Source organism: Micromonospora sp. NPDC049114, from assembly GCF_040648635.1.
GTDB lineage: Bacteria > Actinomycetota > Actinomycetes > Mycobacteriales > Micromonosporaceae > Micromonospora.
Genome location: NZ_JBEZEA010000005.1, coordinates 653 through 58,323, shown reverse-complemented (window position 1 = coordinate 58,323; position 57,671 = coordinate 653). Strand labels below are relative to the sequence as shown.

Genomic DNA, 57,671 nt, shown 5'->3' with positions numbered 1-57,671 from the left:
CTCGATGTTCGATTTGACGAAGCTGATCTGCCCGAGGAAGTAGCCGAGCACGGTGACGCCGGTTCCCCAGAGAACCCCACCGAGGATGTTGTAGGTGATGAAGGTGCGGTAGTGCATCCGGCTTACGCCGGCGATGACGGGGGTGAAGGTCCGCACGACCGGCACGAAGCGGGCCAACACGATCGAGCGGGCGCCGTAGCGGGCGAAGAAGGCGTTGGCCCGGTGCACGTTCTCCTGCTTGAACAGCCGTGAGTTGGGGCGACGGAACAGGCTCGGGCCGACGCGCTTGCCGAACAGGTAGCCGACCTGGTCGCCGGCGATGGCGGCGACGGCGACGAGCAGACAGACCAGCCAGAGCGGCTGGTGCAGGTAGCGGCTGTCGGCGACGAGCAGCCCGGCGGTGAACAGCAGCGAGTCGCCGGGGAGGAACAACCCGATGAGCACTCCGGACTCGGCGAAGATGATCGCGAGGATCCCGATCAACCCGAAAGTGGAGATCAGCCATTCCGGGTCGATGAAGCTGGGGCCCACGGCGAGTAGCGCTTGAGGCGTGGACATGGCATGACCTCCGGAACGAGGGGCGGGGGGTGCTCAGGCGGTGGTGTCGAGGCGGCGGCTGGTACGGCGGTCGTAGGCGCGGCCGACGACGCCGATGGTGGCGACTGCCGCGGCGGCGATGAGCGCGCCGACGAGGATGTCCCCGGGGTAGTGCACGCCGGTCCAGACACGGGCGAAGCCGATGATGCCGGCGAGCACGCTCAGCGCTACCCCCCATCGACGGGACAGAAACGCCCCGACGGCGAACGCCACCGCGAACGCCGCGGTAGCGTGGTCGCTGGGCAGCGACGCTCCGGCGGCGTGCGGGATCAGTTGGTGTACGGGGTGGGTCTGGAAGGGCCGTACCTCGGTGCTGAGCGCGGCGACGGCCAGCCCGACGGCGAAGGCCAGCGCGAGAGACGCGACGACGCGCACCAGGGCGGCGTGCCCATTCCGCACGTGAGCCAGGACAGGGATTGCCGCGGTGGCGGCGAGGACCCAGATCAGCCACACCGCTGACCATTCGAAGACGTCGTCGACGGGGTCGCTTCGGCCGGCTGCGGCGTTGACGATCTGGAACAGGTGATAGTTCATCGCTCCCCCGTTGGTGGCTCCGGCCCAGACAGCCGCCTCTCGCTCAGGGTGCCGCGCGCCACCTTAGAAAAGCCTGAAACTGGCCGGTGCCGGCTTTAGCGATGGTCCGATTCGACGTCGCTGGGTAGAAGGATCCGGACGGTCATGCCCGGCCCGGGCACCGCCTGCACGTGTCCGCCATGAGCCGCGACGACCTCGCGGGTGATGGCGAGGCCCAGGCCTGTGCCGCCCTCCGGGCGGGTGCGGCTGTCGTCGAGACGGACGAACCGGTCGAAGATGCGTTCCCGGTCGGCATCGGGGACACCGGGTCCGTCGTCGGTGACCTCCACGCACCCCCACCCGTCGCGCACCGACACGCGCAGGGTCACCGAGGTACGGGCGTGGCGTGCGGCGTTGTCGGCCAGGTTCCGCAGCGCGCGGCCGAGGTCGTGGGCGTCCCCGGCCACCCGTACCGGGGTGAGGTGGGCCCGCACGGTCAGGTCCGGACGGTGCGCCGCGAGCCGGTCCCGCTCGGTGTAGGCGAGGTCGTCGAGATCGACGTCGTCGCCGCGCCCGGTGGCGCCGCGCTCGTCGATGCGCGCGAGCAGCAGCAGGTCCGCGACGAGATCGCCGAGTCGGCTGGCCTCCCGGCGCAGCAGCGCGACCAGGTCGTGCTGATTGTCAGGCGTGGGTGCCCCGGCCAGGCGGTCGAGGCCGGCGCGCAGGGTGGCCAGGGGGCTGCGCAGTTCATGGCTGGCGTCGGCGACGAACCGGCGCTGGCTCGCCGCGGCGGTCTCCAGCCGCTCGAGCATCAGGTTCATCGTCTCGGCGAGCGCCGCGACCTCATCTCGGACGGCCGGCACGGGCACCCGGGCATGCAGGTCACGGGCGGTGATGCCGGCGACCCGGCGGCGGATCGCCTCGACCGGGCGCAGGGAACGCCCCACGAACCAGAACACGGCCGCGCCGACCACCAGCAGCATGGGCGCCAGCCCGGCGGCCAGGATCGCCGCGACCGCCTCGGTGCTCTCGTTGACCGGCCGCAGCGACTGCGCCACCAGAACCGTGCGTACACCCGAGTCGGTGGCCACGCCTTCGGCGGCGATCCGGAAGGGGTCCTCGTCGGCGAACGGCAGCAGCCGCTGCTCGCGCAGCAGCTGACCGGGCCGGGGCCGCAGCGGGGACAGCGGCGCGGCGTCGCCGAGCGCCGCGGAGGCCGCCTCGACCCGCCCCGACGGGTCGAGGACCTGCACCAACGTTTGCTCTCCTGGGCTGGGCCTCAGGGTCTGGGCGAGCGCGTCCTGATCGCCGGCGCCCACCGCCGCGATCACCTCGGCCGCCCGCTGCCGCGCTGCGGCATCCACGTTGCCGGCGAGATCCGTGCGGGCGAGGTAGACGAACGCCGCCGCGCCAACGGCGAAGGCTGCCCCCACGACCGTGGCGGCAGCCAACGCCGAACGCAGCCGTACTCCCAGATGCCGGCGGATCCACCCGATGGCCATGCTCAGCCGCCGTCGGCTGCCAGGCGGTAGCCCATGCCCCGCTCGGTCTGGATGGCCTGGCGACCGAACGGTTGGTCGATCTTGCGGCGTAGGTAGCTGACGTACACCTCGACGATGTTGGGGTCGCCCTCGAAGTGGGCGTCCCAGACGTTGTCGATGATCTGCCGTTTGGACACTACGTCACCGCGGTGCCGCATCAGGAACTCCAGCAGCGCGAACTCCCGCGCGGTGACCCGAACCGCCCGGCCGGCCCGACTGACCTGCCGTCGCGCCGGATCCACCCTCAGGTCCCCGGCGGTCAGCACAACCGGCCGGGCAGGCGCGCCACGGCGCACCAGAGCCCGCAGCCGAGCCACCAGCACCACGAACGAGAACGGCTTGACCAGATAGTCGTCGGCCCCCAGGTCGAAGGCGTCCGCCTGGTCGTACTCGCCGTCCTTCGCGGTCAACATCAACACCGGCGTCCACACGCCCCGTGACCGCAGCCGCCGGCACACCTCGTAACCGTTGAGACCGGGCAGCATGATGTCCAGCACGATCACGTCGTACGGGTTCTCCGTGGCCGCCCACAACCCGTCGGTCCCCGTGTGCTGCACATCCACGGCGAAACCCTCGTCCGTCAGGCCGGCGCGCAGCACCTGCGCCAGAGCCCTCTCGTCCTCGACGACCAGCACCCGCACCCTGCCCACCCCCTTCCGGAACATCAACGTTCGCACCCTGGCGCCACCGCAGGACACCCCGATCATCGCGCGACGCGCGTGGGTGGATCGGTGAGCCGGGGCACAGACGTGCCGCGTCACGGTTACCGCGACGGGTCCGGCCGCCACGAGGCCGACCACGGCCGCTGCCAGTACAACCAGCACGGTACGTGGTCGTGGTCGGACGGCCGACCACCCGGCTGGAGTTCGTCACACGCCCTGGCAGGTAAGGTCAGCCTTCCTTATGTGAGCTGGTGCTGCTGAGACGTCCTGTTGTCGCACGAACCGGCCCCGCGGTATGTGCCGTCGAGCCGGGTCGGCTCGCTGACCTGCCGCCGGGCAGCCGCGCCACGATCGTGGGACTGGCCGACGGGGCGCCCCCTGCCACGGCCCGCCGGCTCGCGGACCTCGGGTTCACCGCCGGGACGCCGGTGCACGTCGTGCGTCGCGCGCCCCTGCGGGATCCGGTGGTGTACCGGGTCAAGGACTACGACCTGTGCCTACGCCGCGCGCAGGCCGCGCACGTGCTGATTCGGGACGCGCGGTGAGTGACTCGGGATGCCACGCTGAGGCCGCACGTGGCGCCGTTGACACGGCATTGCCGCGCTTGGCCCTGGCGGGCAGCCCGAATGCCGGTAAGACGAGCATCTTCAACGCGCTGACCGGTCTGCACGCCAAGACGGGCAACTACCCCGGTGTGACGGTGTCCCGATTCGTCGGCACTCTGCAGGCGGGTGAACGGCGGTACCTGATCGAGGACCTGCCGGGTACCTACAGCCTGGACCCGATCAGCCCTGACGAGCAGATCATGGTCGACGTTCTTGACGGCCGTCTCGGCGGTGACGCATCGCCGGACGCGCTGCTGGTCGTGGTGGACGCCACCACGCTGCGCCGCTCGCTGCGGTTCGTCGCCCAGGTGCTGCGCCGCGGCCTGCCCACCTGCGTGGTGGTGACCTTCACCGACGAGTTGTCCGCCCGGCAGGGCCAGCTTGACCTGCCGGCGTTGCAGCAGGCACTCGGCGTGCCGGTGGTGCGGGTGCTCGGCAATCGCGGGAAGGGCATCGACCAGCTGAAGGACCAGATCGAGCGGTGGCAGATGTGGTCGTCACCGGCCCTTCCGCCACCGGACGACCCTGCCGAGGCGGACGCGTGGGCGGAGTCGGTGTTGAGCTTCGCCGGCTACCGGGCCCCGGGACGGCACCGCATCACCCAGCGCGTCGACGCGGTGTTGCTGCATCCGCTGTGGGGCACGATCGTGTTCCTCGCCGTGATGGTGCTCTTCTTCCAGACCGTGTTCACCCTGGCCGCACCCCTGCAGGGCTACGTGGAGACGTTCTTCGGGTGGCTGTCCGGGCTGGTGGCCACCCACATCGGCAACCTGTGGCTGGCGGGACTGCTCGGCGACGCCGTCATCGGCGGCATCGGCGCGGTGCTCGTCTTCGTGCCGCAGATCATGCTGCTGTTCCTCCTGATCTCCCTGCTCGAGGGCGTCGGCTACATGTCCCGCGCCGCGTTCCTGATGGACCGGGTGATGGCCCGCGCCGGCCTGGAAGGCCGCGCGTTCGTGGCCCTGCTGTCGTCCTTCGCCTGCGCGATCCCGGGCATCATGGCCACCCGCACCCTGCCATCGGCCAAGGACCGCCTGGCCACCATGATGGCAGCGCCGCTGATGACCTGCTCAGCACGGCTGCCGGTGTACGTGCTGCTGATCGGACTGCTCGTCGACCCGGCCGCCAGGTGGGGGCCGCTCGGAGCGCAGGGCCTGGTCATGTTCGGCATGTACCTGCTCGGCGCGGTCTCGGCCATGACCGCCGCATGGGTGTTCAAGAAGCTCAGCGACCGCACCGGCCCGCTGCTGCCGTTCTACATGGAGATGCCCCCTACCGGATCCCCTCGCCCCGATCGGTGCTGATCGCGGTCGGCGACTCGGCGAAGTCGTTCCTGCGCAAGTGCACCACCATCATCGCGGTCACCACCGTCATCCTGTGGCTGCTGCTGAACCTGCCCCTGCACTCGACCGCAGACCTGCGCGCCCACGGCGTCGACCCGGGCAACGACACGGCGGTCTCCGCCTACGTCGCCGACCACAGCTACGCCGCCGACCTGGGCCACCTCGTCGCACCGGTCTTCGACCCCTTGGGCTTCGACTGGCGAATCAACATCGGCGTGCTGTCGGCACAATCGGCACGGGAGACGTTCGTCGCCACCCTCGGCCAGGTCGCCGCCGCGGAAAACCCCGACGAACCGTCAAAGGCACTCAAGGCGATGACCTACACCGACGGGCCGCACGCAGGGCAGCCGCTGTTCACCGCACCTACCAGCGCCGCGCTGCTGGTCTACTTCGCCTTCGCGTTGCAGTGCATGGCCACCGTCGGCATCATCCGCCAGGAAACCGGCGGCTGGAAGTGGCCCCTGATCGAGTTCGGCTACCTGACCGCGCTGGCCTGGATCATTGCCTACCTGGCCCGAACGATCACCGCACTGCTGACGGGGTGACGTCATGATCCCCATCCATCCCCAGCCTGTCGCGGGACACGCCGAGCAGCTGCGCTGGGTCACCCCCGACGGCGTACTGCCCTTCACCGGTGTCGCCGGCGACCTGCCCGCCCCGCTTGCCGCCCTACGCGACGACGGGACCCTCGCCCAGGTCCGCGTCGAACCCGCGGCGATCGTCACCACGCTGCATCCCGGCCGGCAGTGGTCACACGACGGTGCCCGGGTCCGTACGGCCCTGCACGCTGCCCTCGCCGCCCCTACCGGCTGGAGCCCGGCCGGCATCTGCGGCGAGCCGGACGACGGGCCACTACGTGACGCCGCGCAGGGGCTGCTCGACGGGCCGGTCGGCGACCTCGCCCGCTCCCACGGCGGCCACATCGAGCTCGTCGACGTTCGCGACGGCACGGTCACCGTCAAGCTCGCCGGAGCCTGCCACGGCTGCCCCGCCGCCCGACGCACCCTCCGCCAGGGACTTGACGACCAGCTCCGCCGCAACCACCCGCAGCTGCGCGCCGTCACCGCTGACCCGAGCCGCGACTGACCCGAGCCGATCTGCGTGCCCGCGCGGGTGGGCAGGCTTCGGCCATACCCACCGTCACCTGCGACATCAACGTGCCGGCGTGCCACCTCCCCGGCCCACGCCTCGGACACGAGGTGCGACAACCGGAGTAGGAGGCACTCACCCATTCCGCCGGCATTCGACGCCTACGTCGCCGCCGATGGGTGGAGGTCGACCACGCGGGTGGTCCAGCCGGTCATCAGGGCGGGGTCGTGGGTGATGAGCAGGACTCCGGCGTCGTGTCGGCGTTGGTAGTCGGTGATGACGGCGGCGACGTGCGCCTGGGTGGAGGCGTCGTCGGCGCACCGGCGCCAGGGCCAGCAATGGGCCGAGGGTGTCGATGACCCGATGCGCGGCGGAGTGCGACACCCAGAACAGCGGGCCGATCTGGCGCATGGTCAGGTTCGTGCGCCAGTACACGGCCACCAACAGCACCCGATCGGGCAGGTCGAGAGCCCATGCCGGCCCGGCCGCCCGTCACTGATCGCGTCACCGCCACGCTCGGCGACCAACCGGACCAGCTGGCAGAACTGGACGGGCTGCAGCCCGGTGAACGGGAAAATCCACGCCGGACGGGCTGCGGTGATCACCTGCACCCAGGCGGCCTGACCGGCCGTCTTCAGCAGACAGTCACCGGGGTGAGAAGATCTTCCTTGGACGATCTTCGAGTGGTGCTGGAATCCTGCTCAGTTGAGCCATGACCAAGCGCAGGTGCTGTCTGGTGGTACCAACTGTGCCGTCGTGCAGCTTCCGGGTAGGGCATTCCCCGGCATCCACCTGCAGGGCGATACGTTCGCTGCCCTGCTGGTGCAGCTGGCGGACGCGGCGCGCCTACTGCGCCATGACCCCGGCGACAGCGTAGCTCTCGACGAGCTGGACGAGGCAGTCGGAGAGGCAGTGCGCTTTCTCGGCTTCTACGAAGCGACGCTCTCGGAGCGAGGGATCCAGCGGCCGTACTGATACGGCGGCCACCGGCGGCAGCTCACCTCGAAGACCACCGTCGGTCGGACCACCGCCCCAGCGACGGACATCTCACCATCGCCGAGATACGAGACGTCCCTTAGGGCAGCGGCCCACGATCAGCTTGGGAATCGCGTTGATCTACACGGGGCGTAGCGACATTCTGGGGGCATGCGGCGCGCGGCGTGTCTGCCTCGCTGATCGGGCGTCCCGCGCTGCCCATACTGACCGCTGCATCGGGCACGCTGCGGGCAGGGTCATCTGACGTCGAGGAGGGTCGTCATGGCGTTGGTCAAGAAGGGCTCTCGGCTCATAACGGTTGACGGGGTCACCTACAGGTGGCGAGTGCGCGGCAAACCAACCTATGTCCAAGGGCTGTGTGAGCGGCCGCTCGCTGTCGCTGTGGAACAGGTCGATTGCAAGGGCGGGGTGTTGCTGGCCAGCATGCCGCAGGACCATCCAAGTAACTGGATCGGCGGGTCGGCCGTGCCCGTTCTTCCGTCGGCGGTCGCTGCGATTGTCCGCAAGGCATTGACCGAGGGATGGCAAGCTACCCCGTCAGGCGCGGCCTTCCGCATGACTGCGCCCTTGGCTGATGACACGACGTCTCGGTGATCGGGCCACGTTTGCTGTGGAGATCGGCGAGGTCGAGCCGCACCAACTCCGCGTCGTCGACCTCTGGGTGGCCGGCAAGAGGCTGACCACCGAGGACAACTACGCCTTCCTCCCGTTTTTTATCCGCGTAATGCGGTCGAGCGCGGCGCAGGTGCGCCGACGCGACGTCAAGCCCTGTCCCTTCCCGGGCCGCACAGCGGAGGAGATCTTCTGGCTGCTCCGCGCAGATGAGACGGAGTTTCGGGAGCAGTTCTACGCTGACGCGTTCCACGCCACTCAGCTCACCACGGCCCGTCCCCATACAGCGTCGCGCACGCCTCAGCGACCTTGAGTGCGGCTTTGCTGATCTCCAAGTTCGCCTCCACCGCAGTCGACTGCTCCCCGTTCAGGTCCGCGGTCTCCCGAGCGTTCACCGCGTCCGGCAGGTCCCGGCCGTGCGCCGACATGATCCGGTCCGCCGACTTCAACGCGTGCTCGGCGGTCTTACGAGTGTCCGCGAGGTTCTCAAGGATCTTCAACATGTCCGTGGGCAGAGTGTGGCAGGCCAGGCGGTTCCAATCCTGGGCAGCGGCGCCGGGGCTGAACTGGCGCCGGCGGCGGTGTTGTTAGACCCGCTAGTGCCGCAGGCGGTCATGCCAGCGGCGACGGCCACAGCGAACGCCAGAGCGGCGTAGCGGGCAAAGCGGCGGTTGTGGTCGGTCACCAGTTCGCCTCCCAGCAGGAAGTGTGAAGTCGGGTGAAGCAGGTGCCATGTTGAACACGGTCGGGTGGACTCTTGCCAGGGTTGTCATCAACCGGACAGCCGCCCGGCGGGGTGCAGGACCACCCCAACCCGGGTGCTGCCGGAAGATCGTCCGATGCGCCTTCAACACGGAACCGTCGTCCTCGTCGCCGCACTCGCCCTCACCGCCGGCTGCGGCGCGACCACCCCCGACACCGCGAGCAACCCACCGCAAGCCATCCCAACCACACCTGCGGCCACCCCGGCGCCCGCCGCTGCGACACCGCTCACCGCCGAGCAGGTGCTGGCCAACCTGACCGCTGCGAAACTCGGCCTGACAAAGGGGGCTGTACAGGACGAGGACACCGACCCGAACGACCTCCTCGGGCGGCCCAACGGATATCTATCCCGGGCGTCCGCTGACCTGCCCGGTGGCGACCCAGAAGCCGAGAAGTTCGGCATCGACCGAGGACTCGTGGTCGAGGTGTTCGCGGCGGCAGCGGACGTGGATCGCAGGTCGGAGTACATCCAGACGGCATTGAAGTCCGCGCCCATCTTGGGAACCGAATACCACTACCGGGCAGACAATGGCCGAGTGTTGGTGCGGGTGTCCGGGAAGGTAAAGCCCACGGCGGCGAAGAAAATCGAGGCTGCGGTCTCCGCCATGTGAGCGAAGTTCGAAGGTGTGCGTCGTTACCAGGCGGCGTACCACATCATGTGCGGATGGTGGCCGACCGGCAACCGGAGCACCATGGCCGACGTCTTCGGGAAACCGAAGAGTTCCTGCACCGGCTCGACCGCAATGGCGAGCCCCCCGCCTACCTGTTCCAATGCCTGCGCTGCGGAACCCACCTCGCGTCCTGGGACATCGGTTGACCCCGCCCAACGCCGCGACGCCGACGCACTCACTTCGACACGAGCGGACGCCGTCCGACCGCCTCCGCGGCCAGCGTTGACCGCTTCGAGCATGCCGAAGAGGTCAGCTCAGGAGGTTGCCCGTGGGATCGGTGTCTCGAATGATGGAAACTGCGGCCGACTCCAGCAAGCTCACCCGCAACGCTCCACATCGGTCTGCAGCACATCTACAGACGTGACCTCAGGCGAACCGAGACGCCGGCTGGCGCCAGACATCCCGGAAGCAGCAGCCTGACCACTTCGACCCCTAACAGGACGCCGCACCGACTCTGACCTGCGGCAACGTGGAGCCGCAGGATGGGGTGGGTGCAGTTGAGCGCCGTTCGTTACCGTTGGACGCAGTTCAAGGCCGTTCAGGGCACCCCGCTGCTCCCAACCTGCTCCCCCAAACCGGGCTCGCATCGGGCCGCCGACCGCCGACCGCTCGTGGGCTGCCGGCCCGGTGCGGTTGGCACCAGCGCTGGCTCCCGCAGCCGTATCGGTCGAATGGGAAGCACGCCCGCGATCGCCGCTCCTAGTCAGCCGTGTGAGCGTGCGCCTGTAGGTGGAGGTACGAACAAGGACCCACCTAAGGCTGGGAGTGTGTCGATTTCCGTGTTTGGGCCTGTGGTGTGATCGATGCTGTTAGATGGTGATCCGGTCGCCGTAGGCGAGGATCAGGGCGTTGAGGGCCTTGGCCCAACCGTAGACCCGGCCGGTGATGCTCCCGCCGCCCCGGCGTTTCTGCTGGACGACGAGGTAGAGGACCTTCATCGCGGTCTGCTCGGTCGGGAAGTGCCCGCGCCGGCGGGCGGCCTGCCGGAACCGGGCGTTGAGGGACTCGATGATGTTGGTGGTGTAGAGGACCTTGCGGACTTCGTGGTCGTAGTCCAGGAAGGGGACGAACTGCGGCCACGACTGGCGCCAGAGTCGGATCACGGCGGGGTACTGGTCACCGAACTGCGTGGCGAACTCCTCGAAGCGGGCCTCGGCGGCGGCGACGGTGGGGGCGGTGTAGATCTCCCGCAACGCCGGGGTGATCTTCTGCCAGTCCTTGCGATTGGTGTAGCGCAGGCTGGCCCGGACCAGGTGCACGACGCACTGCTGGTGCACCGCCTGCGGCCAGACCTGCTCGATGGCGTCGGTCATGCCCTTGAGGCCGTCGGAGCAGACCATGAACACGTCCTCGACGCCGCGGTTGCGCAGTTCGGTGAGGTAGCCGGCCCACTGCTTGGCGCCCTCACCGCCGGTCCCGGCCCACATGCCCAGCACGTCACGTTCCCCGTCGAGGCTGATCCCGACCACGACGTAGACGGGCCGGTTCGCGACCTGCCCCTGGCGGATCTTCATGACGAGGGCGTCGATGAACACCACCGGATAGATCCTGTCCAGTGGCCGTTGCCGCCAAGCCTCCATCTCCTCCAGGACGCTGTCGGTGACCCGGCTGATCAACTCCCGGGACACGTCGGCGTCATACACATCCGCCAGGTGCGCGGAGATCTCCCCGGTGGTCAGCCCTTTGGCATACAGCGACAGGATCGCCTCGTTGAACCCGTCCAACCTGCGGGCATGCTTCGGGACGATCCGCGGGGCGAACGAGCCCGCCCGATCCCGTGGGACCTGGATCCGCACCGGCCCTACCTCGGTCTGCACCGTCTTCGCCCCGTGCCCGTTGCGGATGTTGGTCCGCCGGCCGGTCGCCTCGTCGACGCCGACCTCGTCGAGGTGGGCATCCAGTTCCGCGTCGAGCGCTGATTCAAGGACCGTGCGGGTGATCCCCGCGAGGAGGCCACCCGGCCCGACCAACGACACTCCGTCGGCCTTGGCCCGCTCGACCAGCTGCTGAGCGAACTCCACCTCCGCCGCCGTCGGTTCAGGAAGCTGAACAGCGTTCTTCTTGTCTGCCATGACGTGGTCCTTCCCGGACAGGATCAACGTCCTGTCCAACGGACCACACCCAGGTCAAACACGGAAATCTACGCAGTCCCGTTCGTCCGTGACATCGCTTGATCAGCGCTGAGGCATCCCGCCATGCGGTCTGTCGACGATGAGCAGCACGCCGGGAATCTGCATCGGCGTGAGTAGGCCGAAACCGGCCGGATTCGACTCAGGTCCGCCGATCAGCGACGAGACAACGCGGTCGGCCAAGCCCCACTCGGTTCGACCGACCGTGTTGCCGGCGGCTACACACCTTCCCCGATGCCCAGTTGCACCTGGATCTCCTGGGCGCGTTCCGCTGCCGCGCTGGCGCCGTAGTGCCGGGGCATGTCCTCGGAGGTCCAGCCCAACAACAGCATCAGGTCGCCGGTGTTCCCGCCAGCACGTTTCCACTCGTGGGCGAAGTTGTGCCGCCAGCGGTGGGCGTGCACATTCGCCACGCCCGCGGCGAGACCCAATCGCTTCAGGCGAATCTTGATGCCGTTGGCCGCCAACCTCCGTCCACCACGGTCGGCGAGCCACAGATCCGGCAGCTCCGAACCCTTGTGCTTGCCCCGCGCGCGTAGGTAGCGGCTGATGGCCCGGGCCGTCTTCGGCCCGAATCGCACCCGGCGGTCCTTGGCGCCCTTGCCGTGGTAGTGCACCGACTCCGTGTTCAGGTCCACATCGTCGAGCAGCAGGTTGCCGACCTCCGACAGCCGCGCTCCCGTGTTGTAGTACAGGCGAATGATCGCCTCGTCGCGCAGCTGCGGGAAGGTCTTGCCCTTGCAGGCGTCGAGGAGCTTCTTCGTGTCCTCGTTTGGATGATCGGGATCAGCTTCTGTGGCGTCTTGGGCTGCCGGACCCGATCCATTGGAGACCGGTCGATGTCCTCCTCAGCCAGCAACCACTTGAAGAACTGCTGCAGACCCTTGTGCTTGTTCAGCGCGGTCGACGGCGACCGGGTCTCGATCATCCATGCCTGAAACGCCTCCGCATGCCCCCGGGTCACCTCAGTCGGGTCCTTCGCAGCGTCGACGGCATCGGGGTCAGGCGAATGCTCGGCCAGGTAGCGGGCCAACTGTGCCGCGGCGAGGAGGTAGTTGTACCGCGTCGTCTCCGGATAGTTGCCCGCCCGCAGCGTCCGGTCCCAGTCGCGCAGGTACCCCGCCCAGGTCGAGGACAGGTCGGTCGTGAGCTTGGTGAGGTCCAGTAGAGCCATGTCGGTCACCCGTCGAGTCAAGGGGTCGATAAGCGGCGTGCTCGACCTCGACGAACCACCATGAACACAAAAAAGAGGTTTCCACAGGCTCTGACCTGTGGAAACCCTCTCGCTGTCGGGACGGCCGGATTCGAACCGACGACCCCTTGTTACCATCCGTGACCAAGTCGAGCTTGTCATTGATTGTCAACCAAGGGCGTTAGGCTGCACAGACACGATCAAGCAGTGGTCGCTTCTTGTCACTGGTTGTCAACGGCAGCCGGGGGTTTTCGGGGGGTAAACGGGGGGCAGGCCGAGAGGACAGCACGGGGTCCCACCGCGCCCGCTCCCCCACCATCGGGGACGTGCCGTCACCAGGAAACAGCGTGCGCCTGCTCGGCGCGACTCGCACCACGAGCAAGGGGTTCGTGTCGGTGGGGCGACACGAACCGGCGACACGAACCATTGCCCCACCGACGATGGCGCTCAGCGCAACTCTGAAGCTCGCGCAACTCTAGCTGCGGTGATTGCTCTCCGGATTCGCCGAAGGGGCCGTCTGTCAGCGTACGAATTCGTGTCCCCAGATAGATTCGATGAACGTGGCCAGGCTGTCCAGTGAGGCCAACGGGCTGGGTTGGGAGGCGAAACTGCCCCCGGGGCGCGGCGCCGCCGGCCGCGGTCAGAGCGGCGCTGGCAGGGGTGGGTGCAGCTTAGCGCGGTGCGACGCCGTTGGACGCAGTTCAAGGCCGTTCAGGACACCCCACTGCTCCCAACCTGCTTCCCCCGGGCTCGCCACGGGCCGCCGATCGTCGACCGGTCGTCAGGTGCGGGAGCCATTGCTGTAAATGGCCCCAGCGCTGGCTCCCGCAGCCGCATCGACAGCGGTTGGTCCAGGAGAAGGTGCACTCAACGGCCCTGTGGCGGTGCAGGACGATGAGGGTGGTCTGCCCGGCAGAGTTCGCGACGATCCATACGATCCACGCGAGGTGGGGCGCGCCCAGCCTCGACGAGCCGGCCAGTGTAGCCGCTGTCGATCCAAACGAGGCGGATGGTGCGAAGCAAGACCCACAGCCCGCTCTGCATCCCTGTCAGTCGGAGGTGTTGACGATGCGGCGTCGCCGGCGGATGGCTGCTTCGCCTCGGGTGAGACACCGCGAAGCATGCCGCCGAAGGGCCGCCCCTCGGATCATGGCCTCTGACGCGCTCGGGGTAGGTCCCATAGTCGCGGTCCAGGCGGCGGTGGGCGGTGAGCCGGGCCAGGCTCCGTTGCACGGCCCAGCGACGCGGATGTACGACGATGGATACTTCCCCGGTCTGCCCACGCACTGCGGAGAAGGCAGCATCGGCTCGATGCTGCCCCACTAGCATCGGGTCAGACGGGTAGCGCCGCACTCGATCCATGCCTGCCTACCGACCGAGTGCGTCCAGCGACCGGACCCACTGTGCGACACAGTCGACCGGCCCACATTCCCAAACGCGCGCTCTCAATACAGCGGTGCAGATGCGGCACCAGGCTCTTTGCTGACCTGATGCCGCATCTGCCTCGAATAGGTGGTGCGCATCCGACGCTAGTGTTGGATCATGCGCCGGTTTCAGCCAGCCCAGAAGACGGTACATTGGTTATGGCGGGCGGCTGCATCAAAGAAGGCTACCAAACGGTGATACCTTTCGCCCACGACCTGCGCAGCATCGTGCACTACCTCGTCAGGGATCGTGATGCGGCTCCCCTCCATCAAAGCGATCGATTTCAGGTAGTCGGGGGAGCTTGGGTCAAGGTCGACGTGTTGGCCATCCTCCGCCTCGAGCACGGCCCGCATATGCGGCACCAGGAGATCAAAAGACACTCGATTCAGGCACTCAGCCCCTTGCGCGACCTCGTCTACGTTTAAGTGCCGTGAGCGAATTTCGTCTCCCCATGCCCTGCGCTCGTCTGGAAAGAGCGATCCACCGGTGATGGGATTGATGGGAAAGTCCGCAGCATCCATGAGTGCGGCGAGCCTCCTCCAATCCCGATCCAGGTCCAGGCGGCGTACCGGATCGAAGTCCGCAAGCCGGTCGTATGCATCCGCGACTCTCAAACGACGAATCTCTTCCAACTCGCCTATGCTAAGCCGCGCAAGATCCCCTAGCACGCTCACCGCAACCCCCCAATCACTATCATGGCCGCAATCGGCTTTCGCTTGCCATTATTGCGTCGTACTTTCTCTCAACCATCCAGACCCGGAGGCATGGGGCAATATCCGGTGTATCCGAACTCACACAGATATTCATCCCCCTTCTCTGGATCACTGAAGGCTTCGCCCGCTTTATAAATATCGTAGAGTTCTCCTACCACGCCGAGAGCTCCCATTCCCCGGCCAGCCCCACCACGGCCTCCGCGAACTCGGGTGTCTCCGACCGGCCCTCGGGGCGCCAATGTATTCGTTCCCTCGTCGCTGATCGTCGGCGACGCCGCAGACGTGCGGCACCGCGTCGGCTGGCTCACGGAGATCGCCGGCACCGGTGAGCACGCCAGCCTCATCACCGAATGCCTCCGTCACCTCGACCCGTTCCGGCTCTCAACCCAACTCGAAGTGCTCGACTACCTGCTGCGCCACCCGGGGCCGGTGCGGTCATGACTCACCGTGTCACCACCGAACGAGCTCACCGCACCTCTACCCTGGAGAACCATGGACAGGATCGCCATCATCGGCTGCGGCGGCAGCGGCAAGTCCACCGTCGCGCGCCAGTTGGCCCGGATCCTCGACGTGCCGCTGACTCACCTCGACGCGACCTACTACGACGAGCACTGGAAGCCGCTACCGCAGGACGAGTTCGCCGCCCAGCAGGAGAAACTTGTCGCTGGCGAACGATGGATCATCGAAGGAAACTACGCCGGCACTCTGCCCATCCGGCTTGCCGCCGCCGACACCGTGATCTTTCTCGACCTGCCCGCCACGACCTGCCTGTGGGGCATTGCCCAACGCCGCTGGCGCTACCGCGGCGGACAACACCACCAAGACGGCGTCTACGACCGCATCACCTGGAACTTCGTCCGCTACATCCTCAGCTACCGGCGCACCATGCGCCCACGAGTCCAGCACCTGCTCCGCGAGCACGGACCACACATCCGCTTGATCACTCTCACCAGCCGCCGCCAAGCCGCCCGTCTGATCAACCGCGTCCGCGACGAGCATCAGCCCGTGACCTGACCGCAGCGGGACGGGAGGCGACAGATGTCGGCCAACCCGTTCCTTGACCCCGCCCTGGTCAAGGGCGACCTCTACCGGGGCGACGGCCGCTCGCCGACCGCACCCACGCGCTGCATCGCGGCAAGATCAGCGGAAGCGACGTCGCCGACGCGATCGCCAACCTGCTCGCCGCCCGGGTTCCACGCGGGGCGGCCGTGCTCGACATGGGTTGCGGGCGCGGCACCACAACCCTGCGCCTGGCCAACCGACTCCGGCCCCGCCGGCTCTTTGCCGTCGACGCCTCGGTCGCGCTTCTCCGCACTACCCGCGACCGCCTCGGCACCGCTGGCGAGTTGGGTTCAGTGGTATGCGCTGACTTCCATCACCTGCCACTGCCGGACAGCGTGGCCGACGCTGCGGTTGCCGCCTTCTGCCTCTATCACTCTCCAACGCCGGGTCTGGCCGTAGCGGAAATCGCCCGCTGTCTATGTCCTGGCGGCACAGCTGTCCTGGTCACCAAGTCGCTGGACAGCTACGGCGAACTCGACCATCTGGTCCACGCCGCCGGACTCGACCCACACGCCACCAGCCGACCGAGCCTCTACGAGAGCTTCCACAGCGGCAACCTGCACATCGTCGCCGCCACCAACCTGACCGTCATCGACGTCCATCACGAGGAACACGTCTTCCAGTTCTCGGACGCCACGCACCTCGCCCGCTACCTCATCACCACACCCAAATACCGGATTACCCTGACCGGCGGGATCCCTAATCTCGCCAAGGCCCTCCAGCAGCGCCTGTCCAAGCCGCCCTACACGACCCGATCTACCGTCAGCTATGCCGTAGCGGTGCGGCCGTGAGTGGCGTTCTCTTCGTCAAGCGTTACGACGACCCGGAACGCTGCGCCGCCGCTGCCGCTCACCATGCCTGGCTGGCCGGCTTGGGCTCCGGCGTACGTCTGCCCGCGCTTGTCGCGCGGGGTGTCCGGCATCTGATCTTCGAACGGTTGCCGGGGCACACACCCGGAATGGGCGATCTTCCGCGGGCCGCTGCAGCACTCGGCCGGCTCCACGCTGCCGCGCACCGGCATGAACTTCGGGCTGCCCGTCTCAATCAACCCCACATCACCCCGACCGGACTCGTAATCCCCGGCTTCACCAGCCCACGCCAGGAGGCGCTGCATCGCGCTGCTGCCGCGGCGGGCGTCCCCGGATCGAGCATCGGCGCGGTACTCGATCTGGCCGATCAGCCTGCAGCTTTTTACAAAGACCCGAACATCCGTAATTACCTCGCCAACGAGGAAGACGTCGCCGTCGTCGACTTCGACGACATGACGCTCGCTCCCTTCGGCTACGACCTGGCTGGCTTGCTCGTCACTGCCTCCATGACCCATGGCCGCCTCGACGAGCAAACCATCGCCCACTGCCTTCACGCCTACCGCGTCGTGATCGCGCCCCTGCTCTGCAGCTTGGCCGACCTGAAGCAGTACGCCGAACTGCACCACCTGCTGACACTGCGGTACCTCGGCCGCAACGGCTACCGGTACCCCTGGCCCACCGTCCGGCCCTGGCCCGACCCGTTCCCAGCCGAGCCGACCAGAAAAGGAGCCCTCGGATGGCCTCCACGACCGAATTGGTGATCGCCCGTCACGGCGAAGCCGCCTGCAACGTCGCCGGAATCGTCGGCGGCAAACAGGGCTGCACCGGCCTCACCGACCTCGGTTGGAACCAGGCGGGACAGCTCGCTGCCCGGCTAGCGGCCGAGCACGCCCACCGACCCTATGCCACCTTTTACGCCACACCCCGGCTTCGCGTGACTCAGACCGCCGAGATCATCACCAGAGCCCTGGGCTTGCCCGCCGCCATCGACCCAGATCTCCGCGGCCCTGACCACGGCGACGCCGACGGTCGAGCCTGGGCAGACGTGAAGACCTCCTTCCGAGGGCCGCCTCAGCACAGCCCCGACCATCAGTACGCTTCCGGCTCGGAGACATGGAACGAGTACCTCGACCGGGCCACTGCAGCGCTACAGAAGATCCTCACCCGCCACGACGGCGAACGAATTCTTCTCGCGGCCCATGGGGAAACCGTTGAAGCGGCGCACACGCTGCTCCTCGGCCTGCCACGGAACGCATGCCTGCGGCTCGGCTTCGTCAACGACCACGCCTCCCTCGCCCGGTGGCAGCGGCCAACTAACCGCTTCGGCCGCACCATCTGGCAGCTGGTCACCCACAACGACACCCGACACCTCCGACCCCGCCATGACTGACGGCAGCGTTCACCTCGCGCTCTGCCAGCGTCTCCTCGACACCGACGCCAAGCCCGTGAGCTGGCACCCCGGCCACGCCGGCACTCGCGCCCTACGCGCCTCGACGACCGCGCAAGGTGAGGTGATCGTCAAGATCCACCGCAGCCCGGAACTCCACGCCCAGGAAATCCATGCTTACAGCACCTGGGTACCCGGCCTCGGTAAACGAGCACCCCGGCTGCTCGCGATAGCCGACGACCCACCGGCCATCGTCATCACCGCGGTACCGGGCCTCCCACTCAGCCAGCGACAGCTCGACCCCAAGGCCGAGCAGGACGCATACCGGCAGGCAGGACAACTACTCAAGACACTGCACACCGCCGGACCGCCCCGCCTCGAACCAGACTGGACGGCCTGGCTCGCCGAACGCGCCGAGCACTGGATCCACCTAGCGGGCGAGCGGATCACTCCCAGTTGCCGCGCCGAAATGCGCGCCCACATGCGAGCGCTACGGGACCTCGCACCGCTATCGGCCGTGCCGTGTCACCTCGACTTCATGCCTCGCAACATGATCTACGGCGACGACGGGATTATCCGGCTGATCGACTTCGAGCACAGCCGCTACGACCTACCCGCCCGCGACCTCGTACGCCTAACCACACGCATCTGGCCGCAACGCCCCTGTCTCAGCAGGAGCTTCTTCCAGGACTACGGCCAGCTCGACAAAGCCAACCGCGAGGTCGTTGAACATTGCGCCCACCTTGATGCCCTGACGACGCTTTGCTCTGCCACCCCAGATGATGCCAAGCGTGCCAGCAAGATCCAATGAGCCTCAGTTCAGTAGCGGAAGCGATGGAGCCGCCCTGGCTCGACCGTGGAGAGGTTTCCCGCTGCGATGACCTGTTCCTCCTCGGCCACGACGACACGGGACACCCCCACGTGCACCGACAGACCCTCATCCTCGGGCTCGCGGGCGCAGTCCTGATCGACTGGTACCTGGCCGGGCGGGTGACCCTCTACCCGAACATCGATACCCACGCAGCCGACCACCAGCGAATACACCCGCACATCGACCGGCCAGTCGGAGACCTGATCGCCGACGCCACAGCCGCCACCATCCGCAACGCTCACCCGCTGCTGAGCATGTGGCTGCGGGCGTTTTCGCCGACGCGTACGACCGCACCCTCGCCGACCTGTTCGCTGGCGGGATCCTGCGCCAGTGCACCCGACGGCGCCTCGGCGGGCCTCATGCGCGCCGACACCTACCTGCCCTCCGACAGCAAATGGGCGGTCATCGCTCGCTCCCGCTTGCGCTACCTCGCCGCCGGTCACGAACAACCCAACGACCACAGCGCCGCCCTCGCCGGCCTCGTTACCGACCTCGGCCTCACCGACCACCTCTACCTCGACGACGAGACCCCAGCCATGACCAGCCGCCTGCGGGCCACCGCCGCGCAGCACTACCAACCGGTACGCGACATCACCGCCGCCGTCGACGCCGCCGTCGACGCCGCCGTCGGTGACCTCGCCACCGCCACCTAGCGCTAGCTCAATTCACCTCAACCCGGGAAAGCTCACCGTGAACAACCAATCACCCGTGCGACCTCCGACCGGCAAGCCCCGCCCGGTGGGCCGGGGAGCCATCGAGGTTATGGCCGCCGCCTGTGTGCTCGGTCTGCTCGCAGCCGCCACCGCTATCCCGACCTGGACGGGGACCGCCGGGCCAATGCAATCCCCACCCCCGCCACCAAGCACCGTCGCGTCCCGACCGACCGTGGCACCGTGTCCATCGCCCGCCGCCCTGACCGCGGCACAGCTCAAGACTCGTGCCCGACAAAAAATCGACCAGGCGCCGACGCGTCTGTCGGCGTCATCCCCGACGCGGCCGGGCTTCAGGACGATAGGGGCGGGGCCGTCCGGCTGTGATGCCATCCCGGGCCGGTTCGCCTACGTCCATCTACTCCAGTGGGCCACGGACACCACGACCGCAGGCAACAGCACAACCACGCGGATCGTGCTGTTCCAAGAGCAACGCTGGCGTGCCGACGACGCCTCCGGCCGCGTCATCCGCAGCCGCTACCCCGGCGGCAACCAGCCCACCGACGACAGCACCTACTACCCCGGCCAACTGGACGGACCCATCGGACCGATCGCCGCCGACCCGACGGCACTCACCGCACAGATCAACACCACGCAACCCCGATTCCTCAGACCCACCGCGATCCTCCGCGGCCTCGCCAGCCTGCTCGGCTGGCGCACCCCCAACCAACCAGCCCGCACCGCGATCCTCACCGTCCTACGCGACACCCCCGGAATCACCTACCACCCATCGGTGACCGACCGGGCAGGCCGAACCGGCATCGGCGTCAGCGCCACCGCCGACGACATCCGCTTCCTGCTGATCCTCAACCCCAGCACAGGCGAACTACTCGCCTACGAAAGAGCCGCACTCACACCGCCAGCCGACAGCGACCGAAACGGCGCCTTCGTCGACGACTACCACCTGTTCCTCGTCCACACCCACACCACGAGCAGCGACAACTCCTGACCCCGCCAACAACTTCAAGGAAATCCCGCCGTGGACGCTGTTCCGCGTATCCGCGCCGCCCACTGGGCGAACAAAGACCACGTCGCCGCACTCGTCGCCGACGCCGTCCATCCCAGCCCGCTCGCCACATGGCTCATCCCCGACCCAAGCCCACGGCGCCGGATCCTCACCGACGTCCTCGCCATCTGGATCGAACACGCCATGTTCTACGGCGACATCTACCTCACCGACGACGCCACCGCCGCCACCGTCGGCTTCCACCGATACCGGCCCATCTCCCCCCCGTATCGAACCAGCGACCTCTTCGGTGTGAACGAAGGGCTCTCGGAACAGCGCTGCGCCACCTCACCGACCGCCCGGGCAGCTGGAGCTCCTCGGCCGTCGCCATCACACCTACGCCGCCGAGGACGACGACGGCAATCGCATCGATCATCCCGTCTTGGTCGGTGAGCAGCAGATCCTCGAACAACTTGACCCATCGCCCGTCTGAGCTTCTTACCCACTGCGGCACGGCAACGGAGGCAGCAATCCGCCCGAGTTAACAAACGACCAGAGGCATTGACACCCTGACGAGCCGAAAATAGGTGAAACGCCACCCATAACAGCGATACGTGGAGCAGCGGCGAGCGTGCCGGTTGAGCCTTCGGCTCAACCGGCACTTTCCTTTCAATTTTCGGCAAGTTCCGCAGAACATCAGCAGTCCCAACCCATCCAGGTCGGCCACTGTGGTGGCTAACCGAACCGAGACCGAATGCACTCCGAGTCACCCATGCGCCGCCGGACTTCGAGTCGGCCGGCCCGCCGACGTGTGAACGAGCAGTCCCGCAAGCACGCCGATCGCCGGATCCTCCGACTCGGCAGCGCTGGCAGACATACCCCTTCGGCAGCACCGCTACCAGGGCGAACACCGGCACCGCACCCCTCACCGAAAGGCTCCAACGTGGAAACGCTTCAAAATCTCCGAATCTGCATCGATTTCGAACAGGGCAAGCAAATACACCCTGCAACCTGCTCAAGAATCAACGGGAGGCTTGACACCCTACGAACGGCACGGGTGGATAAGCCTCCACAGTCAGTAGATCCCTCGACCGTACATGGCAGCGACAGTGCCGTTGATTTCCGAATTCGGACAGGCTTGAATCCTGAAAGGACAGATCGGTGCCCGCCCCACCCCCAAACCGCGTTGTTAGATGGAACCGGTCGCCGGCAACTTGCCGGCCGCGCCACGCGACGCCGACTGCCCGGCTCCACCAACACGTTGGGCCGGCGATGAACGGCTCAGCCGCCCCGGAATGGCGGCCAGATCCCCTTCTGACCATCCACGACGTCGCCGCCTGGCTGGGCAAGCCCAAGAACACCCTCTACGCCTGGCACAGCCGAGGCAAGGGACCCCGCGCCATCCGCGTCGGCAACACCCTGCGCTACCGGCGCAGCGAAGTCGAACGCTGGCTCGACGAACACACCGACGCGGAGCGCTGACCCCATGGCCCGACCTGAACTACCCATCGGCACCTGGGGCAAGATCCGCATTCAAAAGCTGGAACCCAATCGGTTCCGCGCGCGAGCGCGGTTCCGCGACTACGACGGCAAGACCCGCGACATTGAGGCCACCGGTACCACCGGCCCGGCCGCCGAACGGGCGCCGAAGGTCAAGCTACGTGACCGAACCACCCCGAACGACGACGAGATCACCCGGGAGACTCGCGTCAGCACACTCGCCGACCTGTGGATCGAAGAGATCACCACCGAAGAGCGGATCGCACCACAAACCATCCAGCGATACGAGACCAGTACTCGCAACGCGATCCTGCCTGCCCTGGGCAATCTCCGGATCCGGGAAGCCAGCGTCGGGCGCCTGGATCGGTTCCTGCGCGACATCGCGAAGGACCGGCCCTCGGCAGCCAAAGGCGCGAAAGTCGTCCTGAGCCAGATGTTCGCTCTGGCCGTACGCCACGGCGCGATCCCCACCAACCCCGTCCGCGACACCAGCCGGCTCCGTAAACCCCGCCGCGCTGTCGTCGCCCTGACCGACGAGAATCTCCAGGCCGTCCGGATGGCGATCCGCGACTGGCAGCGACCGACCCCCGGAAAGCCTGGACCACGGCACAGCGGCGATCTGGCGGATATCGTCGACCTGATGCTCGCCACCGGCGCCCGCATCGGCGAGATCCTTGCCCTGCGATGGGAGGACCTCGACCTCGCCGCCGAACGCCCCACCCTGACGATCTGCGGCACGCTCGTCTTCGTCAAAGGCCAGGGCTTCTTCCGTCAACCCTGGACCAAGAGCGACGCCGGCTGGCGGATTGTCGTGCTGCCCCGGTTCGCCGTCGGCATGCTGCTGGCCCGTAAGCTCGTCGCCGCCGACAACCCCCACGAAGCGATCTTCGCCTCCCGACGCGGCACCTGGCTGTCGCCCAACAACGTCCGCCGTCAGTGGCGTGAGGCTCGCGCCGACACCGACCTCGCCTGGGTCACCCCGCACACCTTCCGCAAGACCGTGGCCACCCTCATCAAGGAAGAGACCGACACGAAGAGCGCCGCAGCGCAGCTTGGACACTCCAGCGAGGAGGTCACCGCCACCTACTACATCGCCAAGCCGGCCCAAGCCCCGGACGTCTCGGACATCCTTGAGCGACTCGGCACCGACCACGGGACGCGGCAAGATCCCCCAGCCGCCCTGCCCAACGATGCACAGGGATGACGAACCTCGTTGTCGACCCCGGTAAACGGGGGGTTTTCGGGGGACGGTTCAAAACCCCATAGACAAACTTAAAGCCCTGACCAGCGTTTCCGCTGGTCAGGGCTTTTTGTCTGTCGGGACGGCCGGATTCGAACCGACGACCCCTTGACCCCCAGTCAAGTGCGCTACCAAGCTGCGCCACGTCCCGCCCCCGCAAGGCTTCCCCTGCGACAGCCGGTACAGCTTAGCGCAGCACCTGCCGGTCCTCCGCACAGGCCCCACCCCGGTCGTGTGGGCCGCGAACCACCGCACACCGCCTAGAGCGTCCTAGGAGGGTGGGTAGAGAAATGCCGGATGATCTCGAGGGACCATCCGGCATTTCTGGGGTGTGCGGGGTCAGCCGTGCGCCTTGCCTCGGCCGCCGGGGCCGAGCTTCTTGCGCGGGCGTACGGAGATCTCGATGGGGCTGCCCTCGTACCCGAACTCCTCGCGGAGCTTGCGCTCGACGAAGCGCTGGTATCCGGCGTCCAGCGGGCCGGTGGTGAAGAGCACGAACCGCGGCGGCGCCACCCCGGCCTGGGTGGCGAACAGGATGCGTGGCGCGCGTCCGCCGCGCACCGGGTGCGGGGTGGCCTGCACCAGCGCGGTGAGCCACTGGTTGAGGTGCGCGGTCGGCACCCGGGTCTCCCAGCTGGCGAGGGCCTTGTTCAGGGCCGGGGCCAGCTTGTCCACCGCGCGGCCGGTCATCGCGGACAGGTTCAGCCGGATCGCCCAGGGGATGCGGCGCAGCTCCCGGTCGATCTCCTTGTCCAGGTAGTACCGGCGGTCGGCGTCGACCAGGTCCCACTTGTTGAACGCGATGACGAGCGCCCGGCCCGCCTCGGTCACCATCGTCAGGATCCGCTGGTCCTGCTCGCTGATCGGCTCGCTGGCGTCCAGCAGCACCACGGCGACCTCGGCGGCCTCGATGGCGCCGGCGGTACGCAGGCTGGCGTAGTACTCGGTGCCGCTGGCCTTGCCGACCCGCTTGCGCAGACCGGCCGTGTCGACCAGCTGCCAGGTCTGACCGCCGATGTCGACCAGGCTGTCCACCGGGTCCACTGTGGTGCCGGCGACCGAGTCGACGACCGCCCGCTCCTCGCCGGAGAACCTGTTGAGCAGGCTGGACTTGCCCACGTTCGGCCGGCCGACGAGCGCCACCCGGCGCGGCCCGCGCGGCCGGTTCTCCACGATCTCCGGGGCCTCCGGCAGCGCGGCGAGGATGGCGTCCAACAGGTCACCGGAGCCGCGTCCGTGCAGCGCGGACACCGGGAACGGCTCGCCGAGGCCGAGCGACCACAACGAGGTGGCCTCCATCTCGATGGCGGTGTTGTCGGCCTTGTTCGCCACCAGGATGACCGGCTTGGCGCTGCGCCGCAGCATCTTCACCGCGGCCTCGTCCACGTCCGTGGAGCCCACCATCGCGTCGACCACGAAGAGGACCACGTCGGCGGTGACCACCGCCGTCTCGGCCTGCGCCGCGATGGCCGCGGCCCGGTCCTTCGCGTCCGGTTCCCAACCGCCGGTGTCCACCACGGTGAACGACCGGCCGTTCCACTGCGCGTCGTACGGCACCCGGTCCCGGGTCACGCCGGGGACGTCCTCGACGACCGCCTGCCGACGGCCGATGATCCGGTTGACCAGAGTGGACTTACCCACGTTGGGACGACCCACCACGGCCACCACCGGCTGCGGGCCGGTCGGCTCCTCGACGGCGACGTCGGGTTCGCGCAGCTCCACCCATCCACCTGGATCGCTCATGCCACGCCCCGCTCGGTGAGCAGGTCACGCAGCCGGACGACGACCTCGTCGATGCCCAGCTCGGTCGTGTCCAGCACGACGGCGTCCGGCGCCTGGGCCAACGGGTTGACCTTGCGGGTCGAGTCGAGCCGGTCCCGGCGGGCCAGGTCGGCGGCGGTGGCCGCCACGTCGGCGGCATCCTCGGCGCTGCGCCGGGCGGCACGGGCCGCCTCGGAGGCGGTGAGGAAGACCTTCAGGTCGGCGTCCGGCGCCACGACCGAGCCGATGTCGCGACCCTCGACCACCATCCGGCCGGCGTTGACGATCATCTCGCGTTGGCGGGCGACCAGCAGCTCACGGACCGCCGGCACCGCAGCCACGGCGGAGACCGCCCCGGTGACCTCGGCACCGCGGATGTCCGCGTCCACGCCGACGCCGTCGACTGTCACGGCGTACCCCTGGGGGTCGGTGCCGATGCGCAGGTCGACCTCGCCGGCCACCTTCGCCACCGACGCGGCGTCGGTGAGGTCCACGCCGGAGCGCAGCACGGCCCACGTGATCGCCCGGTACATCGCACCGGTGTCCAGGTAGCGCGCGCCGATGCCGGCGGCGAGCCGCCGCGACACGGTGGACTTACCCGAACCGGACGGCCCGTCCACAGCGACCACACATCGCCCGGCCCGTACGTTTTCCTCCACCGTGTCCTCCTCAGCCCGTACCTCGCGGATCGCCCGGTGCTCTGGCGCCGCAAGCGGTTGTCAATCGTCATCAATCATGCCCGGGGTCCCTGGCGGACCCACGCGCGCCGCCGCCCGAGGCGACCCACGCCACCCCGGACCGCCGCGTTCGGCCGTCGCGAGCCTACCGGCAGCCGTACCCCGAACTCGGGGGTCAGTCACCCACCGCGTTGAACAGGGCGGCGACCTCGGCGTTGGTCAGCCGCCGGAGACGCCCGGTGCGCAGGTCGCCCAACCGGATCGGACCGATGGAGGTACGCACCAGACGGGTGACCGGGTGCCCGACCTCGTCCATCAACCGCCGGACGATGTGCTTGCGCCCTTCGTGCAGGCTCAGCTCCACCTGGGCGGATTTACCCAGGGTGCCAACCACCTTGAACGAATCGACCTTGACCGGTCCGTCCTCCAGCTCCACGCCCGCGAGGAGCCGCTTGCTGAGGTTGCGCGGGATCGGCCCGACCACCTCGGCGAGGTAGGTCTTGAGCACCTCGTACGACGGGTGCATGAGCTTGTGCGCGAGGTTGCCGTCGTTGGTGAGCAGCAGCAGGCCCTCGCTGTCCGCGTCGAGCCGCCCGACGTGGTAGACCCGCTGATCCAGCCGCCTGCCGATGAAGTCGGCCAGCTCGGTGCGTCCCTTCTCGTCCGCCATGGTGGTGACCACGCCACGCGGCTTGTTCATCGCCACGTAGACGAGACGGATGTCGACCTGGAGGCGCTCCCCGTCCACGTGGATCACCGCGGTGGCCGGGTCGACCTTGTCGCCGAGCTTCGCGACGCGCCCGTCCACGGTCACCCGACGCCGGAAGATCAGGTCCTCGCAGGCACGCCGGGAGCCCACGCCGGCGGCGGCGAGCACCTTCTGCAGGCGCTCCGCCCCCTCATAGACGGGGGCGTCGGACTTCGGGGAACGGTTATCGGGTCGCATCAGCAAGCTCTTCTACGTCGTCGGGCAGGAAGGGTGCGAGAGGTGGCAGTTCGTCGACGGTGTTCAGCCCGAGCTTCTCCAGGAACAGCGTGGTGGTCCGGTAGAGGAACGCCCCGCTGTCCGGTTCGGCGCCGCACTCCTCGACGAGGCCGCGGGTGAGCAGAGTACGGATCACGCCGTCGCAGTTGACACCCCGGATGGCCGAGATCCGCGACCGGGTCACCGGCTGCTTGTACGCGACCACGGCCAGAGTCTCCAACGCCGCCTGGGTCAGCCGCACGGACTGCCCGTCCAGGACGAACCGCTCGACGTACGTAGCGTATTCCGGCCGGGTGTACAACCGCCAACCGCCCGCCGCCCGCCGCAGCTCGAACCCGTGCCCGGCGGCCGTGTAACCGGCGGCGATCTCGTCGAGCATCGGCCCGATCCGCTCGGCCGGCTGCTCCAGCACCTGCGCCAGGACCAGCTCGCTGACGGGCTCGTCCACCACCAGCAGGATCGCCTCCAGCGCGCCGCGCAGCTCGGCGTCGGGCAGGTCGGGCGCGGGCTCCGGCGCGGCCGTCACCCGCCGCCGCCCCACAAACTCCCGGCGAGGTACGCCAGCAGCCCCCTCCCCCACCTGAGCCGCACCGGCCTCGGCCACCCCGACCGCCTCACGAGGCTCAGCGGACTCGGCCCCGGCGGACTCGGCGGACTCGGCGGACTCGGCGGACTCGGCGGACTCGGCGGAGATGGTGGACGATTCCGGCCCCAGGAAGGGCGGCATGCTTCCACGATCTTCTGCGGCTACCGGCGGAACGGTGTCGGCCGCAACGGCGGCCGGCGGGGAGTCGCGTTCGACGTCGGCCGCGGAGGGCTCGTCGGCCTCGGAAGGGTCAGCGGGCGCAGCGGTTGTGGGGGCTGCTCGGCGGGGGCGTTCCCACGGCGGGACCCAGGCGGCGGCCTGGTCGGCCAGGGAGTCCCGGCGTTCCTCGTCACTCATCCCGCTCACCCTCCGTCGTTCCCGTTCCGCCCGCTCCCACGGACTCCGAGCCGGCCTCCCCCGCCGGCTCCGGCGCAGCCACGAACACCGACGCAGCCTCCCCCGCCGGCTCCGGCGCAGCCACGAACGCCGGCGGAGCCTCCCCCGCCAACCCGGGCCCATCCTCACCCGCCGGCTCCGGCTCGGCGACGAGCGCCTTCCCGGGCCCGGGCTCGCCCGCCGGCTCCGGCGCTGGGGCCGGGTCGGGGTCGGCGGGGGTGCCGGCGTACTCGTCGACGTGCAGTTCGGTTTCGCCGTCGACCGGGCCGGTCCAGCGCACGGTCAGCTCCTCCAGGGCCTGCTCCTGCACGAAGGCCACCAGACCCTCCCGGTACAGCTCCAGCAGCGCCAGGAACCGCGCCACCACCTCCAGGGTGGCCTCGCAGTCCGCGCAGAGCAGCGAGAACGTCGCCGTGCCGGCCCGGCGCAGCCGGGAGGCGAGGATCGCCGCGTGTTCCCGGACGCTGACGCGGACCATGTGCACGTGGGCGATGGACACCTCCGGCACGGGCTTCGGGGTCATCGCCCGTACGGCCAGCTTCAGCAGTCGCTGCGGCCCGATGCCGAGCACCAGGTCGGGCAGCGCCTCGGCGTAGCGGGGCTCCAGGCTGACCGCGCGGGGATACCGCCGACCGCCGACCGCCTCCAACTCGGCGATGTGCGCCGCCGCCTCCTTGTACGCCTTGTACTGCAGGAGCCGGGCGAAGAGCAGGTCGCGCGCCTCCAGCAGGGCGAGGTCCGCCTCGTCCTCCACCTCGGCGGCGGGCAGCAGCCGGGCCGCCTTGAGGTCGAGCAGGGTCGCGGCGATGAGCAGGAACTCGCTGGCCTCGTCGAGGTCCCAGCTGTCGCCCATCGCGCGGATGTAGGCGATGAACTCGTCGGTGACCGTGTGCAGGGCCACCTCGGTGACGTCGAGCTTGTGCTTGCCGATCAGTTGCAGCAGCAGGTCGAACGGGCCGGTGAAGTTGGCCAGCCGCACCGTGAAGCCGGTGGCAGCCGTGTCGGCCACCGGGTCGGCGGGTGGCACACCGTCGACCACTGCCGCAGCAGCGGCTCCGGGCGGGTCGAGGGGTGGCGCGGTCACCGCACGACCGTAGTCCACGACACGGACACCTGGCGTTCCGGCTACCGCTCCGACTGGGCGGCGATCACCTCACGGGCCAACTGACGGTAGTTGCGCGCCCCGGAGGACGCCGGGTCCATCGTCGTGATCGGGGCACCGGCCACGGTGGACTCGGGGAACTTCACCGTCTTGGTGATGACCGTCTGGTAGACCTTGTCGCCGAACGCCTCGACCACCCGCTGGAGCACCTGACGGCAGTGGGTGGTGCGGCTGTCGTACATGGTGGCGAGGATGCCTTCGAGTTCCAGGTCGAAGTTGAGCCGCTCGCGCACCTTGTCGATGGTGTCCAGCAGCAGCGCGACACCGCGCAGGCTGAAGAACTCGCATTCGAGGGGGATGAGCACGCCGTGCGCGACGGTCAGCGCGTTGATCGCCAGCAGGCCGAGCGAGGGCTGGCAGTCGATCAGGATGTAGTCGTACTCCTTGCGCACCGAGCGCAGCACCCGGGCGAGGGCCATCTCCCGGGCGACCTCGTTGACGAGCTGGATCTCGGCGGCGGAGAGGTCGATGTTGGCCGGCAGCAGGTGCAGACCCGCGACGTCGGTCTTGATCAGGACGTCCTCGGCGGTCACGTCGTCCTGCATGAGCAGGTTGTAGACGGACAGGTCGAGGTTGTGCGGGTTGACCCCGAGGCCCACCGAGAGCGCGCCCTGCGGGTCGAAGTCGACAAGCAGCACCTTGCGGCCGTACTCAGCGAGGGCCGCGCCCAGGTTGATGGTGGTCGTGGTCTTGCCGACGCCACCCTTCTGGTTGGCCATCGCGATGATGCGCGCCGGGCCGTGCCGATCGGTGGGCATCGGCTCGGGGATCGGCTTGCGCATGGTGTAGGCCGCCGGATCCGCCGGACCCAGGTCCGCGCCGAGCGTGGCCTGCTGCTCGCGGAGCTCCGACGTCCAGGTCTCGGCACGGTCACCGTTGCCAGCCATGTCCTCGTTGCCCCCTCCCGACGACCCACCCGGCGTCGGAGCCGTCCGACGTCCTTCGCGGCGCCGCTGCGCACCCCGGTCGTGTCGCCCCAGGAGGTCCGCGCCGATGCCGACTGTACGCCACCGACCAGCAGGGCGTTCGGCACCGGCCCGGCGTGTCGAAGCCGACGACCGCCGGGGTTCAGCCGAGGGCGCGCGGGTGGGCCGTGGCGTACACCTCGCGCAGCCGCTCGACGGTGACGAGGGTGTAGACCTGGGTGGTGGTCACCGAGGCGTGGCCGAGCAACTCCTGGACCACCCGGACGTCGGCGCCGCCGTCGAGCAGGTGGGTGGCGTACGAGTGGCGCAGAGTGTGCGGGGAGACCGCGGCGGCGCCCTCGACCGGCAGGCCGGCCCGCCCGGCGGCGCGGCGCAGGATGGCCCAGGCGCCCTGGCGGGACAGCGCTCCGCCGCGCGCGTTCACGAAGACCGCGGGGGTTCCCTTGCCGTTGGCGGCCAGAGCGGGTCGGGCCCGGACCAGGTAGGCGCGTACCGCCTCGACCGCGTAGCCGCCGATCGGCACCAGCCGCACCCGGCCGCCCTTGCCACGCAGCAGCACGGTGCCCTCGTCGGTGTCGAGGTCGTCGATCGCGGCGCCGATCGCCTCGGAGATCCGCGCGCCGGTGCCGTACAGGAATTCCAGCAGCGCCCGGTCGCGCAGCGCGAGCGGCGCCTCCTCGCCGGTCGCGGTGATCGCGCCGGCGGTCTCCAGGAGCCGGACGACGTCGTCGACTCCCAGCGCGCGGGGCAGCCGGCGCGGCGGGGTGGGCGGGCGGACGTCGCGGCTGGGGTCGGCGCCGGCCAGTCCCTCGCGCAGCGCGAAGCGGTGCAGGCCGCGGACGGCGCTGGCGGCGCGGGCGGCGGACGACACGGCCAGGGGCGGATGGTCGTCGTCGCCGGCGCGCAGTCGGGCCAGGTGCGACTCGACGACGCCGGCGCCGACCGACGCGAGGTCGGCGACGCCGGCGTCGGCCAGGGTCGTGAGATAGCGGTCCAGATCCCGGCGGTACGACGCGAGGGTGTTCGCGGACAGGCCGCGCTCGACGGTGAGGTGGTCGAGGTAGCCGCGCACGGCACGGCGCAGGGCCGGCGCGGGCTCAGCGCCCACGCCGGCCTGCTGCGTGATCCCGCTCAGACCGCCACCGCTCTAGGCCAGGACGTCGGCCAGCGGGAGCACGGTCATGCCGTGCGCCTCGGCGACCGGGCCGTAGGTGACCTGGCCGTCGTGGGTGTTGAGGCCCAACGCGAGGGCCGGGTCGTTGCGCAGCGCCTCGCGCCAGCCGTTGTTGGCCAGTTCCAGGGCGTACGGCAGGGTGACGTTGGTCAGCGCGTAGGTGCTGGTGTTCGGCACCGCGCCGGGCATGTTCGCCACGCAGTAGAAGATCGACTCGTGCACCTTGTAGACCGGGTCGGCGTGCGTGGTGGGGCGCGAGTCCTCGAAGCAGCCACCCTGGTCGATGGCGATGTCGACGAGCACGCTGCCCGGCTTCATCCGGGAGACCAGCTCGTTGGAGATCAACGTCGGGGCCTTCGCGCCGGGCACCAGCACCGCGCCGATGACCAGGTCGGCGTCGAGCACGGCCCGCTCGATCTCGTACGCGTTCGAGGCGACGGTCTGCAGGTGCCCCCGGTAGATGGCGTCGGCCTGGCGGAGCCGGGCGACGTTCTTGTCCAGCAGCAGCACCTCGGACTGCAGGCCCAGGGCGATGGCGGCGGCGTTCATGCCGGAGACGCCGGCGCCGATGACGACGGTCTTCGCCGCGTACACGCCGGAGACGCCGCCGGGCAGCACGCCGCGCCCGCCGCCGGTGCGCATCATGTAGAACGCGCCCACCTGCGGGGCGAGCCGGCCGGCCACCTCGGACATCGGGGCGAGCAGCGGCAACGACCGGTCGGGCAGCTCGACGGTCTCGTAGGCGATGCCGGTGACCTTGCGGTCGATCAGCGCGTCCGTGCACTCCTTGGAGGCGGCCAGGTGCAGGTAGGTGAACAGCACCTGCCCCTCGCGCATCCGGTGGTACTCCTCGGCGATCGGCTCCTTGACCTTGAGCACCAGCTCGGCGGTGTCCCACACCTCGTCGGCGGTGGCCAGGATCGTGGCGCCCGCCGCGGCGAACTCCTCATCGGTGATGCTGGAGCCGACGCCGGCGCCGGACTCGACGAAGACCTGGTGGCCGCTGCGGGTGAACTCGTTGACGCCCGCCGGCGTGATCGCCACGCGGTACTCGTGGTTCTTGACCTCGCGTGGGATTCCGACCTTCACGATGCAGACACCTCTCTTCGGGGGCTGAGTTCCCCCCGACTGCTCGGTGCCGCGACGGCCCCGTTGCCGCCACGGTCCACCGGTCCCGCCGGCGGCAGTCTAGGCGTGCCCGACCCCGCTGGAAGCCAGCACAGTGGCATCCGGTGCCCGGGTGACCTGACGGAGTGTCAGGGCGCCGAACGGGCCGGCAGTGGGACGTCACCTCAGCCGTCAGGACAGTGTTCGCCCATTATCGTCCCATCTGACGTGTGGCGGTGCGGACAGCGGGCGAGTGGATCACTAGTGTGTCCGCCCATGACCACTCCTCCTTACCAGCCGGGGTACGCCCCGGGTTACTCCGACAAGAGCAAGGTCGTCGCGGGCATCCTCGGCATCCTGCTCGGCACCTTCGGGGCCGGTCGGTTCTACACCGGACACACCAAGATCGCCGTTCTCCAGCTCGTCGTGAGCCTGGTGACCTGCGGCGTCGGCGCGCTCTGGGGCGTCATCGACGGCATCCTGATCCTGGTCAACGGCGGCACGGACGCGCAGGGCCGCCCGCTGCGCGACTGACCCGCACGGCGACATACAAAGGGGCCCCGCCGTCGGCGGGGCCCCTTCGTGCGTACGCACCGATCGGGAAGGACCGGCGGCGGCGCTCAGCGCGGCAGCGGCGCCTGGTCGCGACGCAGCGCCGCGAAGCCGGTGTCCCGGGCGCGAGCCGCCGCGAGCAGCCCGGCCACCGCGGACGCGTTGGTGATCTCGCCGGCCAGGACCATGTCGACCGCCTCGTCCAGGGCCATCCGGACGATCTGCAGGTCGGCCTCCTCGTCGCGGCGCTCGTGACGCTCGGACGCCGGCACGTCGGCCAAGTCCCGGGCCAGGAACACCCGGACGATCTCGTTGGTGAACCCCGGCGAGCTGTGCAGGTCCACCAGCACGTCGACCCGCCCGGCGGTGAGATCGGCCTCCTCGGCCAGCTCCCGCAGCGCGGCGGCCGGCAGCTCCTCACCGGAGACGTCCATCAGCCCGGCCGGCAGCTCCCACAGGTGCCGGCCGACCGGATGCCGGTACTGCCGGATCAGCACCACCTGGCCGGCGTCGTCGAGGGCCACCACGGCCACCGCCCCGACGTGCCGGACGAGGTCGCGCAGCGCGGTCCCGCCGCCCGGCATGGTCACCTCCTCGGTGACCACGTCGAAGATCCGACCCCGGTAGCGCTCCTCGCGGGAGCGCACCTCGTAGCGGTGCTCAAGGTCGCTCACGAGGCCGACGCGGCCTTCGTCGCGGCGCCGTTGCGGGCGGCCTTGCGCGTCGACGGGGCCTCCGACGCCGCCTCCAGGTCGACAGGCAACTGGTCGGCCTGCGAGTACGTCACGGCGGCCTTGACGAACGACGCGAACAGCGGGTGCGGGCGGGTGGGACGGCTCTTCAGCTCCGGATGCGCCTGCGTGGCCACGAAGAACGGGTGCAGATCCCGGTCCAGCTCGACGAACTCGACCAGCCGGCCGTCCGGGGAGGTGCCGGAGATGTGCAGGCCCGCCTTGGTCAGCGCGTCCCGGTAGGCGTTGTTGACCTCGTAGCGGTGCCGGTGCCGCTCGCTGATGTCGGTGCTGCCGTACGCCTCGGCGACGATCGAGCCCTCGGTCAGCGTCGCCGGGTACGCCCCGAGCCGCATGGTGCCGCCCAGATCGCCCTTGCCGGCGACGATGTCCTCCTGGTCGGCCATCGTGGCGATGACCGGGTGCGCGGCCTGCTCGTCGAACTCCAGCGAGTTGGCGCCGTCCAGGCCGGCCAGGTGCCGGGCCACGTCGATCGTCATGCACTGCAGGCCGAGGCAGAGGCCAAGCAGGGGGATGCCGTTCTCCCGGGCGTACCGGGCCGTGCCGATCTTGCCCTCGATGCCACGGACGCCGAACCCGCCCGGGATGAGGATGCCGTCCACGCCGGCCAGGGCCGCCGCCGCGCCGGCCGGGGTGACGCACTCGTCGCTGGGCACCCAGCGCAGCTGCACCCGCGCCCGGTGACCGAAACCGGCCGCCCGGATCGCCTCGCTCACCGACAGGTACGCGTCCGGCAGGTCGACGTACTTGCCGACCACGGCGACGGTGACCGTGTGCCGGGGGCGGTGCACCCGCTCCAGCAGGTCGTCCCAGCTCGCCCAGTCCACGTCCCGGAACGACAGCCCGAGCCGGCGCACCACGTACGCGTCGAGCCCCTCGCGGTGCAGCACCTTCGGGATGTCGTAGATGCTCGGGGCGTCCGGCGCGGCGACCACCGCCTCGGCGTCGACGTCGCAGTACAGCGACAGCTTCTCCTTGAGCTTCACCGGGATCTCCCGGTCGCAGCGCAGCACGATGGCGTCCGGCTGGATACCGATGTTGCGCAGCTGCGCCACGGAGTGCTGGGTCGGCTTGGTCTTCAGCTCGCCCGACGGCGCCAGGTACGGCACCAGCGACACGTGCAGGTAGAAGCAGTTGTCGCGGCCCAGGTCGTGGCGGACCTGGCGGATCGCCTCCAGGAACGGCAGCGACTCGATGTCGCCGACGGTGCCGCCGACCTCGGTGATGACCACGTCGGGCAGGACGCCGTCGTCGTCCGGGTCGGCCATCGCCAGGATCCGCGACTTGATCTCGTTGGTGATGTGCGGGATGACCTGGACGGTGTCGCCCAGGTACTCCCCCCGGCGCTCCTTGGCGATCACGTCGGAGTAGATCTGGCCGGTGGTGACGTTCGCCTTGCCGGACAGGGCCCGGTCCAGGAAACGCTCGTAGTGCCCGACGTCGAGGTCGGTCTCGGCGCCGTCCTCGGTGACGAAGACCTCGCCGTGCTGGAACGGGTTCATCGTCCCGGGGTCGACGTTGAGGTAGGGGTCGAGCTTCTGCATCACCACACGCAGTCCGCGCGCGGTCAACAGGTTGCCGAGGCTGGAGGCGGTGAGGCCCTTACCCAGCGAGGAGGCGACGCCCCCGGTGACGAAAATGTGCCTGGTCGTCCGTGCTGATGGGGCCAAGGCCTGCTCCCGTGTCGTCTGTCGCGGTCATGCAGACCGCCGTGCTCGATCAGCAAAGTGATCACGCGATCCACGGGATTCCACGGTAACACCTCTACGGCGGGTACTCGCAGGCCGCACCCCGGGTGCGACAGGAGCGGGCCACTGGGACGACGCCCGACGGTCAGGAGGCGGCAACCTCGGTCGATGGCCGGGTGGCCGGCGCGGCCGGGGTGTCCGCCGGCATGTCCACCTGGGTATCCGCCGGTCGTCGCTGCGCCGGCGCGGAGGGTGTCCCGGTCGCCGCGTCCGCGGCCGGACGCTCCGGCGGCGACTTCGCGGGCTTGTCGACCACCTCGGGGCCCACCGGCGCGTCGACCGCCCCGGGGCCCACCGGCCCGTCCGGGCCCGCGGGCAGCACGACCGCTCGTGGGGGCGCGGCGGGCGGGCCGCCGATCGGCCGGGGATGACCCGCGCCCAGCGGTCCACCGCCACCGGTCGGACCGTCGCCCCCGCCGGCCGGCCCGTCGCCCCCGCCTGCGGGCCCGTCGCCACCGGAGCCCGAGTCGTCGTCGGCCCCGTTCTCCCGGGCACGGCCCGTGCCCGGGCGGGTCCGGTCGGCAGCATGTCCGAGGACCCGCAGCGACGCCAACGCCGCCATCGGCACCACCAGGGCCGCCGCCGCCCCCGCCACGTCCAGCGCCGCGCCGTCGAGTACGCCGCCCAGCACCGCCGCGACCGCCGTGCCGCCCAGCGCGGCGCGGATCGCCGGGTAGATGCCGAACAGCCGCATCAGCCCGCCCCACGGTTGCAGCAGGGCGAACCACACCAGCAGCCCACCGGCCAGCGCCAGCACGGTCAACGGGCTGTTCACCAGCGTCTCGAAGTTCGCCGTGCTGGACCGGTGCACGGTGAACCCGCCGGTGCCGTCCGCGACCGCGGACAGGAACCGGCCCAGACTCCCCCGCTCCGCCGCCGGGCGCCGCAGGTCCACCACGGCGAAGCCGATGCCGACCGCCAGGGCGGCCATGGTGGCCCACGCCAGTCGGGTGATGGTGAGCCAGCCGCCGGCGCTGATCGCCGCGGCCACACTCAGCCCGGCCGTCAGCGCGATGGCGCCGACCGGGTCGGCGCCCAGGTACGGGCTGCCGACCACCACCACGGCGAGACCGCCCACGGCGACCATCACCGCGGGCCGCCAGCGGCGGTGCACGCGCTGGGCGAACCACCCGCCGGTCACCAGCGCGCTGGCGAGGAACACGCCCAGCCCGACAGTGCTCAGCCCGGCGTACCGGCCACCCTGCAACGCCGAGTAGCCGACCACGCTGTTGAGCTGCAGGCTCGACCCGGTGAGCACGTCCAGCCCGACGACAAGTGTCGTGAGGCCGGCCACCGCGCCGAACGGGCCGAGCGTGTTCGCGTACCCGGGGGCGAACCGGACCGCCGCGGTGCCACCCGCGACCAGCAGCGCGGTGACCACGGCGAAGATCCATCCCGGGTGCTCGCCCCGCCACCAGGGGACGGCGTCGGCGAGCAGCGCGGCCGGAACGGTCAACGCCGCCGCCACCAGCAACAACTCCACCACCGCCACGACGCGGGCGGAGACCGGGGTCGGGCCGGCCGGACCGGCGTGCGGTCGGGCCCGGCGCAGCAACGGCAGCACCGCCAGCGCCAGCAGCACCTGAAGCCCGGCGAGCAGGGCGAAGAACCGGCCGGAGACGGCCCGCTGGGCGATCGCCTCCCGGTCGGCGTTCGCCGGCGCGTTGATCGCCTCGGTCAGGTCGGACGGTCGACCGCCGGTGCTGACCGCGGGCCGGCCGAGGAACAGCCGCTCCGGCATCGGCCGACCCAGCGCGGCAAGCGCCGTCGGCGCGAGGTCGACAAGTTGCAGGTAGCCGTCGCGGCCGGTGCTGGCCGAGGTGAGCCAACCCCGCTCCCAGCCCGGCCCGTCGGCGACCACCACGTGCAGCCGCGACGGCTGCTCGGTGTCGGAGATTCCGGCCACCAGCACCAGCGACCGGTCCGGCCGCGCGGCCAGGACCCGGGCCAGCTGGGCGTCGGCCGCCCGCGCCTGCTCGGCACGCGCCGCCGGGTCGGTCCCCTCGACCGTGCCGAGGTCGACGATGCTCAGCACGCACGAGCCGAGCAGCCGGCGCGGATCGGCCGGCAGGCCCGCGGCGTACCTGTCGACCCGGCCGAACGGGCGGGCGGCGGCCACTGCCGCGCCCGGACCCACGGCGACCGAGCAGCGCACCGACTCCGACAGCGACCCGGGCATGGTGCCCCAGGGCAGCCGCTGCTGGTTGTACTGGACCACGCTCTCCTGATCGGGCAGGTTCGCGCCGATCCCGTCCGGTTGCTCCACTGTCACGCCGGCGGGCGGGCAGCCGCCGTCGGGCCGGGTGCCGTTCCACGCGGCGAAGCTGCCCGCGCCGAGGGTCAGCCACCCGTCGACCGGGCAGGTGGGCCGGTGCGCGGACCGCACCGACAGGGAGCCGATCGAGCCGTCCCGGGCCATCCGCCACAGCGTCGGTGTGCTCTGCTGGTCGACGTCCTCCCAGCGCAGCCCGGCGATCCCGGCGAGCACCACGAAGTCGGCGGTGCGCTGCGGGGTGCCCTGCGGCGGCCGGGCGGCCAGCGCGGTCACGCCCAGCACCACCACGAGCACGGTCAGCAGGGCGGGAGCGAGTCGACGCACCATCACCGGTGTCCCGTCATCGGCGCGTCGGAGCCGGGGGCGGCCGGAGGAGTCCCACGGGCGGCCAGCTCGGCGTAGAGGGCCGCCAGCACGGCCACCGTGTCCGCCTCGGTGGGCCACGTCGCCGCCCGCTCGGCGCCGCGCCGACCCAGCTCGGCCCGGGCCTCCGGATCGTCCAACAGCGCGCGCACCGCCGCGTCGACCGCGTCCACGTCGCCTGCGGGGACCAGCTCGGCGGCGTCGCCGACCAGCTCCGGCAGGCCACCCACAGCGGTCGCCACCAGCGGCACACCGGCCCGCATCGCCTCCTGGGCGAACAACTGCCGGGCCTCCCAGTCGCTGGTGACCACCGCGAGATCGGCGCCGGCGAGCAGGTCGGCAACGTCGGTGCGGTGCCCCAGCAGGGTCACCGGGGCCCGGGCGGCGGAGGTCCGCGCGGCGAGCGGCAGGTACGCCGGGCCGCTCCCGGCGATCACGACGACCGGCGGCGGGGTACGCGTACGCCAGCGGGCGGCCGCGTCGATCAGCACGTCGTAGCGCTTCTGCGGGTGCAGCCGCCCCACCGAGACGAGCAACGGCTGCTCCGGCCGTACGCCGAACTCGGCGCGCACGGCGGCGCGGCGTCGACGGGGTGCGGGCAGCGTCGGGGCGGCGACCGGGGCGAGTCGGGCGTCGGCGGCGCCCAGCGCTGCGGCCCGCTCGACCAGGTCGGTGGAGGCGCCGAGAGCCACCCGGGCGCCCCGGGCGACCACCCGCTCGACGAACCGCGAGACCCCGCCGCGCAGGCCGCCCGCGAGGACCGCGTTGTGCCAGGTCACGACCAGCGGGGCGGACGGACGGGCCAGCACGGCCACGAGACCGGCGCGCAGGCCGTGCGCGTGCACCACGTCGACCCGGGCCGCGGCGAGCGCCCGCCGCAGGGCGAGCACCGCCCGCGCGTCGGCGGGGGTCGGGCTGGCCGGGATCTCCACCGGTTCGAAACGCGCGCCGACGCCGGTGAAGTCGAACTGCTCCTGCGTGGCCGCCGGCCCGCACACCAGCACCGTGGCCCCGGCGGCGACGAGCCCGCGCGCCACCGAGCGGACGTGCTGGCCGACCCCACCGGTGCTGGACGCCAGCAGCAGCGCCACGGAGCCCGACCAGCCGGCGGGCAGGCTGCTCCCGGTCATCGCGACCACCGTCGGTTCCCGTTGACAACGCTCACCGAACCGCCGTCTCCTTCCCGTCGCCCCGCTCCGGGGGGACCGCGCCCGGCGTCGACGTGCCGGCCCCGCCTCGCGGCCCTCGCCGGCCGAGGCGGCGGACCACCCCGGTCAGTAGCGGCCGCACGTCCCGCCGGTCGACGAACCAGACCACGACGAGGAACACGACACCGACCAGAACCCCGGACAGCATGCCCTGACCGAGTGCCGCGGCCGTCGTCGGGGTGCCGCCGTCCAGCCCGTCGAGCCAGCGGCTCACGCCCAGTCCGGCGAGCGCGGCGAGCAGCCCGGCGAGGCCACCGGCCGCCCCGGCGCGCGCCGCGCCGGCCAGCGCCGGCCGGCCGGCGCTGCGCAGCACCGCGCTGACGAGCAACACGCCGAGCACCACCATGCCCACCGAGTTGGCGGACGTCACGGCGAGCACCCGGTCGGTCAACGGCAGGATCGCGCCGAGCAGCAGCACGACGGGCGGCACCACCAGGAAGCCGACGGCGGTCGCGGCGGTCGCCGCCCGGGTCTCCCCGCGCGCGTAGAGCGCCCGGGTGAGGATCGCGAAGAGGCCGTAGCCGACCAGGCCCGGGGCGTAGCCGATGATCGCGGCGGCGGCGGTCGGCGCGGTGGACGCGGGGAAGAAGAAGTGCCCGACCGGCCCAGCGGTCCCGACCAGCGCGGCCGCGCCGAGGCAGCTGAACAGCAGCACCCCGCGTACGGCCGGGGCCAGGGTCGCCCGGTAACCGTCCTCGTTCCCGGCCGACCGCGCGGTCGCGAGCGTCGGATAGGCCGCGACGGCCAGCGGCACCGCGAGCACCGCCCACGGCAGCAGGTAGACGGTCTGCGCCAGGTTGTAGACGCCCGGATTGCTGCGCGCGCCCGCGGTGACCTGGTTCAGGCTGACGATCAGGGCGATCTGCTGCGTGGTGACGGTGACCGCGCCCGCCACCGCCAACCCGCCGACCCGGGCCCGCGCGTCGGCGGGGAACCCGAACCCGGGCCGCAACCCCAGGCGCAGCCGCCGCACCGGGATGAGCAGCGACAGCGACAGCGTCACCACGCCCAGTGTGGTGCCGGCGGAGAGCAGCAACTCGCCGCCGGAGCTCACCCCGGCGACCGTGGCGTACCGGCCCTGGGTGGCGGTGAACCCCAGGTAGACGACGATCACGGTGAGGCTGGACAGCAGCGGGGCGAGCACCGGCCAGGCGAAGCGCCGGTGCGCCTGGAGCACCCCGGTGAGCACGATGCCGACGCCGTACAGCGGCAACTGCGGCGCGAAGACCCGCAGCATCCGTACGCCGCTCTGCTGCTGGGCGTCGGTCAGATGCTGGCCCAGCGACTCGACCACCGGGCCGGCGAAGAGCACCACGACCAGCGCGAGCGGCACCAGCAGCGCCAGCGTCCAGGTCAGCAGCGCGCCGGTGGTCCGGGCGACAGTCGTACGGTCACCGGCCTCCACAGCCCCGGCCAGCAGCGGTACGACGAGGCTGGCCAGCGCGCCACCGGCCACGATCTCGAAGATGAAGTTCGGCACCGCGTTGGCCACCACGTAGGCGCCGCCCAGGTCGGTCGGGGCGAGGCTCCAGGTGAACACCGCGGTACGGCCGAAGCCGGCGAGCCGGCTGAGCACGGTGAGGACGGCGATGAGCGCGGCTGCCCCGGCCAGCCGGCCGGCGCCGGCGAGGGGTGCCGGTCTGGTCACGTCAGTCGGCGCGTCGGCCCAGTGCGTCGAGCTGCCGCAGGCCCGGGGTGCGCTGGATCACCGCCGTGAAGCTGACCTTCTCGCTGGCGGCGGTGAGCCCGGCGAGCACGGCCAGCAGACCGGCCCGGCCGAGCGGGCCGCTGCGGGCGGCGAGCGCGACGCCGAGCAGGGCGCCGAGCGCGTTCGCGCCGCTGTCGCCGAGCATGACGTCCTCGGACAGGTCGTCGGGGAGCAGGCCGGCGGCGGCGCCGGCCGCGCCGGCGGCGATCCCGCCGTGCGGGCCACCGGCCAGCGGCACGCCCAGCAGCAGGCCGGACTTGATGGCCCGGCCGGGCCGCAGGTCGAGCAGGTTGAGCAGGTTGGCGGTGCCGGCGATCACGCCGGCGCCGAGCACCACGTCGACCCCCCGGCCGACGGCGCCGTGCCGCTGCCGGCGCGGGTGCGCGGCGACCCGCGGGTCGGCGGCGAGCAGCGCGGCCGCGCCCAGCCCGGCGGCGCCCACCCCGGCGATCTTGACCAGCCCGGCGGTGACCCGGCCCTCGCGCAGCGCGGCGAGGTGCCCGGCGAAGCCCTTGGCCGCCTTCTGCTCAGGACGTGCGCCGACCACGTCGTCGTAGAGCCCGACACCGCCGGCGCCGAGACCGGCGACCAGGGCGGCGCCACCGGAGGCGGCGCTGGTGGCGCCGAAGACGCCCGCAGCTGTCGCACCGGCGGCGAGCGCCGGCCCGGCCGCCAGGGTCACCGTCCGGCCCCGGAAGTTGGTGCGTTGCAGCGCCGGCCCCACGGGGGCGGTCCGCACCTCGCGCAGGGCGTACCGGGCGGCGGCGGCACCGGCCCCGGCGATCAGCAGCCGGCCCAGCATCCTCACTCCGCCACCTCGCTCAGGCACGGGGTCGCCCGCTCAGGCGCGTCGGTTCCGGACACCGGGGTACGTCGTTCGCTCACTGGGGCAGTCTAGGCAGCAGGGACGCGGCGTTGTCGCCGACGCCGTACTGGCCGGCCTTCTTCTCGGTGAGCTGCTGCACCAGGGCGAGGCTGGTGACCAGCTGACCCTGCACGGTGTTGGCGTTGTCGACCGTGGAGATGGTCTGCGACAGCACCGGGTCACCGCGGACCACCGACACGACGTTGCCGCCGGCGGAGCCGTTGCCGCCCACCACGATCGCCCCGGTCCGGTCGAACTGCTCGGCGATCTTGACGACGGACTCGTCCCGCTTCTCGGAGTCCTTGTCGACGTACGGCTGCCCGCTGACCACGACGACGGCCTCGGCCGGTCCGGTGACCTTGTTGTTGTCGGTGGTCAGGTAACCGGCGTTGTTGTACGCGGCGAGCACGGCCCGCCGGTCGGCGTCGCTGACCGGCGCGGTGCCCTGCGCGCGGTCCAGCAGGACGCTGGCCAGCAGCGCGCTGGAGGTCTCCACGCCGTGCCCGTTGCCCGGCAGGCCGGTGGTCTGCGCGGTCGGCCGCGCGGCGGTGACGGCCAGCTCCAGCAGGTTGGAGTTGTTGTCCGGGTTGATGAACTTGTCCTGCAGGTCGACCCGACCGGTGATGGTGGCGCCGGCGAGCTGGAGCTTCTTGAGCACGCCCTCGGTGTGGTCGCGCCCGTTGGGGAGGCTGAGCACCACCACCCGGCGTCCGGTGAGGGTGCCCGGGAGGACGACCTGGGACACCTGCTCGGCGAACTCCTCCTCCAGACCGAGCTGCTTCTCCATGCTGTTGACCTGCTGGCGCAACTGCTGGTTGTCCTTGCGCAGTCCGGTGACCTGCTCCTTGAGCGAGTCGGCGACCGGGCCGTTGAGGGCGGCTGTGCCGACCACCAGACCGATCGCCAGAGCCAGGAACACCGCGGTGAGGGACACCACGTGGTAGCGGAAGTTGATCACGCTTGCAGCCTCTTGATCGGTCGGGAACTAGAAGAGCCGGTACAGCTGGAACACGAAATTGTCCCACCACTCGGCGACCACGCCCAGGTACGCCTTCCCGACGGTGGAGACGGCCACCGCGGAGGCCATCGCCGCGATCGCCGAGAGCACCAGCAGCAGCAGCGACGACCCGGAGATGCTCTGCCGGTAGAGCCGGCTCACCCCCTTGGCGTCGACCAGCTTGCCCCCGACCTTCAACCGGGTCAGGAACGTCGAGGCCATCCCGCCGCGCCCCTTGTCCAGGAACTCGACGAGCGTGGCGTGGGTGCCGACCGCGACGAGCAGCGACGCGCCCTTCTCGTCGGCCAGCAGCATCGCCAGGTCCTCGCTTGTCGCCGCGGCCGGGAAGGTGATGGCCGGGACGCCGAGGCCGTTGACCCGGGGCAGGCCGGGCGCCCGCCCGTCGGGGTAGGCGTGCACGATCACCTCGGCGCCGCAGCGCAGCACGTCGTCGGTGACCGAATCCATGTCACCGATGATCATGTCGGGGGTGTACCCGGCCTCGACCAGCGCGTCCGCGCCGCCGTCCACGCCGATCAGCACCGGCTTGAACTCCCGGATGTACGGGCGCAGCACGTCCAGGTCGGCCTTGTAGTCGTAGCCGCGCACCACGATCAGGCAGTGCCGACCCTGGATCTGGGTCTGGATGTCCGGAACGCCGACGCCGTCGAGCAGCAGGTCGCGTTCCTGGCGCAGGTAGTCCATCGTGTTGGCGGCGAACGCCTCCAACTGCACCGACAGCCCCTCCCGGGCGTCGGACATCGCCTTGGCGACCGACTCGGCGTCCTGCAGGGTGCCGTGCGCCACCGGCTCCTCGCCGGCGAAGACGGTGTTGCCCTCGATACGGACCTGGTCGCCCTCGCGGATCCGCTCGAAGACGCCCTCGCCGAGGTCGTCCAGGAGCGGGATGCCGGCGGCGATCAGCACCTCCGGCCCGAGGTTGGGATAGCGGCCGGAGACGGACGGCTTGGCGTTGAGCACCGCCGCGACACCGACAGCGACCAACGAGTCGGCCGCCACCCGGTCCAGGTCGACGTGGTCGATGACCGCGATGTCACCGGGGCGCAGCCGGCCGACCAGCCGTTTCGTCCGGCGATCAAGGCGCGCGGTGCCGAGGACTCTGCCCGGCTCCGCGTTTCGGTTCCGGCGCAACGTGGGTAGACGCATCGTGACCATCCTGGCATGTGAGGCAGGCTTTTCTGTCGCGACATGCCTGAGCAGGGCCGCCTACCCAGGGAAGCACACGTCGGCGCAAGCCGGTGTGCTTGCGCTCACAATACGCGGCGTCACAACCGCCTTTCCTTGGCGGCCACGGCCAGCAGCTCCTCGGCGTGGGCGATACCCAGATCCGAATCGGGCAAACCGGCGAGCATCCGGGCCAGCTCACGGGCGCGTTCGGTGTCCTCCACGACCCGCACCCCGCTGGTGGTCACCGCGCCACCGGTGTCCTTCGCCACCACCAGATGCCGATCGGCGAACGCGGCCACCTGCGGCAGGTGAGTGACGACCAACACCTGGTGGCTGCGGGCCAGCCGGGCCAGCCGGCGGCCGATCTCCACCGCGGCCTGGCCGCCGACGCCCGCGTCGACCTCGTCGAAGACCAGCGTGGGCGGACCGCCCGAGCCGGCGAAGACCACCTCGATGGCGAGCATCACCCGGGACAGCTCGCCGCCGGAGGCGCCGCGCTGCAACGGCAACGACGGCGCTCCCGGGTGGGCCAGCAACCGCAGCTCCACCTCGTCGCCGCCGTCCGCCGCGACACCCGCCTCGACGCCGTTGATCGTCAGCGTCGGCTCGGCCCGCCCGGCCGGCCGCGGCAGCACCACCACCTCGATCCGGGCGTGCGGCATGGCCAGCCCGGCCAGCTCGACGGTGACCTGGTCGGCGAAGCGGACCGCGGCCTCCTGCCGGGACACCGACACCCGGGAGGCCAGGTCGGCCACCTCGCCGGCCAGCCGCTGCCCCTCGGCGTCCAACTCCTCGAGCAGGTCGTCCGAGGTGTCCAGGTCGGACAGTCGGGTGCGGGCCCGGTCGGCCCAGGCGATGACGCCGTCGACGTCGTCGGCGTACTTGCGGGTCAACGCCCGCAGCGCGGCCCGCCGCTCGTAGACGTGCTGCAACCGGGCCGGGTCCGCGTCGAGCGTCGCCAGGTACGCCGACAGCTCTGCCGAGACGTCGGTGACCAGCGTGGCCGCCTCCTCCAGGCGGGCCGCCAGCTCGCCCAGCGCCGGGTCGGTGCCGGCCTGCGCCTCCAGGGTGCGCCGGGCCGTGCCGAGCAGCGCCGCCGCGTCCGGTGTCTCGTCGGCCGCCTCCGCGCCGCCCGCCACGCACTGCTGGGCCACCTGCGCGGCAGTCCGCAGGCCCTCGGCGTGCTCCAACCGCTGCGCCTCGGTCTTCAGCTCGTCGTCCTCGCCGGGCTGCGGGTCGACGCGGGTGATCTCGTCGAGGCCCAGCCGCAGCAGGTCCGCCTCCTGGTTGCGCTCGCGGGCGTTGCGCCGCCGGTCGGCCAGGTCGTCGACCACCCGCCGCCACCCGGTGTACGCCTCACGCAGCGCGTCGAGCAGCTTCTCGTGCGCCGGCCCGGCGAAGCGGTCCAGAGCGGCCCGCTGCTCGGCCGGGCGCAGCAGCCGCAACTGGTCGGACTGGCCGTGCACGGCAACCGCCTGCTCGCCGACCTCGCCCAGCATCGACACGGGCATGCTCCGGCCACCGAGGTGGGCCCGGGAGCGGCCCTCCACCGTCACCGTGCGGCTGAGCAGCAGCGAGCCGTCCTCGTCGGGCTCGCCACCGGCGTCGCTGATCCGGGCGTGCACCGCGTCGGCGACCCGGCCGGACAGGCGTAGCCGCCCCTCGACCACGGCCCGGCCCGGTTGGGCACGGACCCGCCCGGCGTCGGCCCGGCCGCCGAAGAGCAGGCCGAGGCCGGTCACCACCATCGTCTTGCCGGCACCGGTCTCGCCGGTGATGACGTTCATCCCGCCGGTCAACGGCAGCGTGGTGTCCTCGATGACGCCGAGTCCGGTGATGCGCAGCTCTTCCAGCACAGCACCCGACAGTAGACGCGAGGGCCGACAGTTGACCAGCCGACGGGCCCCACGACCGGGCACCGGCACGCCCCGCACCCCACCGACGTACAGTCTTGCCCCGTGTTGGACGTGATCGGCCTGACCCCCGCCGAGGAGGAGCTCTACCGCTGCCTGCTCCAGCTCACCACGGCCCGTGTCGACGAACTGGTCCGCCGGCTGCGACGCCCCCGGGCGCAGGTCGTCGAGCAGGTCGAGGCGCTGCGGGCCAAGGGGCTGGTGCAGCCCACCGACAACGACCCGGACGCCCCGCTGCGCCCGACCGCCCCGGACGTCGCCCTCGGCGCGACGCTGCTGCGCCGCCAGGAGGACCTGGAGGCGGCCCGGCGCCGGGTCACCCAACTGGCCGAGGAGTACCGCTCCGGGCTGCGCCGCCACCACGTGGACCACCTGGTCGAGGTGATCCGGGGCGGTCGGGTGCTGCGGGACCGGCTGCGCGACCTGCAGAACTCGGCCCGCAACGAGGTGCTCTGGTTCTGCCGGGCGAACCCCCTCGCCATGGCCGGCCCGGAGAACGTCGAGGAGTTCGACGCGCTGGCCCGTGGGGTGAGCTACCGGGCCATCTACGAACGGGACCTGCTGCTCGAACCGGGCGCACTGGCCGACCTGGCCAAGGGGGTGGCCGCGGGCGAGCAGGCCCGCGTGCTGGACCGGCTGCCCGTCCGACTGGCCATCGTGGACGCGCGTACCGCCATCTGTCCGCTGGTGCCCGACCGGGACGGCGGCGAGCCGAGTGCCGCGGTGATCGGCCGCAGCCAGCTGCTCGACGCGCTGCTGGCCCTCTTCGAGAGCCACTGGCGGGTGGCCACCCGACTGCGACTCGACGACCCGCTCGCCGCCACCGAGGGCCGGCGCGACGAGGCCGACGACCGTCCGGTCGACGGCTACCGGCCCGACGCCGACGAGGCCCGGCTGCTGTCGCTGTTCGTGGCCGGCGTACCGGACAAGTCCATCGCCTCCCAGCTCGGGGTGAGCCGCCGGACGGTGCAGCGCCGCCTCGCCGAGCTGATGGACGCCGCCGGCGTGGACACCCGACCCGGGTTGGCGTTCCAGGTCGCCCGGCGCGGCTGGCTCTGAACGCGGCAGGGCCCGCCGTCGGAAAGCGACGGCGGGCCCTGCCGGACACGCGCGGAGTCAGCGCAGGCCGTACGCCCGCAGCACCGTCTGGTCGACGGAGTTCCCGGCCCGGTCGGTGGCGTGCACCCGCAGCGACACGGTTCCGCGCCCGGCCGGCACGGTGGCGGTCCAGCGGGTACCCGACCCTCGCGTCGGCGCGGGCCGCCAGGTGACGCCCTCGTCGAAGGAGACCTGCACCGTCAGGCTGGTGCCGGTCGGCGCGGCGACTCCGGTCGGCTGGCGCAGGGTCAGCCCCAGCTGGTGCGGCCGGTTGGCGGGTACGGTGCTGAGCAGGTCGGCCGGCACCCAGTAGTCCACCTGCAGCAGCGACAGCGGCACGGCCGCGTCGCCCGCCGGGCGGGCCGAGGTGAACTGCCACGACGTGTCGGTGCGGGTGGCGTAGCGCCACTGGTCCGAGGCCCGCCGCGTCGTCACGTCGAGGCGGTAGCGGGCCGCCCCGGCGGTGGTCGGTACCGGCGTCCAACCGCCGGACAGGTCGGCGATCTGCCGACCGTCGCGGCTGAGGCGAGCCTGGACGGTGTCCGCCTCCTCACTGTTGCCGGCCACGCTGTAGTGCCCGTCGGCGTCGACGAACTCGGGCATCCGCACGTCCAGGCTGTCGCCCGCCCGGGTGGGCACCGGCGCTCCGCTGGCCGGCACGGCCGGACGGACCACCGGGGCGTGCCAGGTCTCGGTCACCCGGTCGTCGGCGGCGTACCGCCGGGGCTCCTGGGTCAGCCCACCGGTCACCTGCCCCCACTGCATGAACATCTCCTTGTGCAGCACCCGGTGCTGCCACCAGTTGTCCCCGGCGCTGACGAACTCCTGCCGGGTGGTCCCGTTGCGGACCAGGCGCTGGTCGTCGTTCCAGGAGTACTCCTGCCACGGACGCCAGCCGAACCGCTCCTCGGTGGCCCAGCCCGCGCCCGTGTCGCCGTAGCTGGCGGTCACCTCGGCGGTGTTCTTCGCGGTCACCGTGTGCACGATCCGCTCCGGCACCCGGCCCTTGGACACCTGCCACACGTCGTACAGGTACGGGCTGTCCACCCTCAGCGTCAGGTCCAGGGTCGCCCGGCCCTTGCGCGCCGCCGCGATCAGCCGCTGCCCGTCGTCGTACGCGACGACCATCGCCGGGATCGGCAGCCGCTCGCCTGCCGGCCGCCAGACCGTCCACGCGGTCCGGTCCTCGGGTCGGACGATCAGCACCACCGCGGCGCCGGCCGCCGCCGCGGCGGCCACCTGCTCATCCTCGTTACGGTCCGGGTCGGCGGCGAGCAGCGCCGCCGCGCCCCGCACCCGGGCTAGCTCGGCAGGGGTTCCGGTGCCGGCCCAGACCAGGGGCAGCTTCCGTCGACCGGTCGGCGCCGGCGACGTGCCCAGCAGGTTGATGTCCGACGGGCCGGACACCCCGCTGACCGTGGCGTCCACCATGGGCGCGACGAGCTGCCAGCGGGAGGCGAACTCGAACTCGCCCTGGCGTACCGGGCGGGTCGGCGTGACGTTGACCTGCTGGATCGTGCTGTACGCCATGACGCCGTGGTCGATCTGCCGGCCGTTGCCCAACACCCGGTGCACGTAGTAGCTGAGCGTGGCCCGCTGCTCGCTGGGCTTCGGCGTCTCGATCCGCACGGGCGTGCCCTTGCGGGCGTCGAGCACCACGGTCAGGTCCCGGTCGACGGTCAGCTCCGGCTCGACGGCCTCGGTCAGCTGCTCGTCGAGCGGGGCGCCGTGCTCGACCAGCGCGGTCAGCAGGTACGTGCCCTCCTCGACCTGCAGGGTGCCCTCGCCCGGCCACCAGCCCCAGAAGTCGGACTCGGTGTGCTCACCGAAGAGGGTCAACCCGGGCGAGAGGGTCAGCTGACCCTGCATGTCCAGCACCTTCACGGTGACGTGGTGAACCGGGCCGCTGACGGTGAGCCCGACAGGCGTGCGTACGGCGACACCGTCCGCGCCGGTAGCGACAAGCCAACCGCCGTGCGGGCCCCGGGCCAGCTTCGCCGGGTCGGCGCGCAGCGGCACGGTCACGCTGCCGCCCGCCGGCACCGTCACCTCGCCGGAGCCGACGGCGACCCCGTCGGTCTCGGCCGCACCGCTGTCCAGGTTGCGCAGGTCCAGGGCCAGCCGCAGGGTCTGCGCGGTAGTCGTCTCATTGGTGTACGTCACGGTCCGCTCGACCGCCGCAGCACCTGTGGAGATCCGGCCGAAGTCGGCGGTGGCCGAGGCGTACACCCGCTGCGTGAGCGCCCGCGCCACGTCGACCCGACCGCCGCCCTGCTCGAAGACGGTGAGCGCCGGGTTCGCCTTCGTGGTGCTGACAAGCGCGTCCTTGAGCTTGCCCGCGGACCAGTCCGGGTGGTCCTGCGCGAGGATCGCCGCCGCGCCCGCCACGTGCGGGGTGGCCATCGAGGTGCCGGACGCGGTCGTGTAGGCGTCGCCCACCGGCGTACCCATCGTGGTGCCGGCGGCCCGCGCGGCGACGATGCCGACGCCCGGCGCGGTGATCTCGGGCTTCAGGCCGTTGTCGCCCAGGCGCGGCCCGCGGCTGGAGAACTCGGCCAGGTTGTCGTCGCGGTCCACCGCGCCGACGGTGAGCGCCGCCGCTGCCGCGCCCGGCGTGCCGACGGTACGCGCCGCACCCGCGTTGCCGGCGGCGACCACGAAGAGCGCGCCGGTCTCGGCGGTCAGGTCGTTCACCGCCTGGCTCATCGGGTCGGTGCCGTCGGTCGGGTCGCCGCCGAGGCTCATGCTGACGACCTTCGCCCCGGAGTGGGCGGCCCACTCCATGCCGGCGATGATGGCCGAGTCGTAGCCCGAGCCGCCGTCGTCGAGCACCTTGCCGACCAGCAGTCGCGCGCCGGGCGCGACGCCCTTGCGCAGACCCGCCGACGCGTCGCCGCTGCCCGCGATGGTGGCCGCGACGTGCGTGCCGTGGCCGTGGCCGTCGCGGGCGCTGCCGCTGCCGGAGAAGTCCCGCGCCTCGGCGATCCGTCCGGCCAGGTCGGGGTGGGTGGCATCGACGCCGGTGTCGAGCACTGCCACCTTCACGCCGCTGCCGTCGCGCCCGGCCGCCCAGGCCGTCGGGGCGCCGATCTGCGGGACGCTGTGCTCCAGCGTCGGGTGCACCCGCCCGTCCAGCCAGACGTGCGCGACACCGCCGCCCAGTCGGGGCGCGTCGGCCGTGGTCCGGCTCGCCGGTGTCCCGGCGAGGGTGCTCCACAGGCCACCGAGGTCGGCCTTGCCGACCCGCAACGCGGCGCCGTTGATGCTCTCCAGGGGGCGGGCGTCGGTGACGCCGCCGAGCGGCCGGACCCGGCCGGCGGCCGGCTCCTGGTAGCGCACGATCAGCGGCAGCGCGCCCTGTGCGGCGTCGCCGTAGCCGTCGGCGGCCAACTCCTGCACGTCGAACAGGTTGGCGTCGAGGACGCCGCTGGAGACGTAGGGCAGGGCGTCGCTGGGCAGCACCCGCAGCCCGCCGTCGACCTCCAGCGTCTGGAAGATGACCCGCTCACGCCCGGGTCCCGGGCGTACGGTGGCGGCGACCCGGCCCGGCGCGGCCGGCGCCAGCTCGACCTGGTCGCCGGTGATGAGGGTGATGCGGACGGGCGCGGCGCCCGGGGCGGACGTGCCCAGGCTCGGGCCGGTGGGCCGGGCGGGCGGCTCGGCGGACGCCGGTGCGGCGAGGCCGACCACCAGTACGCCGACCGCGCCGGCGCTGAGCCAGCGGGGGGACCAGTGCATGCGATGTGCTCCTTAACTCCGGTGGGCCCGCCATCCGTAGATGAGGACCGATCGGAGTCTGCGACGCAGCACACAACCAGGTCACTAGCCTTGCGCCGCCGCAGCGGCGACATGTCGTCAGGTGGACACCCGCCGGACACCGACGGTGTGCGTCACCGTCACTTACCGGCGGCTGCCCCGCCAACCGTGCACGGGCAGACCGAACTTGGCGACCAGCCGGTCGGTGAACGGACGGGCGCGCAGCCGGACGATGCGTACCGGCAGGGCGCCGCGACGCACCGTCACCCGGGCGCCCGGCGGCAGGTCGTAGACCCGCCTGCCGTCGCAGGCGAGCACGGCGAGGGTGGTGAACGGGTCGACGGTGATGACGAACGTCGACGTGGGCGCGGTGACCAGGGGCCGGCTGAACAACGCGTGCGCGCTGATCGGCACCAGCAGCAGGGCCTCCACCTCCGGCCAGACCACCGGACCGCCGCCGGAGAACGCGTAGGCGGTGGAGCCGGTGGGGGTGGCGCAGACCACCCCGTCGCACCCGTAACGGGACAGCGGGCGGCCGTCCACGTCGACGAGGAGTTCGAGCATCTGCGCCCGCTCCCCCTTCTCGACGCTGATCTCGTTGAGCGCCCAGGACTCGATGGTCGGGCCACCGTCGAACTCGGCAGTGACGTCGAGCGTGAGCCGCTCGTGCACTGTGTAGTTGCGCTCGACGACGTCCCGGACCGCGGTGTCCAGATCGTTGATCTCCGCCTCGGCGAGGAAGCCCACCTTGCCGAGGTTGATGCCGAGCAGCGGCGCCTTCGCCGGGCGGGCCAGCTCGGCCGCGCGCAGGAAGGTGCCGTCCCCACCGAGCGCGAAGACGATCTCGGCGCCGTCGGCGGCCTCCGGGCCGGTGACCGGAACCGTCCCGGGCAGGTCGAGATCCTCGGCCTCCTCGGCGACCACCCGCACCTCGAAGCCCGCGGCGATGAGGTCGGCCGCGACCGACCTGGCGTGCTCGGTGCTGCGTCGACGGCCGGTGTGGGTCACCAGCAGCGCCGTGCGGCTCATCGGAGCGCCCGCCCGTCCGCCGTCGGACGGCACGCCGCCATCGCCGCACCGGCACGGCCGTCGGCCGTCGTGTGCCGCTCGCTGTACGCGTTCACCCTGCGACCTCCTCCGCCGCCACGCCCGGCACGTCGCCGGCCGTCGTCGGGCCGTTCGGCCCGGCCTCCACCACGGCCCGCACGCGCTGCGGGTCGGCCGGTGGTGCGCCCCGGCGCAACCATACGAAGAACTCGACGTTGCCGCTGGGACCGGGCAGCGGGCTGGCCGCCACGTCGGCCAGACCGAGGCCGAGCTGAGCCGCCGCGGCAGCCACGTCGAGCACCGCCTCGGCGCGCAGCGCCGGGTCGCGCACGACGCCGCCGGCGCCGACCCGCTCCTTGCCCACCTCGAACTGCGGCTTCACCATCAGCGCCAGGTCGCCGTCGTCGCGGGTGCAGCCGGCCAGGGCCGGCAGCACCAACCGCAACGAGATGAACGACAGGTCGGCGACCGTCAGATCGACCGGCCCGCCGATCGCGTCCGCGACGAGGGTACGGACGTTGGTGCGTTCCAGGACGCGGACGCGCTCGTTGGTGCGCAGCGACCAGGCGAGCTGCCCGTAGCCGACGTCAACGGCCACCACCTCGGCGGCGTCGGCGCGCAGCAGCACGTCGGTGAAGCCTCCGGTCGACGCGCCGGCGTCCAGGCAGCGCCGCCCGGCGACGCGCAGCCCTGCGCGGCCGAACGCGGCCAGCGCCCCGGCGAGTTTGTGCCCGCCCCGCGAAACGTACTCCTCGGTCGGGTCAGCGCCGGTGACCAGCAGCGGATCGGCGGGGTCGACCATCGCGGCGGCCTTGCGCGCGGGCACTCCGCGCAGCTGGACCCGGCCGGCCTCGACCAGCGCGGCGGCCTGCTCACGCGAGCGGGCCAGCCCGCGGCGGACGAGTTCGGCGTCCAGCCGGTTGCGACGTGCCATGGGGTGGTTCTCCGGTCTGTCGGGCTGGTCGCAGTGGTCAGGTCTGGTCGATGGTGGCGAGCGTTTCGCGCAGCGTCTCGTAGGCCGCCTCGTACTGCGCGATCTGGTCGGCCGGGGCGAGCGTCGCCGCGTTGTCCATGGCCCGCACTGCCGCGTCCACCGCCGGGTGGCGGGCCGTGTCGTCGCCGACGTCGAGGCCGTCGGACGGTGGGCCGGGGCGGGTGCCCACCGGCGGGCCGGGCCGGGCGGCGAACGACCCGGTCGGCGGCGGGCCGGGCCGGAAGCCTCCCGGCGGGCCGGGGCGGATGCCGGGCGGCGGGCCCGGACGCGCGGCGTCGCTCACGAGTCACCGTCCGGGCGGCGCTTACGGACGGCCTTCTTCGCCGGCATGACAGCAGGTGTCGGGGTGTCGTCCGGCACGACCGGCGTCGGGGTGTCGTCCCCGGTACGGCTGATCGTCGCGGGCGGCTTCTTCACGATCGCCTTCTTCGCGACAGCCTTCTTGGCCAGCGCCTTCTTCGCGACGGCCTTCTTGGCCACCGGCGCGGAGACGGGCGCTCCGGCGGGGCCGTCCGACGGCATCGGGCCGCTGTCGGGCTGCGCCGCGCCGCTCGGACCGGCCTGCGGGGCGGGCTCGGCCGCCGGCTGCGGGGCGGGACCGGGGGACGGCTGCGGGGCGGGCTGCGCCACGGACGACTCGGTGGCGCGCGCCTCGCGCAGCTGCCGTTCCAGGTCGCGTACGCGTCGGGTCAGCTCGGCCACCTCGTCGGCGGTGGCCAGACCGACCGCGCCGAGGGCCCGGTCGACCTCGAAGCGGACCAGCTTGGTCAGCGCCTCCCGGTTGGCGGCGCCGGTGGTGACCAGCTCCTCGCCGAGGGCCTGCAGCTGGGCGGCGGTCGCGCCGCCCGAGCCGACGAGGCGACGCACGGCGTCCTGGGCCTTCTTCCGGGGCGCCTCCGCCAGGCCCATGGCCAGTTCGAGGTATGCGCGCCACGCGTCCTGCATGCCTGAGTCCTTCCATGGGGCGGGGTCTGCAGGTGTCACGCTACCGGGCACCCCGGACTGTCTCGTGCGGTACGGTGCCGGGGACGGCGTGGCGATCGGCGAGGGGGAGATGTGGCCAGCGTGGACGAGTGCCGGCAGGCGTTGCAGGAGCTGGCCGCCCGGTTGGACCGCAACGCCGAGACGGTCCGCGAACGGATCGACCTGGAACGGACGTTGGCCTGCCGGATCACCGACCTGGACACGGCGTTCCACGGCAAGATCAGCGGTGGCCGGCTGGTCGAGCTGACCGACGGTGACGACCCGAAGGCCAAGATCGCCTTGAGCACGTCCAGCGACGATCTGCTCGCCCTGGTCCGCGGTGACCTGGACGTCACCAGGGCGGTCACGTCCCGCCGGGTGTCGATCAAGGCCAACCCGTTCGACCTGATGAAGCTGCGCAAGCTGCTCTGACGAGCGCGCTCGGCGGCCTCACCCGTCGGCGGACACCCCGAAGCTCTCCAGCGCAGCAGCCGCGTCCGGGCCCACCGGGCGGATCGCCGGCAGCTCCGAAGCCGACCACGCCGCCGCGCAGAGCGCGGCGAGGGCGTCCAGATCCCGGCCGGCGCCGGCCAGTTCCAGTCTCCCGTCGCGGTCCGTGACGGACCAACCGCCGGCGTCCGTCGAGCCGGGGACCTGCACGGCCGCCGCCGGCTCGAAGAGCCCCGCCAGGTCCCGCGCGACGTACGTGGGCCGCCGTCGTGGCTCGGCAGCGAGCAGCTCGGGTACGCCGCTGACGCCGGTGAGCACGAGCAGGCTGTCCAGTCCCGCGCGGCGGGCGCCCTCGATGTCGGTGTCCAACCGGTCCCCGACGACCAGGGCCCGGCCGCCGTCGCCGCGCCGGGCGGCGGTCTCGAACAGCGCCGACTCCGGCTTGCCGACCACCAGGTCCGGGTCCCGCTCCAACGCGGTGCGCAGCACCGCGACCAGCGATCCGTTGCCCGGCAGCGGGCCTCGGGCGCTGGGCAGCGTCCGGTCGGTGTTGGTGGCGACCCACATCGCCCCGGCCCGTACGGCAACCGACGCCTCGGCCAGCTCGGCCCAGCCGACCTGCGGACCGTAGCCCTGCACCACCGCCGCCGGCTTCTCGTCGGCACGGCTGACCGGGGTCAGCCCGACCGCGCGCAGCTCGGCGCGCAGCGCCTCCGCGCCGACCACCAGCACCGGCGCTCCGGCCGGCAGCCGCTCCCGCAGCAGCTCGGCCGAGGCGGCGGCGGAGGTGAGCACCTCCTCCGGCCGCGCCGGCACGCCCATCCCGGTCAGCAGATCGGCGACGTCGCTGGAACGACGTGAGGCGTTGTTGGTGGCGTACGCCACCGCCCGCCCCTCGGCGTGCAGCCGCGCCACCGCGTCGACCGCGCCGGGAATCGGCCGGTCGATCAGGTAGATCACCCCGTCCAGGTCGAAGACCACCAGGGTGTACCCGTCGATCAGCCGCTTCCCGGCGTCCGCGCTCACCGCTGCGTCGCCTCCGGCTCGTCACCCCGGGTGGGGGCGGTGCCGTCGCCGTCGACCGTGTCATCTGCACGGGCATCGCTGGCCGGCGTGGCCGAGTCAGTGGCGGTTGCCGAGGAGGTACCGCTCGCGTCCGGGTGGCGGTCCTCGTCCTCGCCGTCGACGTCCGCACGGTCGCCCGAGCGGCCGACGACGCCGTCCTCCTCGTCGTCGTCGAAGTCCTCGTCGTCCTCGTCGTCCTCGTCGTCGTCGTCGTCGTCGTCGTCGAAGTCTTCGTCTTCGTCGTCGAACTCGTCGTCGCCCTCGTCGAGGATGGCCCCGGCGTCGGTCTCGCGGTCGGACGTGTCGGAGTCGTCGGCGTCCCGGTCGCGGGCGTCGCCCGCGGTCAGGTCGGTATCCGGCTGGGCCGGCACCGAGCCGGGCGCACCCGGGCCCGAGGCGATCTCCTCGGCCTCGTCCTCGTCATCTCCCTCGATGACGACGCCGTCGAGTTCCAGCAACCGCTCCGCGGCGTCGGTCTCGCCCTCGGTGTCCACGTCGGCGGCGCGGGAGAACCACTCGCGGGCCTCCTCACGTCGGCCCACCGCGAGCAGCGCGTCGGCGTACGCGTACCGCAGTCGCGCCGTCCACGGCACCGTCGCCTCGCTGGTGAGGTCCGGCACCTGGAGCATCGCGACAGCGGCGTCCTTCTGGCCAAGGTCGCCCCGTGCCCCGGCCGCGACGATCAGCAGCTCGATCGCGACGGCCTGGTCCAGCTTCGCCTGGTCGGCGCCGCGGAACAGGTCGATGGCCCGCTCCGGCCGGCCCAGGGCGCGCTCGCAGTCGGCGAGCACGGCCAGGTGACTCTGCAGACCGGTCATCCGGTGGTACGTCCGCAGCTCGGCGATCGCCGTCTGCCACTCCCCCGCGTGGTACGCGGCCAGGCCGACCGCCTCACGGACGGCGGAGATACGCGACGCGAGCCGTCGGGCCGCCAGCGCGTGCGCCAACGCCTCGGCCGGGTCCTCGTCGATCAGCTGACCGGTGGCGACCAGGTGTCGGGCCACGGTCTCGGCGACCGGCTTGTTCAGCGAGAGCAGCTCGGCACGGACGTCCTTGTCGAGGTCGGTCGCGGCGATGTCGTCCGGCAGCACCGGAGCCAGCGTGCGCCCATTCTCGGACGACTCCGGTCCCGCGCCACGGTCGTCGCGCCGGAAGTCGCCCTCGCGACGCGGCCGCTCGTCGGCCCGGAACCCACCGTCACGGTCGCCACCGCGGAAGCCACCCTCACGGGACGCGCCGCCCTCACGACGGTCACCACCGCGGAAGCCGCCCTCACGACGGTCGCCTCCCTGGTAGCCGCCCTCACGACGGTCACCTCCCCGGAAGCCGCCCTCGCGCCCGCCGTCCCGGGGCGCACCCGGGCGGGAGCCACCACGGTCGCCGCCCCGGAAGCCCTCGCGATCGCCACCGCGGAAGCCACCCTCGCGGGGCGGGCCGGAACGGCCACGGTCGCCGCCACCCTGGTAGCCGCCCTCACGACGGTCGCCACCACGGAAACCTTCCTCACGCGGCGCACGGGAGCCGTCCCGCTCACCGCCCCGGAAGCCGCCTTCACGACGGTCGCCGCCACGGAAGCCACCCTCGCGGTCGCCGCCGCGGAAGCCACCGTCACGGTCGCCGCCGCGGAAGCCGCCCTCGCGCGGGGCGCCGGAGCGCGATCCATCGCGGTCGCCACCACGGAAGCCGCCCTCGCGCGGCGCACCAGTGCGGGCGCCACCCTGGTAGCCGCCTTCACGACGGTCACCGCCACGGAAGCCACCCTCGCGGTCACCGCCACGGAAGCCGCCACCCTCGCGACGGTCACCGCCACGGAAACCACCCTCGCGATCGCCGCTGCGGAAGCCACCCTCACGCGGGGCACCGGAACGCGATCCATCGCGGTCCCCACCACGGAAGCCACCCTCACGCGGCGCACCAGTGCGGGCGCCACCCTGGTAGCCGCCCTCACGACGATCGCCACCACGGAAACCACCCTCGCGGTCACCACCACGGAAGCCGCCCTCACGCGGGGCGCTGGAACGCGATCCATCGCGATCGCCACCACGGAAGCCGCCTTCACGACGGTCGCCACCACGGAAACCGCCCTCACGCGGGGCACCCGAACGCGACCCATCGCGGTCCCCGCCACGGAAACCACCCTCGCGACGGTCACCGCCACGGAAACCACCGTCACGGTCGCCACCGCGGAAGCCACCCTCACGCGGGGCGCTGGAACGCGATCCATCGCGATCGCCACCACGGAAGCCGCCTTCACGACGGTCACCGCCACGGAAACCACCCTCGCGGTCACCCCCGCGGAAACCACCCTCACGCGGCGGACCGGAACGGCCACGGTCACCGCCACCCTGGTAGCCGCCCTCACGACGGTCGCCACCACGGAAACCACCCTCGCGGTCACCGCCGCGGAAGCCACCCTCACGCGGGGCACCGGAACGCGATCCATCGCGGTCACCACCACGGAAACCGCCTTCACGACGGTCACCACCACGGAAACCACCCTCGCGGTCACCCCCGCGGAAACCACCCTCACGCGGCGGACCGGAACGGCCACGGTCACCGCCACCCTGGTAGCCGCCCTCT

53 protein-coding genes, 1 tRNA gene and 2 pseudogenes (1 of these 56 cut by a window edge) are annotated in these 57,671 nt (G+C 71.4%); 21 read left to right on the top strand and 35 right to left on the bottom strand.

Going from position 1 to position 57,671, the window contains the following annotated elements:
- From AB0B39_RS17160 to AB0B39_RS17145, 4 genes are all read right to left on the bottom strand, one after another.
- On the bottom strand, positions 1–558 hold the 5' portion of the coding sequence (locus tag AB0B39_RS17160; RefSeq protein ID WP_357574770.1) for a VTT domain-containing protein. 129 nt of this gene lie to the left of the window's left edge; the window shows 558 of its 687 coding nt (coding positions 1–558); its start codon is at positions 556–558; the stop codon falls past the left edge of the window.
- 33 nt (positions 559–591) lie between these two features.
- Entirely contained in the window at positions 592–1,131 is a 540-nt protein-coding gene (locus tag AB0B39_RS17155) for a phosphatase PAP2 family protein (protein WP_357574769.1), read from the bottom strand.
- A gap of 95 nt (positions 1,132–1,226) precedes the next feature.
- Complete coding sequence (locus AB0B39_RS17150) at positions 1,227–2,612, bottom strand: HAMP domain-containing sensor histidine kinase (RefSeq protein WP_357574768.1); 1,386 nt, start codon at positions 2,610–2,612, stop codon at positions 1,227–1,229.
- A gap of 2 nt (positions 2,613–2,614) precedes the next feature.
- Positions 2,615–3,292 (bottom strand): response regulator transcription factor, encoded by a 678-nt coding sequence (locus AB0B39_RS17145; RefSeq protein ID WP_357574907.1) that lies wholly within the window; start codon positions 3,290–3,292, stop codon positions 2,615–2,617.
- 272 nt (positions 3,293–3,564) lie between these two features.
- Between AB0B39_RS17145 and AB0B39_RS17140 the strand changes: the two genes are divergently transcribed.
- From AB0B39_RS17140 to AB0B39_RS17130, 3 genes and pseudogenes are all read left to right on the top strand, one after another.
- Positions 3,565–3,858 carry a FeoA family protein gene (locus AB0B39_RS17140; RefSeq protein ID WP_357574767.1) on the top strand — a complete coding sequence of 98 codons (294 nt, stop codon included), beginning with the start codon at positions 3,565–3,567 and terminating at the stop codon, positions 3,856–3,858.
- A gap of 50 nt (positions 3,859–3,908) precedes the next feature.
- Positions 3,909–5,806, top strand: a pseudogene (locus AB0B39_RS17135) (ferrous iron transporter B).
- Between the two features lie 4 nt (positions 5,807–5,810).
- Entirely contained in the window at positions 5,811–6,347 is a 537-nt protein-coding gene (locus AB0B39_RS17130; protein WP_357574766.1) for a NifU family protein, read from the top strand.
- A 306-nt stretch (positions 6,348–6,653) separates the two neighbouring features.
- On the opposite strand, the pseudogene AB0B39_RS17125 reads toward AB0B39_RS17130, so the two are convergent.
- Positions 6,654–6,961, bottom strand: a pseudogene (locus tag AB0B39_RS17125) (transposase family protein); the annotation flags it as partial.
- A gap of 94 nt (positions 6,962–7,055) precedes the next feature.
- Here AB0B39_RS17125 and AB0B39_RS17120 point away from each other — a divergent pair.
- Entirely contained in the window at positions 7,056–7,325 is a 270-nt protein-coding gene (locus AB0B39_RS17120) for a hypothetical protein (protein WP_357574765.1), read from the top strand.
- Positions 7,326–8,221: 896 nt separating this feature from the next.
- On the opposite strand, the gene AB0B39_RS17115 is transcribed toward AB0B39_RS17120, so the two are convergent.
- Positions 8,222–8,461, bottom strand: coding sequence for a hypothetical protein (locus tag AB0B39_RS17115; protein WP_357574764.1), 240 nt, complete (start codon positions 8,459–8,461; stop codon positions 8,222–8,224).
- Positions 8,462–8,797: 336 nt separating this feature from the next.
- On the opposite strand from AB0B39_RS17115, the gene AB0B39_RS17110 reads away from it, so the two are divergent.
- Both AB0B39_RS17110 and AB0B39_RS17105 read left to right on the top strand, forming a co-directional pair.
- Positions 8,798–9,331, top strand: a complete 534-nt coding sequence (locus tag AB0B39_RS17110; protein WP_357574763.1) for a hypothetical protein — start codon at positions 8,798–8,800, stop codon at positions 9,329–9,331.
- Between the two features lie 53 nt (positions 9,332–9,384).
- A complete protein-coding gene (locus tag AB0B39_RS17105) occupies positions 9,385–9,537 on the top strand; it encodes a CbrC family protein (RefSeq protein ID WP_357574762.1) in 153 nt (50 codons plus the stop codon).
- A gap of 663 nt (positions 9,538–10,200) precedes the next feature.
- Here the strand turns inward: AB0B39_RS17105 and AB0B39_RS17100 are convergent.
- From AB0B39_RS17100 to AB0B39_RS17085, 4 genes are all read right to left on the bottom strand, one after another.
- On the bottom strand, positions 10,201–11,463 hold the full coding sequence (locus AB0B39_RS17100) for an IS256 family transposase (RefSeq protein WP_357574761.1): 1,263 nt from the start codon (positions 11,461–11,463) through the stop codon (positions 10,201–10,203).
- 275 nt (positions 11,464–11,738) lie between these two features.
- Positions 11,739–12,239 carry a tyrosine-type recombinase/integrase gene (locus tag AB0B39_RS17095; protein WP_357574906.1) on the bottom strand — a complete coding sequence of 167 codons (501 nt, stop codon included), beginning with the start codon at positions 12,237–12,239 and terminating at the stop codon, positions 11,739–11,741.
- Positions 12,149–12,694: a phage integrase N-terminal SAM-like domain-containing protein gene (locus AB0B39_RS17090; RefSeq protein ID WP_357574905.1), complete on the bottom strand. Its 546-nt coding sequence runs from the start codon at positions 12,692–12,694 to the stop codon at positions 12,149–12,151. Before AB0B39_RS17090 ends, AB0B39_RS17095 begins: the two co-directional genes overlap by 91 nt.
- 1,571 nt (positions 12,695–14,265) lie before the next feature.
- Positions 14,266–14,805, bottom strand: a complete 540-nt coding sequence (locus AB0B39_RS17085) for a DUF1877 family protein (protein ID WP_357574904.1) — start codon at positions 14,803–14,805, stop codon at positions 14,266–14,268.
- A gap of 255 nt (positions 14,806–15,060) precedes the next feature.
- Between AB0B39_RS17085 and AB0B39_RS17080 the strand changes: the two genes are divergently transcribed.
- The 11 genes from AB0B39_RS17080 (at position 15,061) to AB0B39_RS17030 (ending at position 23,339) form a co-directional block, all read left to right on the top strand.
- Complete coding sequence (locus AB0B39_RS17080; RefSeq protein WP_357574760.1) at positions 15,061–15,291, top strand: hypothetical protein; 231 nt, start codon at positions 15,061–15,063, stop codon at positions 15,289–15,291.
- A gap of 51 nt (positions 15,292–15,342) precedes the next feature.
- Complete coding sequence (locus AB0B39_RS17075; RefSeq protein WP_357574759.1) at positions 15,343–15,864, top strand: topology modulation protein; 522 nt, start codon at positions 15,343–15,345, stop codon at positions 15,862–15,864.
- Positions 15,865–16,058: 194 nt separating this feature from the next.
- Positions 16,059–16,703, top strand: a complete 645-nt coding sequence (locus tag AB0B39_RS17070) for a class I SAM-dependent methyltransferase (protein ID WP_357574758.1) — start codon at positions 16,059–16,061, stop codon at positions 16,701–16,703.
- Positions 16,700–17,482, top strand: coding sequence for a phosphotransferase (locus tag AB0B39_RS17065; RefSeq protein ID WP_357574757.1), 783 nt, complete (start codon positions 16,700–16,702; stop codon positions 17,480–17,482). Before AB0B39_RS17070 ends, AB0B39_RS17065 begins: the two co-directional genes overlap by 4 nt.
- Positions 17,458–18,111 (top strand): histidine phosphatase family protein, encoded by a 654-nt coding sequence (locus AB0B39_RS17060; RefSeq protein WP_357574756.1) that lies wholly within the window; start codon positions 17,458–17,460, stop codon positions 18,109–18,111. Before AB0B39_RS17065 ends, AB0B39_RS17060 begins: the two co-directional genes overlap by 25 nt.
- Positions 18,104–18,919: an aminoglycoside phosphotransferase family protein gene (locus AB0B39_RS17055; RefSeq protein ID WP_357574755.1), complete on the top strand. Its 816-nt coding sequence runs from the start codon at positions 18,104–18,106 to the stop codon at positions 18,917–18,919. Before AB0B39_RS17060 ends, AB0B39_RS17055 begins: the two co-directional genes overlap by 8 nt.
- The gene (locus tag AB0B39_RS17050; RefSeq protein ID WP_357574754.1) at positions 18,916–19,632 is read left to right on the top strand and encodes a GPP34 family phosphoprotein; all 717 of its coding nucleotides are present in this window, start codon (positions 18,916–18,918) and stop codon (positions 19,630–19,632) included. The genes AB0B39_RS17055 and AB0B39_RS17050 overlap by 4 nt, the downstream gene beginning before the upstream one ends.
- Positions 19,633–20,104: 472 nt before the next feature.
- Positions 20,105–20,638: a hypothetical protein gene (locus tag AB0B39_RS17045; RefSeq protein ID WP_357574753.1), complete on the top strand. Its 534-nt coding sequence runs from the start codon at positions 20,105–20,107 to the stop codon at positions 20,636–20,638.
- A 30-nt stretch (positions 20,639–20,668) separates the two neighbouring features.
- Positions 20,669–21,088 carry a hypothetical protein gene (locus AB0B39_RS17040; RefSeq protein WP_357574752.1) on the top strand — a complete coding sequence of 140 codons (420 nt, stop codon included), beginning with the start codon at positions 20,669–20,671 and terminating at the stop codon, positions 21,086–21,088.
- Between the two features lie 819 nt (positions 21,089–21,907).
- The gene (locus AB0B39_RS17035; protein WP_357574751.1) at positions 21,908–22,117 is read left to right on the top strand and encodes a helix-turn-helix domain-containing protein; all 210 of its coding nucleotides are present in this window, start codon (positions 21,908–21,910) and stop codon (positions 22,115–22,117) included.
- A gap of 4 nt (positions 22,118–22,121) precedes the next feature.
- Complete coding sequence (locus tag AB0B39_RS17030; RefSeq protein WP_357574750.1) at positions 22,122–23,339, top strand: tyrosine-type recombinase/integrase; 1,218 nt, start codon at positions 22,122–22,124, stop codon at positions 23,337–23,339.
- A gap of 113 nt (positions 23,340–23,452) precedes the next feature.
- Here the strand turns inward: AB0B39_RS17030 and AB0B39_RS17025 are convergent.
- The 9 genes from AB0B39_RS17025 to ald form a co-directional block, all read right to left on the bottom strand.
- Positions 23,453–23,526, bottom strand: a tRNA-Pro gene (locus tag AB0B39_RS17025).
- A gap of 188 nt (positions 23,527–23,714) precedes the next feature.
- Positions 23,715–25,118 (bottom strand): ribosome biogenesis GTPase Der, encoded by a 1,404-nt coding sequence (der, locus tag AB0B39_RS17020; protein ID WP_354859389.1) that lies wholly within the window; start codon positions 25,116–25,118, stop codon positions 23,715–23,717.
- Entirely contained in the window at positions 25,115–25,795 is a 681-nt protein-coding gene (gene cmk / locus AB0B39_RS17015) for a (d)CMP kinase (RefSeq protein ID WP_357574749.1), read from the bottom strand. The genes der and cmk overlap by 4 nt, the downstream gene beginning before the upstream one ends.
- 193 nt (positions 25,796–25,988) lie before the next feature.
- Positions 25,989–26,759 (bottom strand): pseudouridine synthase, encoded by a 771-nt coding sequence (locus AB0B39_RS17010; RefSeq protein WP_234581858.1) that lies wholly within the window; start codon positions 26,757–26,759, stop codon positions 25,989–25,991.
- Positions 26,746–27,741 carry an SMC-Scp complex subunit ScpB gene (scpB, locus tag AB0B39_RS17005; protein ID WP_357574748.1) on the bottom strand — a complete coding sequence of 332 codons (996 nt, stop codon included), beginning with the start codon at positions 27,739–27,741 and terminating at the stop codon, positions 26,746–26,748. Before scpB ends, AB0B39_RS17010 begins: the two co-directional genes overlap by 14 nt.
- Positions 27,734–28,864 carry a segregation/condensation protein A gene (locus AB0B39_RS17000; RefSeq protein WP_357574747.1) on the bottom strand — a complete coding sequence of 377 codons (1,131 nt, stop codon included), beginning with the start codon at positions 28,862–28,864 and terminating at the stop codon, positions 27,734–27,736. The genes scpB and AB0B39_RS17000 overlap by 8 nt, the downstream gene beginning before the upstream one ends.
- Before the next feature lie 41 nt (positions 28,865–28,905).
- Positions 28,906–29,829 carry a ParA family protein gene (locus AB0B39_RS16995; RefSeq protein WP_088990243.1) on the bottom strand — a complete coding sequence of 308 codons (924 nt, stop codon included), beginning with the start codon at positions 29,827–29,829 and terminating at the stop codon, positions 28,906–28,908.
- A gap of 181 nt (positions 29,830–30,010) precedes the next feature.
- Positions 30,011–30,976 carry a site-specific tyrosine recombinase XerD gene (locus AB0B39_RS16990; protein ID WP_234581861.1) on the bottom strand — a complete coding sequence of 322 codons (966 nt, stop codon included), beginning with the start codon at positions 30,974–30,976 and terminating at the stop codon, positions 30,011–30,013.
- 39 nt (positions 30,977–31,015) lie between these two features.
- Complete coding sequence (gene ald, locus AB0B39_RS16985) at positions 31,016–32,131, bottom strand: alanine dehydrogenase (protein WP_234581862.1); 1,116 nt, start codon at positions 32,129–32,131, stop codon at positions 31,016–31,018.
- Positions 32,132–32,359: 228 nt separating this feature from the next.
- On the opposite strand from ald, the gene AB0B39_RS16980 reads away from it, so the two are divergent.
- Positions 32,360–32,683: a TM2 domain-containing protein gene (locus tag AB0B39_RS16980; protein ID WP_308195333.1), complete on the top strand. Its 324-nt coding sequence runs from the start codon at positions 32,360–32,362 to the stop codon at positions 32,681–32,683.
- Between the two features lie 86 nt (positions 32,684–32,769).
- On the opposite strand, the gene AB0B39_RS16975 is transcribed toward AB0B39_RS16980, so the two are convergent.
- The 9 genes from AB0B39_RS16975 to recN form a co-directional block, all read right to left on the bottom strand.
- Complete coding sequence (locus AB0B39_RS16975) at positions 32,770–33,375, bottom strand: NUDIX hydrolase (RefSeq protein WP_357574746.1); 606 nt, start codon at positions 33,373–33,375, stop codon at positions 32,770–32,772.
- Complete coding sequence (locus tag AB0B39_RS16970; protein ID WP_234581864.1) at positions 33,372–35,123, bottom strand: CTP synthase; 1,752 nt, start codon at positions 35,121–35,123, stop codon at positions 33,372–33,374. The genes AB0B39_RS16975 and AB0B39_RS16970 overlap by 4 nt, the downstream gene beginning before the upstream one ends.
- A 163-nt stretch (positions 35,124–35,286) precedes the next feature.
- Positions 35,287–37,803, bottom strand: coding sequence for a hypothetical protein (locus AB0B39_RS16965; RefSeq protein ID WP_357574745.1), 2,517 nt, complete (start codon positions 37,801–37,803; stop codon positions 35,287–35,289).
- Positions 37,803–38,969, bottom strand: a complete 1,167-nt coding sequence (locus AB0B39_RS16960; RefSeq protein WP_357489264.1) for a glycosyltransferase family 4 protein — start codon at positions 38,967–38,969, stop codon at positions 37,803–37,805. Before AB0B39_RS16960 ends, AB0B39_RS16965 begins: the two co-directional genes overlap by 1 nt.
- A gap of 31 nt (positions 38,970–39,000) precedes the next feature.
- Positions 39,001–40,695 (bottom strand): lipid II flippase MurJ, encoded by a 1,695-nt coding sequence (locus tag AB0B39_RS16955; RefSeq protein WP_357489262.1) that lies wholly within the window; start codon positions 40,693–40,695, stop codon positions 39,001–39,003.
- 1 nt (position 40,696) lies between these two features.
- Positions 40,697–41,563, bottom strand: a complete 867-nt coding sequence (locus AB0B39_RS16950; RefSeq protein ID WP_357489259.1) for a hypothetical protein — start codon at positions 41,561–41,563, stop codon at positions 40,697–40,699.
- 73 nt (positions 41,564–41,636) lie between these two features.
- Positions 41,637–42,578 (bottom strand): copper transporter, encoded by a 942-nt coding sequence (locus AB0B39_RS16945; protein WP_234590973.1) that lies wholly within the window; start codon positions 42,576–42,578, stop codon positions 41,637–41,639.
- 27 nt (positions 42,579–42,605) lie between these two features.
- A complete protein-coding gene (steA, locus tag AB0B39_RS16940) occupies positions 42,606–43,784 on the bottom strand; it encodes a putative cytokinetic ring protein SteA (RefSeq protein WP_234591007.1) in 1,179 nt (392 codons plus the stop codon).
- A 119-nt stretch (positions 43,785–43,903) separates the two neighbouring features.
- The gene (gene recN, locus AB0B39_RS16935) at positions 43,904–45,661 is read right to left on the bottom strand and encodes a DNA repair protein RecN (RefSeq protein ID WP_357489257.1); all 1,758 of its coding nucleotides are present in this window, start codon (positions 45,659–45,661) and stop codon (positions 43,904–43,906) included.
- A gap of 102 nt (positions 45,662–45,763) precedes the next feature.
- On the opposite strand from recN, the gene AB0B39_RS16930 reads away from it, so the two are divergent.
- Positions 45,764–46,777 (top strand): helix-turn-helix domain-containing protein, encoded by a 1,014-nt coding sequence (locus AB0B39_RS16930; RefSeq protein ID WP_357489255.1) that lies wholly within the window; start codon positions 45,764–45,766, stop codon positions 46,775–46,777.
- A 57-nt stretch (positions 46,778–46,834) separates the two neighbouring features.
- Here AB0B39_RS16930 and AB0B39_RS16925 read toward each other — a convergent pair whose 3' ends face one another.
- The 5 genes from AB0B39_RS16925 to AB0B39_RS16905 form a co-directional block, all read right to left on the bottom strand.
- Entirely contained in the window at positions 46,835–50,554 is a 3,720-nt protein-coding gene (locus AB0B39_RS16925) for a S8 family serine peptidase (protein WP_357574744.1), read from the bottom strand.
- Between the two features lie 162 nt (positions 50,555–50,716).
- Positions 50,717–51,601, bottom strand: coding sequence for an NAD kinase (locus AB0B39_RS16920; protein ID WP_357574743.1), 885 nt, complete (start codon positions 51,599–51,601; stop codon positions 50,717–50,719).
- A gap of 91 nt (positions 51,602–51,692) precedes the next feature.
- On the bottom strand, positions 51,693–52,553 hold the full coding sequence (locus tag AB0B39_RS16915; RefSeq protein WP_234591030.1) for a TlyA family RNA methyltransferase: 861 nt from the start codon (positions 52,551–52,553) through the stop codon (positions 51,693–51,695).
- Between the two features lie 37 nt (positions 52,554–52,590).
- On the bottom strand, positions 52,591–52,896 hold the full coding sequence (locus AB0B39_RS16910) for a hypothetical protein (RefSeq protein ID WP_357489250.1): 306 nt from the start codon (positions 52,894–52,896) through the stop codon (positions 52,591–52,593).
- Positions 52,893–53,558, bottom strand: a complete 666-nt coding sequence (locus AB0B39_RS16905) for a hypothetical protein (RefSeq protein ID WP_357574742.1) — start codon at positions 53,556–53,558, stop codon at positions 52,893–52,895. The genes AB0B39_RS16910 and AB0B39_RS16905 overlap by 4 nt, the downstream gene beginning before the upstream one ends.
- A 111-nt stretch (positions 53,559–53,669) precedes the next feature.
- Here AB0B39_RS16905 and AB0B39_RS16900 point away from each other — a divergent pair, with 111 nt between their 5' ends.
- Positions 53,670–54,008 (top strand): SCP2 sterol-binding domain-containing protein, encoded by a 339-nt coding sequence (locus AB0B39_RS16900; protein WP_234591035.1) that lies wholly within the window; start codon positions 53,670–53,672, stop codon positions 54,006–54,008.
- An 18-nt stretch (positions 54,009–54,026) separates the two neighbouring features.
- Here AB0B39_RS16900 and AB0B39_RS16895 read toward each other — a convergent pair whose 3' ends face one another.
- Positions 54,027–55,052, bottom strand: coding sequence for an HAD-IIA family hydrolase (locus AB0B39_RS16895; RefSeq protein WP_357574741.1), 1,026 nt, complete (start codon positions 55,050–55,052; stop codon positions 54,027–54,029).
- Positions 55,049–56,095, bottom strand: a complete 1,047-nt coding sequence (locus tag AB0B39_RS16890; protein ID WP_357574903.1) for a hypothetical protein — start codon at positions 56,093–56,095, stop codon at positions 55,049–55,051. Before AB0B39_RS16890 ends, AB0B39_RS16895 begins: the two co-directional genes overlap by 4 nt.
- On the opposite strand from AB0B39_RS16890, the gene AB0B39_RS16885 reads away from it, so the two are divergent.
- On the top strand, positions 56,084–57,671 hold a 1,588-nt coding region (locus AB0B39_RS16885; RefSeq protein ID WP_357574740.1), incomplete at its 3' end, for a hypothetical protein. The genes AB0B39_RS16890 and AB0B39_RS16885 overlap by 12 nt on opposite strands.

Coding starts and splice junctions, on each gene's coding strand:
- AB0B39_RS17150 (WP_357574768.1), bottom strand. CDS start 2,612: ATGGCCATCGGGTGGATCCGCCGGCATCTGGGAGTACGGCTGCGTTCG.
- AB0B39_RS16915 (WP_234591030.1), bottom strand. CDS start 52,553: ATGGCACGTCGCAACCGGCTGGACGCCGAACTCGTCCGCCGCGGGCTG.
- AB0B39_RS16965 (WP_357574745.1), bottom strand. CDS start 37,803: ATGGTGCGTCGACTCGCTCCCGCCCTGCTGACCGTGCTCGTGGTGGTG.
- AB0B39_RS17130 (WP_357574766.1), top strand. CDS start 5,811: ATGATCCCCATCCATCCCCAGCCTGTCGCGGGACACGCCGAGCAGCTG.
- AB0B39_RS17030 (WP_357574750.1), top strand. CDS start 22,122: ATGGCCCGACCTGAACTACCCATCGGCACCTGGGGCAAGATCCGCATT.
- AB0B39_RS17010 (WP_234581858.1), bottom strand. CDS start 26,759: ATGCGACCCGATAACCGTTCCCCGAAGTCCGACGCCCCCGTCTATGAG.
- AB0B39_RS16925 (WP_357574744.1), bottom strand. CDS start 50,554: ATGCACTGGTCCCCCCGCTGGCTCAGCGCCGGCGCGGTCGGCGTACTG.
- AB0B39_RS17090 (WP_357574905.1), bottom strand. CDS start 12,694: ATGGCTCTACTGGACCTCACCAAGCTCACGACCGACCTGTCCTCGACC.
- der (WP_354859389.1), bottom strand. CDS start 25,118: ATGAGCGATCCAGGTGGATGGGTGGAGCTGCGCGAACCCGACGTCGCC.
- AB0B39_RS16920 (WP_357574743.1), bottom strand. CDS start 51,601: ATGAGCCGCACGGCGCTGCTGGTGACCCACACCGGCCGTCGACGCAGC.
- AB0B39_RS17115 (WP_357574764.1), bottom strand. CDS start 8,461: ATGTTGAAGATCCTTGAGAACCTCGCGGACACTCGTAAGACCGCCGAG.
- AB0B39_RS17110 (WP_357574763.1), top strand. CDS start 8,798: ATGCGCCTTCAACACGGAACCGTCGTCCTCGTCGCCGCACTCGCCCTC.
- AB0B39_RS16905 (WP_357574742.1), bottom strand. CDS start 53,558: ATGCAGGACGCGTGGCGCGCATACCTCGAACTGGCCATGGGCCTGGCG.
- scpB (WP_357574748.1), bottom strand. CDS start 27,741: ATGAGTGACGAGGAACGCCGGGACTCCCTGGCCGACCAGGCCGCCGCC.
- AB0B39_RS17055 (WP_357574755.1), top strand. CDS start 18,104: ATGACTGACGGCAGCGTTCACCTCGCGCTCTGCCAGCGTCTCCTCGAC.
- steA (WP_234591007.1), bottom strand. CDS start 43,784: ATGCGTCTACCCACGTTGCGCCGGAACCGAAACGCGGAGCCGGGCAGA.
- AB0B39_RS17155 (WP_357574769.1), bottom strand. CDS start 1,131: ATGAACTATCACCTGTTCCAGATCGTCAACGCCGCAGCCGGCCGAAGC.
- AB0B39_RS17060 (WP_357574756.1), top strand. CDS start 17,458: ATGGCCTCCACGACCGAATTGGTGATCGCCCGTCACGGCGAAGCCGCC.
- AB0B39_RS16995 (WP_088990243.1), bottom strand. CDS start 29,829: ATGGCTGGCAACGGTGACCGTGCCGAGACCTGGACGTCGGAGCTCCGC.
- AB0B39_RS17105 (WP_357574762.1), top strand. CDS start 9,385: ATGGTGGCCGACCGGCAACCGGAGCACCATGGCCGACGTCTTCGGGAA.
- AB0B39_RS17035 (WP_357574751.1), top strand. CDS start 21,908: ATGAACGGCTCAGCCGCCCCGGAATGGCGGCCAGATCCCCTTCTGACC.
- AB0B39_RS17050 (WP_357574754.1), top strand. CDS start 18,916: ATGAGCCTCAGTTCAGTAGCGGAAGCGATGGAGCCGCCCTGGCTCGAC.
- AB0B39_RS17075 (WP_357574759.1), top strand. CDS start 15,343: ATGGACAGGATCGCCATCATCGGCTGCGGCGGCAGCGGCAAGTCCACC.
- AB0B39_RS16960 (WP_357489264.1), bottom strand. CDS start 38,969: ATGACCGGGAGCAGCCTGCCCGCCGGCTGGTCGGGCTCCGTGGCGCTG.
- AB0B39_RS17100 (WP_357574761.1), bottom strand. CDS start 11,463: ATGGCAGACAAGAAGAACGCTGTTCAGCTTCCTGAACCGACGGCGGCG.